At 75.0% G+C, this 55,294-nt stretch carries 50 protein-coding genes (1 of these 50 cut by a window edge); 25 read left to right on the top strand and 25 right to left on the bottom strand.

All coding sequences use genetic code 11. The features are described 5' to 3' along the window. Both ACFY0X_RS34360 and ACFY0X_RS34355 read right to left on the bottom strand, forming a co-directional pair. Positions 1-760 carry the 5' end (the start) of a DNA repair helicase XPB gene (locus ACFY0X_RS34360; protein WP_387760440.1) on the bottom strand. The gene continues 878 nt to the left of window position 1, outside the view, so 760 of the gene's 1,638 nt are visible here — the first part of the coding sequence; its start codon is at positions 758-760; the stop codon falls past the left edge of the window. Positions 761-880: 120 nt separating this feature from the next. Continuing rightward, positions 881-1,285: a hypothetical protein gene (locus tag ACFY0X_RS34355; RefSeq protein WP_387760439.1), complete on the bottom strand. Its 405-nt coding sequence runs from the start codon at positions 1,283-1,285 to the stop codon at positions 881-883. A gap of 104 nt (positions 1,286-1,389) precedes the next feature. Between ACFY0X_RS34355 and ACFY0X_RS34350 the strand changes: the two genes are divergently transcribed. Beyond that, complete coding sequence (locus ACFY0X_RS34350; protein WP_387760438.1) at positions 1,390-1,644, top strand: hypothetical protein; 255 nt, start codon at positions 1,390-1,392, stop codon at positions 1,642-1,644. A gap of 43 nt (positions 1,645-1,687) precedes the next feature. On the opposite strand, the gene ACFY0X_RS34345 is transcribed toward ACFY0X_RS34350, so the two are convergent. Continuing rightward, on the bottom strand, positions 1,688-4,189 hold the full coding sequence (locus ACFY0X_RS34345; protein WP_387760437.1) for a helicase-associated domain-containing protein: 2,502 nt from the start codon (positions 4,187-4,189) through the stop codon (positions 1,688-1,690). A gap of 171 nt (positions 4,190-4,360) precedes the next feature. On the opposite strand from ACFY0X_RS34345, the gene ACFY0X_RS34340 reads away from it, so the two are divergent. Continuing rightward, on the top strand, positions 4,361-5,275 hold the full coding sequence (locus ACFY0X_RS34340; protein WP_387760436.1) for a hypothetical protein: 915 nt from the start codon (positions 4,361-4,363) through the stop codon (positions 5,273-5,275). Between the two features lie 92 nt (positions 5,276-5,367). Here the strand turns inward: ACFY0X_RS34340 and ACFY0X_RS34335 are convergent, their stop codons facing one another. Beyond that, positions 5,368-6,003 (bottom strand): NAD(P)-dependent oxidoreductase, encoded by a 636-nt coding sequence (locus ACFY0X_RS34335; protein ID WP_387760435.1) that lies wholly within the window; start codon positions 6,001-6,003, stop codon positions 5,368-5,370. A 203-nt stretch (positions 6,004-6,206) separates the two neighbouring features. Here ACFY0X_RS34335 and ACFY0X_RS34330 point away from each other — a divergent pair, with 203 nt between their 5' ends. From ACFY0X_RS34330 to ACFY0X_RS34310, 5 genes are all read left to right on the top strand, one after another. Beyond that, entirely contained in the window at positions 6,207-6,980 is a 774-nt protein-coding gene (locus ACFY0X_RS34330) for an SDR family NAD(P)-dependent oxidoreductase (RefSeq protein WP_387760434.1), read from the top strand. A gap of 96 nt (positions 6,981-7,076) precedes the next feature. Then, positions 7,077-7,700, top strand: coding sequence for a TetR/AcrR family transcriptional regulator (locus tag ACFY0X_RS34325; RefSeq protein ID WP_387760433.1), 624 nt, complete (start codon positions 7,077-7,079; stop codon positions 7,698-7,700). A gap of 195 nt (positions 7,701-7,895) precedes the next feature. Continuing rightward, positions 7,896-8,936, top strand: a complete 1,041-nt coding sequence (locus ACFY0X_RS34320) for a fatty acid desaturase family protein (RefSeq protein ID WP_387760455.1) — start codon at positions 7,896-7,898, stop codon at positions 8,934-8,936. A gap of 111 nt (positions 8,937-9,047) precedes the next feature. Continuing rightward, positions 9,048-9,494: a VOC family protein gene (locus ACFY0X_RS34315; protein ID WP_387760432.1), complete on the top strand. Its 447-nt coding sequence runs from the start codon at positions 9,048-9,050 to the stop codon at positions 9,492-9,494. Positions 9,495-9,612: 118 nt separating this feature from the next. Next, on the top strand, positions 9,613-10,404 hold the full coding sequence (locus ACFY0X_RS34310; protein ID WP_387760431.1) for a hypothetical protein: 792 nt from the start codon (positions 9,613-9,615) through the stop codon (positions 10,402-10,404). 19 nt (positions 10,405-10,423) lie between these two features. On the opposite strand, the gene ACFY0X_RS34305 is transcribed toward ACFY0X_RS34310, so the two are convergent. From ACFY0X_RS34305 to ACFY0X_RS34295, 3 genes are all read right to left on the bottom strand, one after another. Further along, positions 10,424-11,626 carry a sensor histidine kinase gene (locus tag ACFY0X_RS34305; RefSeq protein ID WP_387760430.1) on the bottom strand — a complete coding sequence of 401 codons (1,203 nt, stop codon included), beginning with the start codon at positions 11,624-11,626 and terminating at the stop codon, positions 10,424-10,426. Then, positions 11,623-12,162, bottom strand: a complete 540-nt coding sequence (locus ACFY0X_RS34300; protein ID WP_387760429.1) for a hypothetical protein — start codon at positions 12,160-12,162, stop codon at positions 11,623-11,625. The genes ACFY0X_RS34305 and ACFY0X_RS34300 overlap by 4 nt, the downstream gene beginning before the upstream one ends. A 171-nt stretch (positions 12,163-12,333) precedes the next feature. After that, positions 12,334-12,696: a nuclear transport factor 2 family protein gene (locus ACFY0X_RS34295; RefSeq protein WP_387760428.1), complete on the bottom strand. Its 363-nt coding sequence runs from the start codon at positions 12,694-12,696 to the stop codon at positions 12,334-12,336. A 199-nt stretch (positions 12,697-12,895) separates the two neighbouring features. On the opposite strand from ACFY0X_RS34295, the gene ACFY0X_RS34290 reads away from it, so the two are divergent. Beyond that, positions 12,896-13,867, top strand: coding sequence for a PRC and DUF2382 domain-containing protein (locus tag ACFY0X_RS34290; RefSeq protein ID WP_387760427.1), 972 nt, complete (start codon positions 12,896-12,898; stop codon positions 13,865-13,867). Between the two features lie 165 nt (positions 13,868-14,032). Then, positions 14,033-14,917, top strand: a complete 885-nt coding sequence (locus ACFY0X_RS34285; protein WP_387760426.1) for a LysR family transcriptional regulator — start codon at positions 14,033-14,035, stop codon at positions 14,915-14,917. A gap of 66 nt (positions 14,918-14,983) precedes the next feature. On the opposite strand, the gene ACFY0X_RS34280 is transcribed toward ACFY0X_RS34285, so the two are convergent. Further along, on the bottom strand, positions 14,984-15,571 hold the full coding sequence (locus ACFY0X_RS34280) for a TIGR03086 family metal-binding protein (RefSeq protein WP_387760425.1): 588 nt from the start codon (positions 15,569-15,571) through the stop codon (positions 14,984-14,986). Positions 15,572-15,638: 67 nt separating this feature from the next. Between ACFY0X_RS34280 and ACFY0X_RS34275 the strand changes: the two genes are divergently transcribed. Further along, positions 15,639-16,535 (top strand): DUF6597 domain-containing transcriptional factor, encoded by an 897-nt coding sequence (locus ACFY0X_RS34275; protein WP_387760424.1) that lies wholly within the window; start codon positions 15,639-15,641, stop codon positions 16,533-16,535. On the opposite strand, the gene ACFY0X_RS34270 is transcribed toward ACFY0X_RS34275, so the two are convergent. The 4 genes from ACFY0X_RS34270 to ACFY0X_RS34255 form a co-directional block, all read right to left on the bottom strand. After that, positions 16,496-17,482 carry an ABC transporter substrate-binding protein gene (locus tag ACFY0X_RS34270; protein WP_387760423.1) on the bottom strand — a complete coding sequence of 329 codons (987 nt, stop codon included), beginning with the start codon at positions 17,480-17,482 and terminating at the stop codon, positions 16,496-16,498. The genes ACFY0X_RS34275 and ACFY0X_RS34270 overlap by 40 nt on opposite strands. Positions 17,483-17,553: 71 nt before the next feature. Continuing rightward, positions 17,554-18,372 carry an ABC transporter ATP-binding protein gene (locus ACFY0X_RS34265; RefSeq protein WP_387760422.1) on the bottom strand — a complete coding sequence of 273 codons (819 nt, stop codon included), beginning with the start codon at positions 18,370-18,372 and terminating at the stop codon, positions 17,554-17,556. Then, a complete protein-coding gene (locus tag ACFY0X_RS34260; protein ID WP_387760421.1) occupies positions 18,372-19,418 on the bottom strand; it encodes a FecCD family ABC transporter permease in 1,047 nt (348 codons plus the stop codon). The genes ACFY0X_RS34265 and ACFY0X_RS34260 overlap by 1 nt, the downstream gene beginning before the upstream one ends. Continuing rightward, positions 19,415-20,443, bottom strand: coding sequence for a FecCD family ABC transporter permease (locus tag ACFY0X_RS34255; RefSeq protein ID WP_387760420.1), 1,029 nt, complete (start codon positions 20,441-20,443; stop codon positions 19,415-19,417). The genes ACFY0X_RS34260 and ACFY0X_RS34255 overlap by 4 nt, the downstream gene beginning before the upstream one ends. Positions 20,444-20,542: 99 nt before the next feature. Between ACFY0X_RS34255 and ACFY0X_RS34250 the strand changes: the two genes are divergently transcribed. Further along, positions 20,543-21,172, top strand: a complete 630-nt coding sequence (locus tag ACFY0X_RS34250; RefSeq protein ID WP_387760419.1) for an HAD family hydrolase — start codon at positions 20,543-20,545, stop codon at positions 21,170-21,172. 28 nt (positions 21,173-21,200) lie between these two features. Here the strand turns inward: ACFY0X_RS34250 and ACFY0X_RS34245 are convergent, their stop codons facing one another. Continuing rightward, positions 21,201-21,440: a hypothetical protein gene (locus ACFY0X_RS34245; RefSeq protein WP_387760418.1), complete on the bottom strand. Its 240-nt coding sequence runs from the start codon at positions 21,438-21,440 to the stop codon at positions 21,201-21,203. 469 nt (positions 21,441-21,909) lie between these two features. On the opposite strand from ACFY0X_RS34245, the gene ACFY0X_RS34240 reads away from it, so the two are divergent. Then, entirely contained in the window at positions 21,910-22,293 is a 384-nt protein-coding gene (locus ACFY0X_RS34240) for a cold-shock protein (RefSeq protein ID WP_387760417.1), read from the top strand. 55 nt (positions 22,294-22,348) lie between these two features. Here the strand turns inward: ACFY0X_RS34240 and ACFY0X_RS34235 are convergent, their stop codons facing one another. From ACFY0X_RS34235 to ACFY0X_RS34220, 4 genes are all read right to left on the bottom strand, one after another. Continuing rightward, on the bottom strand, positions 22,349-23,200 hold the full coding sequence (locus ACFY0X_RS34235) for a 1,4-dihydroxy-6-naphthoate synthase (RefSeq protein ID WP_387760416.1): 852 nt from the start codon (positions 23,198-23,200) through the stop codon (positions 22,349-22,351). An 11-nt stretch (positions 23,201-23,211) separates the two neighbouring features. Then, a complete protein-coding gene (locus ACFY0X_RS34230; RefSeq protein WP_387760415.1) occupies positions 23,212-23,991 on the bottom strand; it encodes a futalosine hydrolase in 780 nt (259 codons plus the stop codon). Positions 23,992-24,001: 10 nt separating this feature from the next. After that, entirely contained in the window at positions 24,002-24,532 is a 531-nt protein-coding gene (locus tag ACFY0X_RS34225; protein ID WP_387760414.1) for a hypothetical protein, read from the bottom strand. Between the two features lie 72 nt (positions 24,533-24,604). After that, complete coding sequence (locus tag ACFY0X_RS34220; protein ID WP_387760454.1) at positions 24,605-25,960, bottom strand: MFS transporter; 1,356 nt, start codon at positions 25,958-25,960, stop codon at positions 24,605-24,607. Positions 25,961-26,560: 600 nt separating this feature from the next. On the opposite strand from ACFY0X_RS34220, the gene ACFY0X_RS34215 reads away from it, so the two are divergent. Both ACFY0X_RS34215 and ACFY0X_RS34210 read left to right on the top strand, forming a co-directional pair. Beyond that, positions 26,561-27,442: a DUF3027 domain-containing protein gene (locus ACFY0X_RS34215; RefSeq protein ID WP_387760453.1), complete on the top strand. Its 882-nt coding sequence runs from the start codon at positions 26,561-26,563 to the stop codon at positions 27,440-27,442. A 274-nt stretch (positions 27,443-27,716) separates the two neighbouring features. Then, positions 27,717-31,013, top strand: coding sequence for a sacsin N-terminal ATP-binding-like domain-containing protein (locus ACFY0X_RS34210; protein WP_387760413.1), 3,297 nt, complete (start codon positions 27,717-27,719; stop codon positions 31,011-31,013). Positions 31,014-31,082: 69 nt separating this feature from the next. Here the strand turns inward: ACFY0X_RS34210 and ACFY0X_RS34205 are convergent, their stop codons facing one another. Beyond that, positions 31,083-33,545, bottom strand: a complete 2,463-nt coding sequence (locus tag ACFY0X_RS34205; RefSeq protein WP_387760412.1) for an HAD-IC family P-type ATPase — start codon at positions 33,543-33,545, stop codon at positions 31,083-31,085. A 52-nt stretch (positions 33,546-33,597) separates the two neighbouring features. Continuing rightward, entirely contained in the window at positions 33,598-33,912 is a 315-nt protein-coding gene (locus ACFY0X_RS34200; RefSeq protein ID WP_387760411.1) for a DUF2530 domain-containing protein, read from the bottom strand. 176 nt (positions 33,913-34,088) lie between these two features. Between ACFY0X_RS34200 and ACFY0X_RS34195 the strand changes: the two genes are divergently transcribed. Beyond that, positions 34,089-35,549 (top strand): NCS2 family permease, encoded by a 1,461-nt coding sequence (locus tag ACFY0X_RS34195; RefSeq protein ID WP_387760410.1) that lies wholly within the window; start codon positions 34,089-34,091, stop codon positions 35,547-35,549. A 78-nt stretch (positions 35,550-35,627) separates the two neighbouring features. Here the strand turns inward: ACFY0X_RS34195 and ACFY0X_RS34190 are convergent, their stop codons facing one another. Beyond that, entirely contained in the window at positions 35,628-36,077 is a 450-nt protein-coding gene (locus ACFY0X_RS34190) for a VOC family protein (RefSeq protein WP_387760409.1), read from the bottom strand. A 131-nt stretch (positions 36,078-36,208) separates the two neighbouring features. On the opposite strand from ACFY0X_RS34190, the gene ACFY0X_RS34185 reads away from it, so the two are divergent. Beyond that, positions 36,209-37,132, top strand: coding sequence for a DUF4231 domain-containing protein (locus ACFY0X_RS34185; protein ID WP_387760408.1), 924 nt, complete (start codon positions 36,209-36,211; stop codon positions 37,130-37,132). A gap of 248 nt (positions 37,133-37,380) precedes the next feature. Next, positions 37,381-39,093 carry a hydrogenase maturation protein gene (locus tag ACFY0X_RS34180; RefSeq protein ID WP_387760407.1) on the top strand — a complete coding sequence of 571 codons (1,713 nt, stop codon included), beginning with the start codon at positions 37,381-37,383 and terminating at the stop codon, positions 39,091-39,093. Positions 39,094-39,209: 116 nt separating this feature from the next. Here the strand turns inward: ACFY0X_RS34180 and ACFY0X_RS34175 are convergent, their stop codons facing one another. After that, entirely contained in the window at positions 39,210-40,085 is an 876-nt protein-coding gene (locus tag ACFY0X_RS34175; protein ID WP_387760406.1) for an MHYT domain-containing protein, read from the bottom strand. Between the two features lie 285 nt (positions 40,086-40,370). Further along, positions 40,371-40,820, bottom strand: coding sequence for a VOC family protein (locus ACFY0X_RS34170; RefSeq protein WP_387760405.1), 450 nt, complete (start codon positions 40,818-40,820; stop codon positions 40,371-40,373). A 125-nt stretch (positions 40,821-40,945) separates the two neighbouring features. Here ACFY0X_RS34170 and ACFY0X_RS34165 point away from each other — a divergent pair, with 125 nt between their 5' ends. Further along, positions 40,946-41,380, top strand: coding sequence for a MarR family winged helix-turn-helix transcriptional regulator (locus tag ACFY0X_RS34165; protein ID WP_030235202.1), 435 nt, complete (start codon positions 40,946-40,948; stop codon positions 41,378-41,380). A gap of 92 nt (positions 41,381-41,472) precedes the next feature. Next, entirely contained in the window at positions 41,473-43,017 is a 1,545-nt protein-coding gene (locus tag ACFY0X_RS34160) for an MFS transporter (RefSeq protein ID WP_387760404.1), read from the top strand. A gap of 63 nt (positions 43,018-43,080) precedes the next feature. Here the strand turns inward: ACFY0X_RS34160 and ACFY0X_RS34155 are convergent, their stop codons facing one another. Then, positions 43,081-43,599 (bottom strand): GNAT family N-acetyltransferase, encoded by a 519-nt coding sequence (locus ACFY0X_RS34155; RefSeq protein ID WP_387760403.1) that lies wholly within the window; start codon positions 43,597-43,599, stop codon positions 43,081-43,083. 46 nt (positions 43,600-43,645) lie between these two features. On the opposite strand from ACFY0X_RS34155, the gene thpR reads away from it, so the two are divergent. Further along, a complete protein-coding gene (gene thpR, locus ACFY0X_RS34150) occupies positions 43,646-44,233 on the top strand; it encodes an RNA 2',3'-cyclic phosphodiesterase (protein WP_387760402.1) in 588 nt (195 codons plus the stop codon). A gap of 307 nt (positions 44,234-44,540) precedes the next feature. Here the strand turns inward: thpR and serC are convergent, their stop codons facing one another. Together serC and ACFY0X_RS34140 are read right to left on the bottom strand one after the other, a co-directional pair. Then, a complete protein-coding gene (gene serC, locus ACFY0X_RS34145) occupies positions 44,541-45,659 on the bottom strand; it encodes a phosphoserine transaminase (protein WP_387760401.1) in 1,119 nt (372 codons plus the stop codon). Between the two features lie 172 nt (positions 45,660-45,831). Next, positions 45,832-46,932, bottom strand: coding sequence for a citrate synthase 2 (locus tag ACFY0X_RS34140; protein ID WP_380447642.1), 1,101 nt, complete (start codon positions 46,930-46,932; stop codon positions 45,832-45,834). A 422-nt stretch (positions 46,933-47,354) separates the two neighbouring features. Here ACFY0X_RS34140 and pdxH point away from each other — a divergent pair, with 422 nt between their 5' ends. From pdxH to ACFY0X_RS34115, 5 genes are all read left to right on the top strand, one after another. After that, on the top strand, positions 47,355-47,987 hold the full coding sequence (pdxH, locus tag ACFY0X_RS34135) for a pyridoxamine 5'-phosphate oxidase (RefSeq protein WP_387760452.1): 633 nt from the start codon (positions 47,355-47,357) through the stop codon (positions 47,985-47,987). A 144-nt stretch (positions 47,988-48,131) separates the two neighbouring features. After that, a complete protein-coding gene (gene fxsA / locus ACFY0X_RS34130; RefSeq protein ID WP_387760400.1) occupies positions 48,132-48,323 on the top strand; it encodes an FxSxx-COOH cyclophane-containing RiPP peptide in 192 nt (63 codons plus the stop codon). Positions 48,324-48,563: 240 nt separating this feature from the next. Beyond that, on the top strand, positions 48,564-49,967 hold the full coding sequence (locus ACFY0X_RS34125; protein WP_387760399.1) for a TIR-like protein FxsC: 1,404 nt from the start codon (positions 48,564-48,566) through the stop codon (positions 49,965-49,967). Next, positions 49,957-53,970, top strand: coding sequence for an FxSxx-COOH system tetratricopeptide repeat protein (gene fxsT / locus ACFY0X_RS34120; protein WP_387760398.1), 4,014 nt, complete (start codon positions 49,957-49,959; stop codon positions 53,968-53,970). The genes ACFY0X_RS34125 and fxsT overlap by 11 nt, the downstream gene beginning before the upstream one ends. A gap of 45 nt (positions 53,971-54,015) precedes the next feature. Beyond that, positions 54,016-55,294 (top strand): FxsB family cyclophane-forming radical SAM/SPASM peptide maturase (locus ACFY0X_RS34115; protein WP_387760397.1); only part of this gene is annotated, 1,279 nt, incomplete at its 3' end.

The following is a 55,294-nucleotide window of genomic DNA, read 5'->3' as shown; positions in this document are numbered from 1 at the left end:
CGCCGATCTCGTCCTCGGTGAGCGAGGTGCGCTTGACCAGCTCGTGCTTCCACTGGCGGGCCGAGACGGTGTTGGTGACCAGGATCAGCGTGGTCGACTTGGCGTGCGCCATCGCGGCCGCGCCGACCAGCGTCTTGCCGGCGCCGCAGGGCAGCACGACGACGCCCGAGCCGCCGTGCCAGAAGCCCTCGACGGCCTGCGTCTGGTACGGGCGCAGCTGCCAGCCGTCCTCGTCCAGGTCGATCGGGTGCGCCTCGCCGTCCACGTACCCGGCGAAGTCCTCGGCGGGCCAGCCGAGTTTGAGCAGCACCTGCTTGATCTGGCCGCGCTCGGAGGGGTGCACCACCACGGTGTCCGGGTCGACCCGGTTGCCGACCAGCGGGACGATCTTCTTGGAGCGCAGCACCTCCTCCAGCACCGGCCGGTCGGTGGTGGTCAGCACCAGCCCGTGGGTCGGGTGCTTGACCAGCTGGAGCCGCCCGTACCGGCCCATGGTGTCCGCCACGTCCACCAGCAGCGCGTGCGGCACCGGGTAGCGCGAGTACGTCACCAGGGCGTCCACCACCTGCTCGGCGTCGTGCCCGGCCGCCCGCGCGTTCCACAGCCCGAGCGGCGTCACCCGGTACGTGTGCACGTGCTCGGGCGCCCGCTCCAACTCGGCGAACGGTGCGATGGCGCGACGGCAGTCGGCGGCCTTGGGGTGGTCGATCTCCAGGAGAAGAGTTTTGTCGCTCTGGACGATGAGCGGTCCGTCGTTCACGCGGGGGAGCCCTCCACTGGCTGACAGGCTGGATTGACGCAGACCCTCCAGTGTCGCGCATTCCGCGGTGAACGTGGACGGGCTCCCGTGGACGGGCGTGGAACGGGCTCGGTGGACGGGCTACTTCCACTCGTAGAGCTTGCCGGTGATCCTCTCGTCGGCGTCGGTGTCGAACTCGAAGAGGCCGACGACGCCGTTGAGGCGTTCGAGCTGCGGGGCCGCGGTGGAGAAGAAGAGCGCGCCGCGGAAGCTGGTGCCGCCGTTCTCGGTGGGGTGGCCGAGGCCGCTGCCGTGCCAGGTGACGCTCTGGCCGTCGGCGGTCATGTCGACGCCCTGGCCCTCGCCGTAGACGGTGCCGTCGGGGCGCGGTTCGGCGTCGTAGGTGCCGAACCCGTTGACGGCGGTGCCGAAGTAGCTGCCGGTGATCCGGATGGATATCTCGATCGTCACGTGGCCGTCGCCGACGGCGACGACCCGTCGGCCGGTGTTCTGGCCGTGGAATTCGCCGATGAGTTCGCCGAGCATGGGTTGCCTCCCGTTCGGAACCCCTGCTTCCGGACTACGCCGATGGGGCGGGCCCGTCAATGACTTCGAGTGACCACGGTGCGCACTCGCTCGTTGAGCCGGTCATGAAGAAGTCGAAGCGTGTTCTCACCGCCCTCGCCCTGATGGGCTCGGCCTTCGCGGCCACCGCCTCCTCGGCCGGTTCGGCCCACGCCCTGGCGGGCATCGGCGAGGGGCCCGGCGGCCTGCTCGCGGCGCCCGGGTTCCTGCTGGCGGACACCGTCACCGGGGGTGCGATGCCGATCGGGCAGGGGCAGATCGGCAGCCTGGCGGACAAGGCCGTCCAGGACAAGATGAAGGAGGCGCAGCAGGGGCACTGAGGCCGGGGCCCCGCCCCCGGCGGGGGTCAGGGCGCGCCCGGGGTCACTCGTCGAGTTCCGCGACGCCGGTGATGCGGTGCAGGGCGAAGGTGCGCAGCTCGTCGGCGTGGTGGTCGAAGGCGGTGACGAAGCCGCCTTCGACCTTGACCGGGTCGATGATCCGCTGGCTGGCGATGCCCTCGGCGTTGAGGTAGCCGATCCACATGCGCTCGCCGAGCAGCACGGCCGTCTGGAGGGCGGCCAGGGTCTCGGCGGCGGCGGTGCGGGGGAGCCGGCGCGGGTCGGCGGCGGGCTCGCGGCGGGCGGCGGTGGCCGCGCGGTCGCCGGCCCGGATGGCCTTGATGGCGGCGGCGAGCAGGGTGTCGTCGGGGCTGGGCGGCCCGTCGGGGACGGGCACGGGTGCCGTCCGGGGCGGGGTGCGGTGGGTGTCCGGGCGGGTGATCAGCACGTCGCCCTCGGCGGACTCGGCGGCCGGGGCGTAGCCCATCGTGCGCAGGGTGGCGAGCAGGACGTCCGGAGCGGCCTGGGCGGCGACGACGGTGGGGGCGAGCAGCCGCAGCCGCAGGTCGGCGGAGCGCCGGTCGGCGAGCACCTCGCCGAGCAGGGCCGGGTCGTCGCAGCGCAGGTAGGAGGAGGCGGCGCCGACCCGCAGGACGCCGTGCCGGCGGGCGACGTCGTCGATCAGGTAGCCGAGCGGCTGCGGGACGGGCGTACGGCTGTGCTGCTCCAGGAAGGCCCGCAGGTCGGCGGCGGTGCGGCCGGCGTCGAGGGCGCGGCGCACCGAGGCCGGGGTGAAGCGGTAGACGGTGGCGCCGCCCTTGGACTCGATGTCGGCGCACAGCGCGAGGGCCTGGGCGAGCGGGGTGAGCAGCGGGCCGGGGGCGATCGCGGTGAGGTCCGGCTGGAGGATCACGTGGTCCAGCGGCTGCGGGAGCAGCGGGGCGAGCACCTCGGCCGGGTCGGACTCGGCGGTGAGCAGGGCGCGGGCCGGGGCGGCCAGGGCGCCGCGGCCGGTGACGCCGAGCAGTTCGGCCTCGTCGAGGGTCCAGGCGGTGAGGTCGTCGCGCAGCTCGCGGCCGTCCGGGCCGGTGGGGCCGCCGCGCAGCGGGCGCTGCCAGCGCAGGGTGGGGAGCAGTTCCTCGGCGGTGGCCGGGGTGCCGGGCGGGAGTTCGGCGAGCAGGGCGAGGGCGGCGCGGCGGACGGACGGCGCGAGGGTGCGGTCGAGTTCGGGGCCGAGGGCGGCGCGCGGCTTGCCCCGGCCGTCCGGGGTGCCGGTGAGGGCGGGGACGCGGGTGGCGGCGAGCCAGGCGGAGGCCAGGACCGACCAGCGTTCGGCGGTGTCCAGGTGCAGCCAGGCGTCGTACGCCGGGGTGGGGGCCCAGCGTTCGTCCACCTCGCCGTCGGGGGCCAGCAGCCCGGCGGTGTAGGCGAGTTCGAGCCAGAAGGCGGTCTGCTGCTCGGTGCTCTCCAGGGCCTGGGCGGTGCGCTTGAGGTCGCGGACGCCGAGGCCGCCGGCGCGCAGGGTCAGCGGCGGGGTGAGGCCCAGGCCGTCCAGCAGCTCCTCGACGGTCTTGACCGCGGTGTGCGCCTGCCCGGCCGCGGCGCTGTCCACCACCCCGGGGTCGCGCGGGGCGGCGGCGGGCGCGGGTTCGGGCTGGACCGGTTCGACGGTGCGGTGGGTGCGGCCGCCGCGCAGGTGCAGGGCGAGTTCGCGGGGCAGGACGACGCTGCCGGGGCTGCTGGGCAGCAGCAGGCCGCGGGCCAGCAGCCACTCGACCGGGCTCTGCGCGTCCTCGGCGGTGACCGGGCGGGCGGCGTCCGGGACGGTGCCGGTGGGCGGCCCCCAGACCAGCCGGTCCAGCAGCCGCAGCGCGGCCTCGGGCGCGGTGTCGAGCAGCGCGGCGCAGCGGGCGCGGTCGGTGAGCAGCGCGGTGAGCGCGGCGACGGCGCTGACCGGGTCCGGGGTGGCGGGCTGCCCGGCCGAGGCGAGCAGCTGCTGCAGCCGGGCCGGGGACATGCCGACGGTGGCGTCGGCGAGGGTGGGGCCGAGGCCGGTGCGGCCCGGGTTGCCGGCGGTCGGGGCGAGCGCCTCGCGGACGGCGAGGACCAGCCGCAGGCCGTTGTCGGGGCCCCAGAGCAGCGCCCGGTCGCGCAGGGTGGCGATCGCGCGCGGCAGGGCGCCGGCGACGGCGGACCGGTCGGCCGGGGTGAGCGGGGTCGCGCCGGGGTGCGGCTTGACCTTCGCCGGGCCGGTCAGCAGGGTGCGGACGGTGCTCAGCGAGGTGCCGTCCGGGGCGGTGGCCAGCGCCTCGGCGACCTGGAGGGTGAAGCGGTCGAGCCGCTCCAGGGCGCGCAGTGCGGAGGCGCGCGAGGAGAGCCGGGCGGACAGCTGGGTGAGGTCGCCGGGGACGGGGTTCAGCAGGTCGGGGCGGGAGCGGAACAGGGCGGCGAGCGCGTCGTCGGGACGGGCGCGCAGCTCCTCGGCGAGGGTGCGCGGGCCGGTGGCGGACCTGCCCCGGCGTTGAGGGCCCTGCTGTGTGGTCATTCGACCTAGGTTAGTCGGGCGTGGGGACGACGGGGTGTCCCTCGTGCGGCCGCCCCTGCGGCGCAGCGCCGTACCCGCGGACGGACTCGCGCGGGCGGGGGCGGGGTGGGTAGCGTCACGCCGAGGGCGGTTCGGTGGGCGGCCGGTACGGGTGAGGCGGGGTGGTCGGTGATGACGGACGGCGAGTGGTGGCGCAAGAGCGGGCCCTGGAGCGAGCGTTCGGACGGCGGCCCGGACGGTGGCTCCGGGGAGCGCGCGTCCGAGGGGGCCGCCGAGGTGCCGTCCGCTCCCGCTCCCGTCCCTGTCCCCGACCCCGACCCCGACCCCGACAGCGTGTACGACCCGCCGGCGCCGAGCGCGGCGGGCATCCCGTCCGTACCGCTGGACCTCCCGGACCTGGCCGAGGCCCGGGAGCGGGCGGACGCGATCCCGCCGCCGACGGTGTCGAGCACCGGCCCGTGGACCATGACGCTCTTCGACTTCTCGGACGGGCCGCGGCCCGCGCCGAAGCCGATCCCCGAGCAGCGCACCGCCGATCAGCCGAGCGCCGAGGAGGCCGCGGCGCCCGCCGGGCCCGCGGACCTGAAGAAGAAGCCGCGCCGGGGCCGGCGCAAGCAGGCCCCCGCCGCTCCTCCCGCGCAGCCCGGGGCCGCCGCCGGGAAGGCCGGGGGCAGGAAGGGCAGGGCCAAGGCCAAGGGGAAGGAGGCGGAGCAGGGCGCGCCCGCCCGCAAGCCCTCCCCGCTGATCCTGCTCTCCTGCGGCCTGCTGGTCGGCGGGGCGGTCTCCGGCTTCTTCCCGGCCATGCTGGCCGGCTGGGGCCTCGGCTACCTGTCCCGCCAGATCTCCGACCTGATGCGCAAGTTCGTGGTCCTCGGCATCCCGCTGGCCACGATGAGCGCGACCACGCTCTTCTCCATGCGGCAGGCCAAGCAGGCGGGTGGCCAGGGCGGCGGCCTCCAGTCGGGCTCGCCGCTGGGCCAGATCAGCTGGTCGGCGGCCCCGGACGTGCTGCGGGTGTCCGCCGTGCTGTCGGCGGTGGTCCTGCTGCTGCTCGCCATGCGCCGCCGCCCGCCGCAGCAGGGCTGAGCCGGGGCGGTGCGGGTGCCGCCGCCGGGGTGGCCGGGTCCGTGGGGCCTATCGGGCCTATCGGGCGGGCCGGGTCAGTCTGGCGGGCCGGGTCAGTCGTCCGCGAGGTGGACCAGGTGGCGGAAGGTCGCCGGGTCGCCGAGGTGGCCGACGATCCAGTGGGCGACGGTGGCGCGGGTGGCGGTGCCGGCGCGGGGCAGCGGCCGGTCGTACGAGACCTGGGGGCCCGCGGACGGCGGTCCGTCCTTGAGCATCGGCACCCGGACGACCGTCCACGCGGTGTCGGACCCGGCGAGCACCGCCTCCATCCGGGCGAGGTCGTGGTGGACCTCCCGGTAGAGCCGGTCGACCACCAGCCCGGTCACCACCCGCTGGGCGAACGGGAGCCGGCTGGTGTCCAGGCCCGCCGAACTCATCGTCACCAGGTGCCGGACGCCGCCGGCGCGGACCGCCGCGGTCAATTCCCGGGCGCCGTCGGAGAAGACGGTGGTGGCCCGGCGGCCGGTGGTGCCGAGGGCGGCGACGACGGCGTCCTGGCCGTCCAGCGGGCCGTGCAGGGAGCCGGGTCGGCTGACGTCGGCCCGCGCGGTGCGCGGGGTGCCGTGCGCGTAGTGCGGTAGTCGGGCGGGGTCGCGGGCGACGGCGGTGACGGTGTGTCCGGCCGCCAGGGCGAGGTCGACCACCAGGCGGCCGGTGCGTCCGGTGGCGCCCACGACTGCGATCCTCATCGGTTCCTCCTCGGGATTCCCGGGACCCGGACTCGGGACCCGTGACTCGTGACTGGTGCTCGTAACCCGCGCTCGGGACTTGTGACTCGTGGCGTGCGACCGGGCACCGGGGCGGTGCTTGGCATTCATTCAGACGGACTGTATGAATGAAATCAAGTGAACCACAGTGCACCGCGAGTGCAACCCCGAAGGAGCGATGGGACATGGGAGTTCGGCAGACTCGTTACCCCGACCTGGACGGCCGGGTGGTGGTGATCGCCGGCGGCAGCCGGGGCATCGGCGCGGAGACCGCCCTCGCCTTCGCCCGGCAGGGCGCGGCCGTCGCCGTCCTCGGCCGCGACGAGGCGGCGCTGACGGAGGTGGCCGAGCGGATGCGGGCGGAGGGCGCCCGGGCGCTCGGGCTGGTCGCCGACTGCACGGACGCGACGGCGCTCGGCTCCGCCGCCGCCCGGATCGAGCGGGACCTCGGCCCGGTCGACGTCCTGGCCGCCTTCGTCGGCGGCGACGGCTACCCGGTGCCCACCGTCCGCGAGACCGAGGAGCACTGGCGGGCCGTCCTGGACGGCAACCTCACCGCCACCTTCCTCACCGTCCAGGCCTTCCTGCCCGGCCTGCTGGCCCGCGGCAGCGGCTCGATCGTCACCATGGCCTCCACGGCGGGCCGACTGCCCAGCGGCGCCTCCGCCGCGTACGCCACGGCCAAGGCGGGCGTGCTGATGTTCACCCGGCACCTCGCGCTGGAGGTCGCCGGTGCGGGCGTCCGGGTCAACGCCGTCGCGCCGGGCGCCGTCCGCACCGAACGGACCGCCGCGCAGATGCCGCCCGAGGTGCGGGCCACGGTCGCCGCCGCACACCCGCTGGGCCGCCTCGGCGAGCCGGAGGACATCGCCTCGGCCGCGCTCTTCCTGGCCTCCGACGCGTCGTCCTGGATCACCGGGCAGACCCTGGACGTCAGCGGGGGGCGGATCATGCTCTGAGCGGCGGGCCGCCCCGCCGAGCGCCGGGGCGGCCCGGCCCGGGTGGACGGATCGGCGATACTGCCAGTTCACACGGAACGAGTGGAGGCGAGCGGGATGAGCCCCCGGTCCTACCGGATGGGACAGCGGCAGGCGGAGGTCGACGAGACGCGCGCCCGGATCGTCGCGGCCGCCCGCGCGCACCTGGCCGAGACCGGCGGGGCCTCGCTGGACGCCGTCGCCCGTCGCGCGGACGTCGCCCGGGCGACCGTCTACTACCAGTTCGGCTCCAAGGCGGGCCTGCTGGAGGCGGTCTGCGACGCCCTCGCCGAACAGGGCGGCATGGCCCGGCTCGCCGAGGCCTTCACCCTGGCCGACCCCTGGGCGGCGGTGGACCGCTTCGTCGAGGTGATGGGCGGCTTCTGGGCGGTCGACCGGGTCTGCACCCGCCGGCTGCGGGCCCTCGCCGCGCTCGACGAGGAGGTGGGCCGGGTCATCGCCGACCGCGACGCCCGCCGCCGCGAGGGCGCCGCCGTGCTGACCAGCCGGCTGCCCGCCGCCCCGCCGGACGCGGCGGGCCTGCTGTTCGTCCTCACCGCCTTCGAGACCTACGACGCGCTGGCGGCGGAGGCGGAGGCGACGGCCGGGGCACCGGACGGCGACGGCGCCCTGGCCGCCGCCACCCCGGCCGTCACCCGCCTGGTCCGCGCCGCGCTCGGCGGTCCGGCGGAGCCCTCCTGAGGCACTCGGCGCGGTGCCGCGGCGGGCCGGTGCGCCGCGCCCCGGGTCGGCGCCCCTCGCCTCGGGCAGGCGCACTCGCCTCGGGTCGGCACCTCCGGCGGCAAGGGGGTTAACACCCGTACGGGACGGGTGCTTTCCCCGTTCTGCGGGCGGGCCGGTCGCGGCCAGACTCGGGGCATGCCCGCGCAGCCCGTGATGACGACCGAAGCGCCCGAAGCCCCCGCCCCCCGGTCGGGGAGCGGCGGCAGCGACTTCGCCCAGTTGACCCGCCGAATAGCCGCCGAGGGACTGCTCGCCCGGCGCCCCGGCTACTACGCCGTCCGCGCGGGCCTGGTGCTCGCCGCCTTCCTCGGCGGCTGGTACGCCCTGTTCGCGCTGGGCGACACCTGGTGGCAGCTCGGCCTGGCGGCGGCGATGTCCGTGGTGTTCGCCCAGATCGGCCTGCTCTCCCACGACCTGGCGCACCGTCAGGTCTTCGACCGGCGGCTGCCGAGCGAGGTCGGCGGCCGGATCGCCGCCAACCTGATGATGGGCATGAGCTACGGCTGGTGGATGAACAAGCACACCCGCCACCACGCCAACCCGAACCACGAGGAACGGGACCCGGACGTCGCCCCCGACCTCCTGGTGTGGTCCAAGCGGCAGGCCCGGCAGGCGGGCGGCCTCGCCCGGTTCATCGGCCGCCGGCAGGCGTACCTGTTCGTGCCGCTGCTCCTGCTGGAGGGCCTCAACCTCAGCTTCAACAGCTTCCGCGCGCTGCGCGGCCCCGCCATGAAGCGCCCGGTGCTGGAGGGCGCGCTGCTGGTGGTCCACTTCGCGGCCTACTTCGGGCTGGTGTTCGCCGCCCTCCCGGTCGGCAAGGCGGTCGCCTTCCTCGCGGTGCACCAGGCGCTGCTCGGCGTCTACCTGGGCTGCGTCTTCGCCCCGAACCACAAGGGCATGCTGATGGTGACGCCGGAGATGAGGCTCGACTTCCTGCGCCGCCAGGTGCTCACCTCGCGCAACGTCCGCGGCGGGCTGCTCGTCGACTCGGTGATGGGCGGGCTCAACTACCAGGTGGAGCACCACCTGTTCCCCAGCATGCCCACCCCGGCGCTCGGGCGGGCCGCCCGGATCACCCGGGAGTTCTGCGCCGAGAAGGGCGTCCCGTACTACGAGACGGGCCTGTTCCGCTCCTACCGGGAGATCTTCGCCCACCTGCACCGGACGGGCGAGCCGATCCGCTCCGGCGGGTGAGCTCCGGCGCCGGGTGCGCGGCGGCCGGCCGGCGGGCGGCCGTCACATCCGGCCGCCGGGATCCGTCGGTGGGGCAGTGGGACCACACCGACGGTACGGAGGAACAGCGGGATGCTGACGAACATCATGTACGTGACGGTCTACGTGACCGACCAGGACCGCGCCCTGGAGTTCTACGTCGACGGGCTCGGCCTGGAGAAGCGCATCGACCACCCGGGCCCGGACGGGCGGTTCCTCACCGTGGCCGTCCCGGGCGGCGGGCCGGAGATCGTCCTGTGGCCGCACCCGGAGTCGGCCGGCCTGCCGGCCGGTCGGCAGCCCGGAGCGGGCGTGCCGGGGCCGGTGTTCATCGAGTCCGACGACCTGCGGGCGGACTTCGAGGTGCTGCGCGGGCGCGGGGTGACCTTCGAGCAGCCGGAGCCGGAGGACTACGGCTTCGGCATCCGGATCGAGGCGGTCGACCCGGACGGCAACCGGATCGCGCTGCGCCAGCGCGCCGCCTGGCAGACCGACGGGCGGGCCGACGTGGCCGACGCGAAGGCCGAAGCGAAGGCCTGAACGGCACCCTCCCGCACGGGGGGCCGGACGCACCGGCCTCCCGTGTCGGACGGCACCGCCCGCCCCGTTCCGCGTCCGCGCCCGTACGATGCCCGAGCGGGGTGTGCGGAGGCCGGGGGTGGATGTGGTTCGGTTCTGGCTGCGATGGGTGCTGATCGCGGTGCTGGCGGCGGCGGTGGTGTCCGTCGGCTGGGCGGGGTGGCGGCAGTACCGCGACACGGCCATCCCGACCCCGCCGGACGTCCCGGGGCTGGCGCGGGACGCGGCGACCGGGGAGGCCCGCCGGGCGGCCGAGGAGCGGATGGCCGGCCGGATCGACCTGCTGCCGGAGCTGCTGCCGTGGGCACAGGGGTTGGCCCGGTCGACGGTCGACGTGTGCCGGACCGACTACCGCGGGGACCTGTTCGCCCGGGGCAAGTGGCTGCCGACGGCCTGCGAGCGGACCGTGAACGTCTACCTGGCCTTCGACGGGAGCGACGTCCGCTCCCGGCTGGCCGATCTGGACCGGTACCTGGACGGCCAGGGCTGGCTGAGCTCGCAGCGGTGGAAGGGCCTGGTCGAGGCCGACGAGTACGACCACCAGCCGCCCGCCGACCCCACCCCCGAGGAGGTGGCGGAGGCGGCGGCCCGGCCGGTCTCCCCGTCCGTGGAGTTCGAGCTGTCGACGGACGGGGCGGTGCGGACCGAGCTGTACGTGAGCGTGGCCCGGGCGCCGGGCCCCGAACTCCTGACCTCCGGCGAGGACTACTGGTACGAGAAGTACGGCGGCCGGCGCTACCGGAACGACGAGGGGCAGCGGTCCGAGTACCTGACCTGGCAGCCCGTGCGGCCGGGCGAGGTCACGAAGCCGGCCGAGGGCCGGTACGTGGCGGTCCTGGGCTTCACCACCCGGTACGCGCAGGAGCGGTGAGCGGCCGCGGACCGGCCGGTCAGCCCGCCGGGGCGGGGGGCGGCGAGAGCGGTAGGGTGGCGGTGACCCGGAAGCCCGAGAGGTACGGCGAGGCGGTCAGCTCGCCGCCGAACAGCGCGATGCGCTCGGCGAGTCCGAGCAGGCCGTGGCCGGTGGACAGCTCCCGGGGGGCCTCGGGGCGGCGGCCGGCGCCGTCGTCGACCACTTCCAGGGCCAGCACCTCGGACCAGCGGATCCGCACCGCGGCGTGGCTGCCGGGGCCGGAGTGCTTGATGATGTTGGTGACGGCCTCCTGGACCAGCCGGTAGGCCGTCAGGTCGACGCTGTCGTCGAGGCGGGCCGGGTGGCCGTGCACCTCCAGGTCGATCAGGATTCCGGCGCGCCGGGCGTCGTCCAGCAGCAGGCCCAGGTCGGCGAGTCCGCGCCGCCCGGCGCCGGCCGCCACGGGCACGTCGGCGGTGCGCAGCAGCCGGAGCATCCGGCGCAGCTCGGCCATCGCGTTGCGGCCCAGCTCCTCGATGTCGCCGAGGGTGGCGGCCAGCCGGCCGGGGTCGGTGGGCGCCGTGCTGCGGGCGGTGTCGGCCCGCATGACGATGACGGCCACCGCGTTGGCCACGATGTCGTGCAACTCGCGGGCGATCTGGACGCGTTCGTTGCGGACGGCCCGGCGGGCCAGCGCGAGTTCGCGCTGGTCGCGTTCGGCGGCGACGGCGGCGGACCGGATCCAGCGGCCGGCGCCCCAGGCGACGGCGGTGATCGGCAGGTAGAAGGCGATGCCGCTGATGACGAGGGCCGTCTGGCGGTCGGGGCGCACCGCCCCGGTGGCGATCGGATCCCAGATGCCCAGGGCGACCGGGAGGCCGGTCAGCACCAGCGCGGTGAGGGCGACCGGCCGTTCGCCCAGCCGGGCCACCGAGTACAGCGCGATCAGCAGCCCGAAGAAGGGGGTGAAGCCGAAGTCGGAGTTCAGCGAGAGCAGGGCCGCGCCGACGGCCGCGGCCCAGACCACGGCGAACACCGCCGTCGGCCACCGCCTGCGGAAGGTCAGCGCGACGACCTCCGGGAGGGCGAAGGCGGTCAGCAGCAGCTGGTCGCGCCCGTTCACCTCCGGCGCGAGCGGGGTCGCGTAGAAGAAGGCGTCGGGGACGGTGACCGCCAGCGCCAGTGCGGCGTCCTGCGCCGTGACGGTCCGTGACCGCGGCCGGCGGGCGGGGTCCGTCACAACCGGAGCTCCCGGCAGCACGTGTGGTTGGAGCCCAGGCAGCACCAGATGTCGGCGAACTCCGCGAACCCGCCGGCCTGGCTGTCGGACCACCACGGTTCCACCGGTGCGGCGTGCTCCGGCGGACGGATCGGGTAGCCGAGGGCGAGGTGCGTGGCCCAGAGGTCGCCGTGGTGCTGCCGGAGGGTCTCGACGAACCGGTCCCGGGTGATCTCCCCGACGGAGGGACCGTGCCGCGACGGCGTGAGCAGGGCCAGGAAGGCCGCCGCGCTGGTGGTGCCGTCGGTGGCGAAGGCGGCCAGGCCGATGCCGGCCACCCGCAGGGCCTCGGCGCCGTCCCCGGGGGCGGGGTCGACGGTGATCCGGACGGCGAGGCTCTGCCACGGGTCGCCGACCGTCCGAGGCGGGTCGGGCACCAGGACCGACCGGGGGTCGAGCAGGAAGCCGTGAGCGAGGACCGGACCGGTCTCCCCGCCCGGTTGGACCTGGTGCACGGTGGCGCCGACGGTCGGGGACGGGGTCGTCCGTTCGTTCATGGTGGGGCTCCCTGGGGGGAGTGGGATGAATGGGGTCCTTCACCCCAGTCGTAGCGTGCCCCGTCCCGCGTCGCCTGCGGGAATGACCGCTCGGGTGAGTGGCCGGCCGGTCTGGTCGCGGTCCCTCGTACGGGCGGCTGCGAGGGGTCGGGCGCCCGGTCAGCCGCCCGGTCAGCCGCCGAAGCCGGCGAGCAGCCCGCGCGGGTCGAAGGTCACCCGGATCCGGGTGATCCGGCCGTCCTCGACGTGCATCCAGTTCGCGGTCGGCGCCGGCGGGGCGATGCTCGTGCACAGCTCGAACCAGGTGATCACCTCGTCGCCCTCGGCCACCCGGACCTTCACGTCGATCCTCTCCAGCACCCGGCCGAGCCCCTTCAGCCCGGCCAGCGCCTCCTCCACCCCGGAGGCCGTCCCCAGGGCCCCGACGAAGTCGACGTCGTCGGCCAGCAGGTCACGGACGGTGTCGAACTCGCCCGACTCCCAGGCGGTGAAGTAGGTCTCGGCGATCTCGCGCGCGCTCTTCGTCGTCGTCATGCCTTCATCCTCCGACCGGCCGAGCCATCCGTCCAACAGATGGATCTGATGGCTCCTATCTGCTCAAGTGATGAAAATGGCGCACGGTGCGTGAGCGGTCGGGCGCGGTCGTCACGCTGAGCGAATGTCAGCTGAGGTGGTTTCGGACCGCCGGGCCCGGTAAGGCGCTCAGCGCTGGAATGTGAAGGAGGCGTGAATCGTGATCACTGAACAGCAGGCCCGTTCCATGCTGCACCACCCCGTCCATGACGCCCAGGGCAACAAGATCGGCAAAGCGGACCACATGTTCCTTGACGACGCCACCGGAAAACCGGAGTGGGTGAGCGTCAAGACCGGTTGGTTCGGTGCGAGCGAGTCGTTCGTGCCGATCCGCGACGCCCGGGTCGTCGACGACCACCTGGAGGTGCCGTACCCCAAGGAGAAGGTCAAGGACGCGCCGCTGGTGGACGTGGACAGCACCGGACACCTCTCCGAGCGGGAGGAGCGCAGGCTCTACCAGCACTACGGCATCGCCTGGGACGACGCCTGGAAGTCCGCCAACCAGCCCGGCGAGGGCGGCTGGGCCCACGCGGGCGGTGGTACCGCCGCCGCCGCGGGCGCCGGTGCCGCGGCCGGCACCGCCGCCACGACCGGCCGCCCCGGTACGACCGGTACGACCGGCATCACCCCGACCGGCACCACGCGCGCCGCCGCCGCTCCGGGCGCCGCCGCCACCGGGCGGACCGGCCACCTGGGCAAGGACGGCGCGATGACCCGCTCCGAGGAGCGGATGAGCGTCGGCGTCGAGCGGTACGAAGCCGGCCACGCGAAGCTGCGCAAGTACGTCGTCACCGAGGAGGAACGGCAGACCGTGCCGGTGCGGCACGAGGAGGTCCACCTCGAGCACGAACCCATCACCGACGCCAACCGGGGCGCCGCGATGTCCGGTGAGCCCATCTCGGAGGCCGAGTACGAGGTCACCCTGCACGCGGAGCGGCCGGTGGTGCGCACCGAGGCCGTCCCGGTCGAGCGCGTGCGGCTGGTGACCGAGGAACGCGTCGAGGAGCAGACCGTCACCGGCCAGGTGCGCAAGGAGCGCATCGAGGCCGACCTGCCCGACGGGAAGTCGGGGCACCTGCGGGACAAGGAGTTCCGGGCCCAGGAGCTCCGCGACAAGGACCGCCGCCGGTGACACCCGGCGGGCCGTGACCGCCCGGGCGGCCACGGCCCGCTCGTCGGCCGGGCGGTTCGTCGGACCGGCCGATCGTCGGATCCTTCCCCGGGCCCGTCGGGTGTTTCCCCCGACGGGCCGATCGGCCGAGCGGACGGAGCACCCGGTCGCATATCGTCACCGGTCATGGAGATGCACCAGCTGCGCTACTTCGCCGCCGTGGTCGACGAGGGCACCTTCACCGCCGCCGCGGCCCGGCTGCACGTGAGCCAGTCCGGCATCAGCACCCAAGTGGCCAAGCTGGAACGCGAACTGGGCCAGCAGCTGCTGGACCGGGCCGGACGGCAGGTGCGTCTCACTCCGGCCGGTGAGGCGGTCCTCCCGCTGGCGAAGAACGCGCTGGCGACCCTCGAAGCCATCCAGCACACCGCCGCCGAGTTCGCCGACGCCGTCCGCGGCCGGGTCCGGCTGGGCATGATCATGGGCTGCTCGATCCCGCCCTTCCTGGACGCCGTCGCCGACCTCGGCCGCAGCCACCCCGGCATCGAACTCAGCCTGCACGAGGGGCACTCCGAGGACCTCCAGGCGCAGGTCCTGGCCGGTTCCCTCGACCTGGCCCTGATCGGCTACGCGGGCGAGGTGTCCCCCGGCCTGGAGGCCACCGTCGCCGTCGACGAGCCGATCGCCGCGGTCGTGCCCGTCGGGCACCCGCTCGACCGGGCGCGGCTGCGACTCGCCGACCTGCGGGGCGAGAAGATCCTCTGCCTCTCCCCGGGCACCGGCATCCGCGCCGCCTACCAGGACTCCTGCCGCCGGCTCGGCCTGGACCCGCGGGTGGACATCGAGGCCAGCTCACCGATCGCGCTGCTCCGGCTCGCCGAGCGCGGCGCGGGCGTGGCCGTGCTCAGCGCGTCCTCCGCCGCGGGCACCGCGGGCGCCGGGCTGCGGACCGTGCCGCTGGCCGACGCCGCCACCTGCGCCCGGCTCGGCCTGGTCGCCCGCCACGACCAACCGTCCCCGGCCGTACGGTTGTTGCGGGCCAGGCTCCGGGCGGCGCTCCGCTTCGGGTGATCGTCGGCCGCAGGCGCGGAGGGGCTCCTTCGTCCGCCAGCGCCAACCGGTCGCTCCCCGCGGGGCTCAGGACTTCCAGCGCGGATCGCGCCCCGAGGCGGCCACCGCGCGGTCCCAGGCGGAGGCGTCCTCCGGCAGCGCCACCGACGCCGCGAACCCCGCGTACTGCCGGTACAGCTCGGCGTTCTCCGCCACGATCTCCCCGACCAGCAGGGCGAGTTCCTCGTCGACCTCGATCCGCCCGCCGGTCGCCCGGGCGACGTCCCAGCCGTGCAGCAGCAGCTCCAGGACCAGCATCCGGGCGATCCCGACCGCCGGCACCGGGGAGCCGCCGAGGTCGACGTTCCCCTCCCAGGCGGCCGGGTCCGCCCAGGCCGCGACCGCGCGCTCCAGCTGGGCCGCGTAGGCGGAGCGCCAGTCGGCGTCGGCGGTGAAGTCGCGCGACCCCAGCTCCTCGGGCAGCTCGGTGCGCCGGGCGCGGTGCTCCAGGCCGTGCGAGGTGTAGAGCACCCAGTGGTTGATCAGCGCACGGGTGTCGAACTCCGTGCAGGGCGTCGGCCCGTCCAGCGGCCGGTCGGCCGGGACGGCGGCGGCGACAGCGGCCGCCGCGGAGGCGGCGCGGGCCAGGAAGGGGTGCATCGGGTGGGCGTTCATGCGTCGATTCTGGCGCGGGGGGCACCGGCCGGTCTTGAAGAAACGCGACGGGCCGTAGCCTGGCGGCATGGCGATCGACCCCCGGGACCTGCAGGAGCTCCCGGGTTCCCTGGACCCCCAGGACCCCTCCGACCTCGGCCGCGGCGTGCTCCACCCCGCCCGGGCGGCGGAGCTGATCACCGTGGACCGGCTCGCACCCGACCCCGCCGTGGCGCGGTTCGTCGAGTACTACTGGCTGGTCCGCTGGGACCTGCGGGGCCTGCCGCCGTACGAGCAGAAGGTGCTCGCCCACCCCAACGTCCACCTGGTCTTCGAGGCCCCGCGGGCGCGCGTCTACGGGGTGGACCGCTCGCTCTTCGTGCGCCGCCTGGAGGGCGCCGGGCACGTGCTGGGCGCGCGGTTCCGCCCCGGCGCCTTCCGCCCCTTCGCCGGGCACCCGGTGAGCGGGCTGGCCGACCGTTCCGTGCCCGCCGCCGAGTACTTCGGGCCCGAGGCCGACCGGGTCTGCGCGGAGGTCCTCGCGGCGCCCGGCAGCCCCGCCGCCCTCGCCGACGCCTTCCTCCGCCCCCGGCTGCCCGCGCCGGACCCGGTCGCCGCCGAGGTCGCCGCCATGGTGGACCGGATCACCGGCGCGCCGGACCTGTGCCGGGTGGACGGGCTGGCCGCCGAGCTGGGCCTGACCGTCCGCCGCCTCCAGCGCCTGTTCGCCGAGTACGTCGGCGCCTCCCCGAAGTGGGTGCTGCGCCGCGCCCGCCTCCACGAGGCCGCCGAACGCGCCGGAGCGGACGGCGGGTTGGACCTGGCAGCGCTCGCCGCCGAGCTGGGCTACGCGGACCAGGCGCACCTCACCCGGGACTTCACCGCCGCCGTCGGCGTCTCCCCGGCCCGCTACGCGGGGACGCGCCGAGACGGCCCTCGGGCCGCCTACGCCCCCAGGAAGCGCTGCAACTCGTCCAGCAGGTAGTTGGCCCCGGTGTAGCCGATCCCCTGGAACCAGAGCTGGTCGTCCACCGGGAACGCCCGGTGCCCCCTGACCGCCCCCAGCGCCTGCCAGCCCGGGCTCGCCAGCACGGCGTTGGCGCCGGACGCCTCCGGGCCGCCGTACACGGCGTACAGCAGGAGGTCGCCGTCGGCCCTGGCGAGCTGGTCCGGCGGGATCTCGAAGTCCGACTGGTCGACGTTCTGCGCGTCCGGCCGGCCCACCTGGGCGTCGGCGAGCACCGTCCCGGGGAAGCTCTGCCGGCCGAACAGCCGGATGCCGCCGCCCTCCACGAACCGCACCAGGCTCACCCTGCGCCCCGACGCCTTCGCCGCCGCCAGCGCCTGCGCCACCTGCCCCGCGTGCTTCTGGTACGCGCCGGCGAAGGCCGCCGCGGCCGCCTCCCGGCTCAGCGCCTGGGCGTGCAGCTGGACGTTGGCCTTCCACGGCGCCCCGGCGGTCTGGGTGAGCACGGTCGGGGCGATGTCCCGCAGCTGCTCGTAGCGGTCGCCGTCGCGGGTCTGGTTGGAGAGGATCAGGTCCGGCCGCAGCGCCCGTACGGTCGGCAGGTCGGGCGCGCCGGCCGGGCCGACCAGCCGGATCCCGGCGGTCCGGGAGGCCGGCCAGTACGCGGGGTAGCTGGTGTCGCGGCCCGCCAGCGCGGCGCCGACCGGGGTGATGCCGAGGGTCAGCGCCGAGTCGAGCACGTCGGTGTCCAGCACGACCACCCGCATCGGCGCGCCCGGCACCACCACCGGGCCGGTGGCGGCGTTCACCGTCACGGGCGGGACCGCGGCCGGGGACGGCGTGGCGCCGGTGGTGGGGCCGTCCGCGGTCGGCGGGGCCGGGGGCCGGGTGGTGCAGCCGGCGGCCGCCGCGAGCGCGCCCGCGCCGAGACCGGTGAGGAGGGTGCGGCGGGAGATCCGGGGCATCGGCGGTCCTCAGGCGGCGCGGTCGGGTCGGGGCGCCGTCGATTATGTCCGAAATGACAGCTGAAGCGCCGTCAAGCGTGGGTGCCGCCGGGGGTGAGCGCCGCCCAGGGAGCGCCCGGGACGACCAGCGGCGTGCCGGTCACCGGGTCCGGCACGACCACCGAGTCCAGCCCGAACACCTCCCGGACCAGTTCGGCGGTCACCACGTCTCCGGGCGCGCCCTGCGCCACCACCCGGCCGTCCCGCATCGCCACCAGGTGGTCCGCGTACCGGGCGGCCTGGTTGAGGTCGTGCAGCACCGCGACGACGGTCCGGCCGCGCTCGACGTTCAGCCGGCGGACCAGGTCCAGCACCTCCACCTGGTGCGCGATGTCCAGGTAGGTGGTCGGCTCGTCCAGCAGCAGGATGTCGGTGCCCTGGGCGAGCGCCATCGCGATCCAGGCGCGCTGGCGCTGGCCGCCGGACAGCTCGTCCATGCTCCGCTCGGCCAGGTCGGCGGTGGAGGTGCGCTCCAGCGCCTCCGCGACCGCCGCCTCGTCCTCCGGCGACCACTGCTGCCACCAGCTCTGGTGCGGCTGGCGGCCGCGGGCGACCAGGTCCGCCACCGAGATGCCCTCGGGGGCGGTCGGCGACTGCGGCAGCAGGCCGAGCCGCTGGGCGATCCGCTTGGTCGGGATCCGCGCCAGCTCCTCGCCGTCCAGCAGCACCGCGCCCCGGACCGGCTTCAGCAGCCGGCCGAGGGCCCGCAGCAGGGTCGACTTGCCGCACGCGTTCGGGCCGACGATCACCGTCACCCGCCCGTCCGGAACGGCCACGTCCAGGCCCTCGACGACCGTGCGCGCCTCGTAGGCCAGGGTGAGGCCCCGGGCCTCCAGGCGGTGATCGGACATCAGGAACCTCCACGGCGGGAACGGATCAGCAGCCACATCAGGTACGGCGCGCCGACCATGCCGGTCACCACGCCCACCGGCAGCTCCGTCGGAGCCAGCAGCCGCCGGGCGACCAGGTCGGCGAGGACGACCACCAGCGCGCCGGTCAGCGCCGAGCAGAACAGCGGGACCTGCGCCGAGCGGGCCAGCCGCAGCGCGATCTGCGGCGCCATCAGCGCGACGAAGTCGACCGGCCCGGCGGCCCCGGCCGCGCACGAGGCCAGCACGATGCCCAGCAGCGCCATGCCGAGGCGGATCCGGTCCAGGCGCAGGCCCAGGCCCACGGCGGTGGCGTCGTCGAAGGAGATCGACCGCTGGGCCCGGGCGGCCCACAGCGCGACCGGCAGGGCGGCGACCAGCACCCAGGCGAGCCGGCCGGCCTGGTCGTAGCCGGCGCCGTTCAGGCTGCCGGTCATCCAGACCTTGGCGGCCTGGGCCTGGAAGCCGTCGCCCTTGGTGAGGAAGACGGAGGTCAGGGAGGACAGTGCGACGCTGATGCCGATGCCGATCAGCACGAAGCGCTGCGCGTGCAGGCCGCGCCGCCAGGCCAGCGCGTACACCAGCAGCCCGGCCAGCAGGCCGCCGGCCACCGCCGCGTACGGGGCCTCGCCGGTCGAGCCGACCACGCCGTACGCCATCAGGCCGACCACGGTGGCGGTCGCGCCCCAGGTCACGCCCACCACGTCGGGGCTGGCCAGCGGGTTGCGGGCGACGGTCTGGACCAGCGCGCCGGCCAGCCCGAGCGCCAGGCCGACCAGCAGCCCGACCACCACCCGGGGCAGCCGGAACTCGCCGACCACCAGCTCGTGCGGGCTCGGCCGCCCGAGCACCACCTTGACCACCTCGCCCGGCGCGACGGTGGACTCGCCCAGGCAGAGCGCGGCCACCGCGGTCGCCGCCAGGGCCGCCAGCAGGCCGACGGCGACGGCCACCGAGCGCCGGTGCACCAGGAACGACGCCCGCCCGGCCCGGACGGCCGAGTAGCCGCGCAGCGACACCGAGGTCATGCCGCCACCACCTTCCGGCGGCGGACCAGGGCCACCAGCACCGGGACGCCGACCAGCGCCGTCATCACGCCCGCCGGGACCTCGGACGGCGGGAACAGCACCCGGCCGAGGGTGTCGGCGAGCAGCAGCAGTGCCGGGCCGAGGACGGCGGAGAAGGCGAGGATCCAGCGGTGGTCGGCGCCGGCCACCGCGCGGGCCGCGTGCGGGACGGCGAGGCCGACGAAGGCGATCGGACCGGCCGCCGCCACCGCCGAGCCGGTCAGGACGGTCGCGCCGAGCGCGCCGACCGCCCGGACCAGGCCGGTCCTGGCGCCCAGCCCCTTCGCGGTGTCGTCGCCGAGCGCCAGGGCGTCCAGCCCGCGCGCCACCGCGACCACCAGCACCGTGCCGACGGCCAGGAACGGCAGCAGCTGCCAGGCCACGTCCGCGGTCCGCCCGGAGAGCGAGCCGACGTGCCAGAAGCGGAACTGGTCCATGGTGACCGCGTCGGTGGTCAGCACCAGGGTGTTGAGCGAGGCGATGAACGCGGACATCGCCGAGCCGGCCAGCGCCAGCTTGATCGGCGTGGCGCCGCCCCGGCCGCGGCCGGCGAGCCCGTACACCAGCACGGTGGCGACCACCGCGCCGGCGAAGCCGAACCAGACGTAGCCGGTGAGGGTGGAGACGCCGAAGCCGGAGATGGCGACCACCACGCCGGCCGCCGCGCCCTGGGAGACGCCGAGGATGCCGGGGTCGGCGATCGGGTTGCGGGTCAGGCCCTGCATGACGGCCCCGGCCAGGCCGAGCGCCGCTCCGACGGCCAGCCCGACGACCGTGCGCGGGACCCGCAGCTCGCGGACCACCACGGCGTCGGCGGTGTCGCCGCCGTGCAGCAGGGCGTCGAGGGTGTCGCCGAACGGGACGGTCCGGCTGCCGACCGCCAGGCTCAGCAGCACCGCGGCGGCCAGCACGGCGAGGGCGGCGGCGAGCCACGGTATTCGGCGCCGCGGCGCGCGGGGCGTGCCGGGCGGTGCGCTGGTGTTCATGGGCCCTCTCCGGAGACAACTGAGGCAAACCTAAGTTCAGCTCCGGAGCCCGGGCAAATTGCCTCGTCCTGCGCGACACCCGTTGGGTAGCCTGACGGCATGCCCGAGACCTCCCCCGCTCAGCTCACCGTCGGCTTCGACCTCGACATGACGCTGCTGGACACCCGGCCGGGTATCCGCGCCACCTACCTGGCGCTCTCCGCCGAGACCGGCACCCGCATCGACGCCGACCTGGTGGTCACCCGGCTCGGTCCGCCGCTGGCGGACGAGATCCGCAACTGGTTCCCGGAGGCCGAGGTGGAGCGGGCCGTCACCCGCTACCGCGAGCTCTACCGCGACCACGCCTTCGCCCCGACCACGGCCCTGCCCGGCGCGTACGCCGCCGTCGAGGCGGTCCGCGCCCACGGCGGCCGGGTCGCGGTGATCACCGGCAAGTACGAGCCGAACGCCCGCCTCCACCTGGAGCACGCCGGGCTGGTCGCGGACACCGTGATCGGCGACCTGTGGGCGGAGACCAAGGGCGAGGCGCTGCGCGAGCACGGCGCGACCGTCTACGTCGGCGACCACCTGGGCGACATCCGGGGAGCCCGGCACGCGGACGCCGTCGCGGTCTGCGTGCCCACCGGCCCGTACAGCGCGGACGAGCTGCGCGAGGCGGGCGCGGACGTGGTGCTGGACGACCTCAACGCCTTCCCCGACTGGCTCGCCGGGCACCTGGCCGCCCTCTAGGGGCCCTCCCCGGGCCCGCGGCGGGCCCTCAGGACCCGACGGGCCCGGTCCGGCGGCGCTGGGCCCGGGCGTTGAGCAGCAGCCCGGTCAGCGCGGCCAGGAAGCCGGCCGGCATCAGCATGCTCAGCCAGTACGCGGCCGTCGGCAGGGGCGTCAGGTGCAGGAACAGCGGGACGAAGGTGACCAGGGTGGCGAGTGCGCCGAGACCGAAGACGATCGCCCCGGCCTTGACGTACACGTCGCCGGGCTCGGCGCTCTGGCTGCTCACGTCTGCTCACTCCTCGGGACCGGTGGGGACTGCCCCCAGTCTGGCAGAGCGGCCGCCGGAGCCGTCGGCCGGAGCGGGCCGGTCACGTTGCGCAGTTTCCCGGCAGCTGAACGTTTTGATCCCTGTTGAGCGGGGGTATGCACGGGGTGCCGAGGGGCGCTACAGGTGCGTCCCGCGTCCTCAGACCCGGGGGTGTGAGCCGATGGACTGCGCGGAGCCGCGCCCCGGCCGTGCCAGTGCCGGGTCGCCCGTGACCGCGAGATCCCGCTCCCGCCGCCCCGACCGGGCCTCGGAACGCGGTTCCCTCGCGGAACGCGGATGAGGCAGTGACGGGCCGTTAGTCTGCTCCTGACCGCGTGCCGACCATGAGCGCCCACGGGCGCCGACCCGAGGTCGGACGCTTTTCCCACCACCCAGTGATCCCCGGCCAGGGCCGGGATCCCTCACACCCATTCGAGGACTGTTCGAGATGCCCACCGGCCAGGTCAAGTGGTTCAACGAGACGAAGGGCTTCGGCTTCCTGTCGCGCGACGACGGCGGCGACGTCTTCGTCCACACCAAGGCGCTGCCCGACGGTGTCACGTCGCTGAAGCCGGGCCAGCGGGTCGAGTTCGGCGTGGTCGCCGGGCACCGCGGGGACCAGGCGATGGCCGTGCAGCTGCTGGAGGCGCTGCCCTCGGTGGCCGCCGCCCAGCGCCGGAGCGCCGACGACATGGCGCCGATCGTCCAGGACCTGATCACCACGCTGGACTCGGTGCTGCCCGGCCTCCAGCGCGGGCGCTACCCCGCCAAGCCGACCGGCCAGAAGCTGGCCGGCCTGCTGCGCGCGGTGGCCGACCAGTTCGACATCTGACCGGCCGGAGCCGGAGCCGGAGCCAGCCGCCGGGACAGCGGGCCGGAACCGGCGGCTAGAACGCGAGCGCACCCGGGTCGAGCGGGGGCACCAGCCCCTCCGCGGCGGCCCGGGTGAGCAGTGCGCGGACGGCCGCGTAGCCCTCCTCGCCGAGGTCCTCGGTGAACTCGGTGACGTACAGCCCGATGTGCTGCTCGGCGACGTCCAGGTCCATCTCCTGGGCGTGCGCCAGCACGTACCCGCGGCTCGCCGCCGGATCCGCCCAGGCCTGCCGCACGGAGGCGCGGATCGTGTCGGCGATCGCCCGCAGCCGCTCGGCGCCGAGCGAGCGCCGGGCGACGATCGCGCCCAGCGGGATCGGCAGGCCGGTCTCCCGCTCCCAGGCCTCGCCCATGTCGGCCAGGCTGTGCAGGCCGTACTGCCGGTACGTGAAGCGGGCCTCGTGGATCACCAGGCCGGCGTCCACCCGGCCGTCCCGGACGGCGGGCATGATCTCGTGGAACGGCAGCACGACGATCTCGCCGAAGCCGCCCGGCACCGCCTTCGCCGCCCAGAGCCGGAACAGCAGGTAGGCGGTGGAGCGCTCGGAGGGCACCGCGACGGTCTTCCCGGCCAGGTCGGCGGGGGAGTCCACGCCCGGCAGGGTGAGCACCAGCGGCCCGCAGCCGCGGCCCAGCGCACCGCCGCAGGGCAGCAGGGCGTACTCCTCCAGGACCCACGGCAGCGCGCCGTAGCTGATCTTCAGCACGTCCAGTTCGCCGCGTTCGGCCCGGCCGTTGGTGACGTCGATGTCGGCGAAGGTCACCTCGGGGGCGTCCGCGCCGGGCACCAGGCCGTGCGCCCAGGCGTGGAACACGAAGGTGTCGTTCGGGCAGGGCGAGTACGCGATGCTCAGCCGTTCAGCCACGGCCGGCCTCCTCAGTCGGTTCGTGCCGCGCGGCCGGTGGCGGCGACCAGCCCGGGCAGTTCGTGGACGGGCAGCGCGGCGAAGGCCCGCTCCAGGGCGGCCAGCGCCTCGCCGATCCGCCAGGCGGCCCGGTCGCGCGGGCCCACCGGATTGGACACGGTGCGCAGTTCGAGGGCCGGCACGCCGTACCGGGCGGCGGCCTCGGCCACGCCGAAGCCCTCCATCGCCTCGGCGACGGCGCCCGGGTGGCGGGCCGCCAGCTCGGCGGCCCGCTCGGCGCTGCCGGTGACGGTGGAGACGGTCAGCACCGGGCCGACGGCCAGGTCCGGGCCGGCCAGCGCCCGCGCGACCAGCGCGACGGCGGCCGGCGGCGGGGTGTGCCGGACGGTGCCGAAGCCCAGCTCGGTGACGTCGGCGAAGCCCTCCGGGGTCTCGGCGCCGAGGTCCGCGGCCACGATCGCGTCGGCCAGCACGGTGGCGCCGACCGGGGCGAGCGGGACGAAACCGCCGGCGATCCCGGCCGAGACGGCCAGCGCGTACGGGTGGGCCGCCAGCGCGGCGGAGGCGGCGGCAGCGGCGGCGGCCGGGCCGACCCCGGCGGCCAGCACGTCCACCGGCGCCTGCTCGGCGCGGTGCAGGGTGCCGCCGGGCAGCGGCAGCGCGGCGGACCCGCCGGGCAGGCCGCGCAGCACCGCCTCGGCCTCGGCGGCCACCGCGACGACGACGAGCAGCCGGGCCCGGGCGGGGCCCGACCGCTCGTCGGGGCCGTCGGTGACGGCGGGCGCGGTCATCGCGGGACCGTCAGCTGTCCTGGGTGTTCAGCTGGAAGTACCAGACGGCGATCGGGTTGTCCGAGTTCTTGTCGCCCTCGACCACGGTGACCAGGGTCTTGCCGCTGGCGTTCAGCACCTTGTTGGCCTGCTGGGAACCCGACCAGGTCGGGCCCTTGGCGTACGAGAACAGGCTGAAGCGGCCGCCCTGGCCGGTCGAGCCGCCGTTGGTGAACGCCCACCAGCCGGTCTCGGCCACGTTCGGGGAGACCCCGACGCCGACCCGGTCGCTCGCCACCACGTCGGAGGTGGGCAGCGTGCCGTTCTTGAGGGCCTCGGTGGCCTTGTCCTGGCACTCCTGCTGGAGGTCCTCGGTGATCGGGTTGCCGCCGTTCCAGCACAGCGGGTCCGTCTCGACCGAGGAGTTGCCGACCGTGAGGGTGGCCCGGTGGGAGCTGTGCTCGGTCTGGTCGGCGGCGATGGCGACGGAGGTGCCCACCGTGGCGGCGCCGACCACGACGACGGCGCCGAGGGCGGCGATGACACGGGAATTGAGGCTCATGCGTCAGAATCTACCGGGCCTGGCCGATCACGCGACGCGGGGGTCGCCGCCGCGTGTTGCCGCCCGCCCCGATCAGGCCACCCGGGGCGCCGTCGGGTGCCGCCGCAGGCCCACCCGGAAGAGCGAGCGGAGCGTCCACAGCAGCATCAGGCCGACCACCCCGGCGGCGATCGACAGGCCCAGCTTCCCGTTCAGCGGCAGCAGGATGCCGACCGCCCCGCCGGCCACCCAGGACAGCTGCATCAGGGTCTCCGAGCGGGCGAACGCCGAGGTCCGCACCGCCTCCGGGACGTCCCGCTGGATCAGCGCGTCCAGCGCCAGCTTGCCCAGCGAGGCCGCCATCCCGGCCACCCCGGCGACCAGCACCACCGTCACCACGCCGTACCAGAGCGCGGTCGCCGCCGTCACGCAGGTCGCCAGCAGCAGCATCGCGGTGACCGTCGCCTCCGGGCCGCGGGTGCGCAGCCAGGAGCCGAGCACCGAACCCAGCGCGTTGCCCGTCCCGGCCGCCAGCGCCACCAGGCCCAGCGCCACCGTCGGCCGCAGCCCGCCGACCGGCTCCTCCCGCAGCAGGAAGGCCAGGAACATCACCAGGAAGCCGACCAGCCACTTCATCGCCGACATCGCCCGCAGCGCCAGGATCACCGAGGGGCCGACCGTGCGCAGCGAGGCCTTGACCGGCGGCGGCCGGTGGTGGATCAGGTGCGAGCCCTCGCCGTGCACCTCGGCGTGCAGGACGGCGCGCTGCTCGCCCTTCGCCGAGTCCACCGCCGGCGGCAGGTGGAAGGCCATCAGGGTGCCGACCACGAACACCAGGAAGGCGCCGCGCAGCGGCCAGCCGGGCCCGATCAGGTGCAGCAGCCCGCCCACCGCGGCCGCCACGCCGGTGGCCAGCAGCCCGGCCAGGGTCACCCGGGAGTTCGCCTTCACCAGGGACAGCCGGCTCGGCAGCAGCCGGGGCACCACCACGCTGCGCACCACGCCGTACGCCTTGGACGCGACCAGCACGCCGAGCGCCTCCGGGTAGAGCGCGATGCCGCCGCCGACGATCACCCCGGCCATCGTCCAGGCCAGCACCGCCCGGGCCAGCATGGCCATCGCCATGGCCGCCCGGCGGCCGTGCGGCAGGCGGTCCAGCAGCGGGCCGATCACCGGGGCCAGCAGGGCGAACGGGGCCATCGTGATCAGCAGGTAGAGCGCGACCCGGCCGCGGGCCTCGCCGGTCGGCACCGAGAAGAAGATGGTGGACGCCAGTGCGACGGTGATCAGCATGTCGCCGAAGGAGTTGAGCGCGTGCAGCTCGATCAGCTTCGCGAGGCCGGACTCGCCCGCGCCCTCGGCGGCGGTGGCCCGGCGGATCCGCCGGCCGGTGCCGTGCACCACCTTGCCGGTGCGGGAGCCGACGGCGGAGGCGGCGCGGACCAGGATGTTCCGGCGGGGCTCGGGGGCCTCGCCCCCGTCCTCGTCGTCGTCCTCGTGCGGCTCCTGCCCGGCCCGGCCGGGGGCGACGGGGACGGCGGGGGCCGCGGGCCCGGGCGGGCCCGCGGGGCCGGCGGAGGCCCCGGTCTTGGAGAGGTCGACGGGCCCGGAGGGCGCCCCGGCGCCGTCCGCCGGCCGCGGTTCGCCCGCGCCGGGGACCGGGGGCTGCTGTCGCGGCACGGCGTCCGCCTGGTCGGGGCTGCCGGCCTGCGGGGCGCGGAGTGCGTGCTGCGACGGGTCGTGGTCCGCCACAAGCCCATCCTGCCCCAGAATCGCCGAGCCGACGCGGGACCGGGCTCCGCTCGGCGCGGCCCGGGGACGGCCGTGTCCGCCCCGGACTGTGCCGGGGCACCGACCGGCGGGTAGCCTGCCCCAAGGTCGACCCGCCGGGGCGCCGGGGCGCCGGCAGGCCGGTCGAGCGGCGCGGCCGGTACCCGAGGGGGCTCCGGGTCGCGCAGAATGGACGAGGGACACCGAGCCGCGACGGATCAGGCAACACGCCGTGGGCGACAGAAGAACTGGGAGAGAATCGACGCCGTGAGTGCTGCGATGCGAAGCCGTACCCCCGACCGGCTCTGTGCCGAGGCCGTCGAACTCGCCCGCCAGGCCGCCGAGGAGGCCGTCGGTGCGGAGGCCGTCGGGCCGCACCTGGGTGTCCAGGCGGACGCCGACCGCGTCGTCACCCACACCTTCGAGTGCCTTGACGCGGCGTACCGGGGCTGGCACTGGGCGGTCACCGTCGCGCGTGCGCCGCGCGCCAAGAACGTCACCCTGGACGAGGTCGTGCTGCTGCCCGGCCCCGACGCGATCCTCGCCCCGCAGTGGGTGCCGTGGAGCGACCGGCTGCGCCCCGGCGACATGGGCCCGGGCGACCTGCTGCCCACCGGTGCCGACGACCTGCGGCTGGAGCCCGGCTGGACCGGCGAGGACGAGCCCGCGCCGAACTCCGCGGTCGCCCTGGTGGACGACGAGGACCTCGTCGTCACCGACCCGCACGTCCAGCCCGCCCCGGCCCGCGCCCGGATCGACGCCGTCGCCGAGGAGCTGGGCCTGGGCCGCAGCCGGGTGCTCTCCCGGCTCGGCCTGCACCTGGCCGCCGAGCGCTGGGAGAAGGTCCACGGCCCGCACACCCCGATGGCGCAGGCCGCGCCGGCCTCGTGCGCGAGCTGCGGCTTCCTGGTCCCGATCGGCGGCTCGCTCGGGCAGGCGTTCGGCGTGTGCGGCAACGAGTTCGGCCCGGCCGACGGCCAGATCGTCTCCTTCGCGTACGGCTGCGGCGGGCACTCCGAGGCGGCCGTCATCCCGGCCCCGCCGGCGCCGTCCGAGCTGATCCTGGACGAGCTGGTGGTCGAGCCGCTCCCGCTGCACCCCGACCGCGCCTCCGGCTCCGTCGAACCCGACGCCCCGGCCGAGGAGCTCGGCCACTCCTGAGGCCCCGGGCCGCACGGCCCGCCCCGGCGACGAACCGGGGCGGGCCGTCGGCGTTCCCGGGCTCAGCGGCGGCCGAACAGCCCGCGCCCGGGCGGGGCGGCGCGGTCGCGTTCGACCAGGACGTACCAGGAACCGTCGGAGACCACGTGCCCTCCCCCTCACCGGCCGGAACTCGGGCCTCAGCATAGGCAGCGGGCGCCCGTGGTCCGTCGGGGGTGCCCGGGCAGGGAAGAATGCCCTACGACGAACAGGGCAGCGGAAGGCGGCAGGTCCAGTGGAACCTCGGATCATCGGCAGCGGCACGGACGAGCACCTCGCGGACCCCTTCGGGAGCGCCGCGCTGCGGCGGCGGGTGCTGGACGCCTGGGCCGCCTCGCCGGCCCGGTTCCGGGAGGACGCCAACGCCGAGGAGGAGCTGGCGCTCGGCGGCTACCGGGACCGCCTGGTGGTCGAGTTGGCGCAGAACGCGGCCGACGCCGCGGTGCGGGCCGGCCACGGTCCCGGCCGGCTGCGGCTGACCCTCGCCGACGGCGTGCTCGCCGCCGCCAACACCGGCGCCCCGCTGGACGCGGCCGCCGTCGAGTCGCTGTCCACCCTGCGCGCGTCCTCCAAGCGCGGCGAGGAGCCCGCCGTCGGCCGGTTCGGGGTCGGCTTCGCCGCCGTCCTCGCGGTCACCGACGAGCCCGCCGTGCTGAGCGCCTCCGGCGGGGTGCGCTGGTCGCTCGGCGAGGCCCGGGCGCTGGCCGGGGCCCAGCCCGAGCTGGCCGACGAACTGCGCCGCCGGGACGGCCACGTGCCGCTGCTGCGGCTGCCGTTCGCCGCCGAGGGCCCGGCCCCGGACGGCTACGACACGGTGGTCGTGCTGCCGCTGCGGGACGCCGCCGCCGAGGACCTGACCCGCCGTCTGCTGGCCGGGATCGACGACGCGCTGCTGCTCACCCTGCCGGGCCTGCGCGAGGTCGTGGTGGAGACCCCGGACGGCACCCGCACGCTCACCCGGGCCGCCGCCGAGACCCGCCCGGACGGGGTCACCGAGGTCACCGTCACCGACGACGCGGGCGGCGGGCTGCGGCAGACGGTCTGGCAGACCGCCGGCGCCTCCGGCACGCTCGCCGCCGAGCTGCTGGCCGACCGGCCCACCGAGGAGCGCGCCCGCCCGTACTGGACGGTGACCTGGGCCGTCCCGGTCGGCCCGGACGGCGCCCCGCAGCGGCCCGGGATCGCCTCGGTGCTGCACGCGCCCACCCCCAGCGACGAGCCGGTCGGCCTGCCCGCGCTGCTGATCGCCTCGTACCCGCTGGACTCCACCCGCCGGCACGTCGCGCCCGGCCCGCTGGCCGACTTCCTCACCGAGCGGGCCGCCGACAGCTACGCCGACCTGCTGCGCGCCCGCGGCGCCGACCTCGGCTCGCTCGGCCTCGTCCCGGCCCCGCTCGGCCAGGGCGCGCTGGACAACGCGCTGCGCGCCGCGGTGCTCTCCCGGCTGCCCGGCACGCCGTTCCTGCCGCACCCGGCGCCGGTCGAGCAGGGCACGCCCGCGCTGCGGCCCCGCGACGCGACGCTGCTGGAGGGCGCGGACGGCTCGGTGGTCGAGGCGCTCGCGCCGATCTTCCCCGGGCTGCTGCCGGCCGGCCTGGAGCGCCGCACCGAGCTGCGGGTGCTGAACGTGCGCCGGGTGCCGCTGGCCGAGGTGGTGGACCAGCTCGGCGGCCTGGACCGCGAGCCCGCCTGGTGGCGCAACCTGTACGCGGCGCTCGGCGCGGCCGACCCGGAGGCGCTCGGCGCGCTGCCCGTCCCGCTCGCCGACGGGCGGACGGTCACCGGGCCGCGGCGCGTGCTGCTGCCCTCCGAGGACGCCGACTGGGCGGCCTTCCCCGGCTACCCCGGGTCGCTCGCGGGCGCGCTCGCCGCACTCGACCTGCGGCTGGCCCACCCCGAGGCCGCCCACCCGCTGCTGGCCAAGCTCGGCGCAGGCACCGCCACCCCGGCCGGGGTGCTGGACACCCCCGAGGTGCGGGCCGCCGTCGCCCGCTCCTACGAGCTGGCCGAGGACGACCTCGACGCGGCGCTCGAACTGGCCGACGCCGTCCTGGCGTTGGTGAAGGCCGCCGCCGCCGAGCCGGGCGCCCACCCCTGGCTGGCCCGGCTGGCGCTGCTCGACGACGAGGGCGAGCCCGCCCGGGCCGGCGAACTCGTCCTGCCCGGAAGCCCGTTCGCCGCGCTCGCCCGCGAGGAGGACGCCGGCTGGGTGGACGACGAGCTGCTGGAGCGCTGGGGGCCGGAGGTGCTCGCCGCCGTCGGCGTGCTGGCCGACTTCGTGCTGGTGCGCGCCGAGGACGTGGTGCTCGACCCGGACGACCTGGAGCGGCTGGACCCCACCGTCCCGGCCGACCGCGCGGCCGGCGGCCACCCCACCGGCCTGCTGGACGAGGCGCCGGACGGGCTCGCCGAGTGGGCCGAGGACGCGCTGGAGGCGCTGCAGGCCGACGAGGCGGTCGGTGTCCCGCCGGTGGCCGCCGAACTGCTGGCGGTGCGCGACCTCGACCTGGTGGACGACGACGCCTGGCCGGAGGCGCTCGCCGCCCTGGCCCGCCCGCCGTACCGGGACGCCGTCGTCAACCCGGTGCGCACCCTGCTGCCGGACGGCTCGTACGCCGACCTGCCGCCGTACACCGCGTGGTGGCTGCGCGACCACCCGGTGCTGGCGGGCCGGGAGCCGGCCGGCCTGCGCGCCGCCGGCGCCGACCCGTTGCTGCGCGGCCTGTACGACGAGGCCCGCACCACCCTGGACGACCGGTTCCTGCACGCGCTCGGGGTGCGCACCACGCTGGCCGCGCTGCTCGCCGAGCCGCACGGGCCGGACGAGGTGCTGGACCGGATGACCGACCCGGCCGCCGAGGTCGGCCACCGCCAGCTGCACGGCATCCACACCGCGCTGGCCCGGGTGGACCGCGAGCGGATCGAGCCGCTGGACGTGGTGCGGGCGCTGCCGCCGCTGGACCCGGCCACCGGGCGCCGGCCGGACCACACCGTGGTGGTGGACGCCACCGAGGCGGTCGTCGCCGACGCCCCGGACCTGGTCCAGCTGCTGCACCCGTACCCGCTGCTGCCGGTCGCCCCGGCGCTGGCCGCCGACCTCGCCGAGCGGCTGCACGTGTCGCTGGCCAGCGAGGTGGCGGGCGGCCGGGTGCTCTCCGAGGGCGCGCTGCACCGGGTCCCGGCGGTGGTGCGGGAGCTGCTGCCCGGCTGCCCGGTCGCCTACGAGGAGCACGAGGAGCTGCTGGTCGTCGGGCCGGACGGCGCCGAGGCGGCGGTGGACTGGCGCTGGGACACCGGGGCGGACACCCCGGAGCCGCCGTACGACCCGGAGCTGGCCGAGGCCGGCGACGAGGACGACGAGTTCGAGGTCCCGCCGGTGTCCGGCCTGCTGCACGCGGCCACCCCGGAGGGCCTCGCCGCGGGGCTGGCCTGGTCGGTCGGGCAGTGGCACCGCCGCTTCGAGGTGCTGGCCGCCCTCAGCGAGCCGGACCGCGCCTACGAGCTCTCCGCCGCCCGCGACTTCGAGGGCTGAGCGGTCCGCGGCTGAGGCGCCGCGGGCGTCAGCGGGCCGAGTCGGCCCGGCGCGTCCCCGCCGGGCACGTCACTCGTACCCGCGGCGCTTCATCCAGGCCCAGGCGACCTCCAGCGCGATGCCGCAGACCACCGCGATGGCGACGCCCGTCAGGGGGTCGCGGAAGCCCACCAGGGAGAGGTCGAAGAAGCTCTTCAGCGGGGGGACCAGCAGGACCAGGGCGAAGGCGCCGCCCATGGTGCCGATCAGCAGCAGGCGCCACCAGTTGTACGGGCGGGCGACGATGGCGAGCACCCAGACGGCGATCAGGAAGAGCGTCAGGGTGGCCACGCTGGTGTCGGCCGTGAGGTCGGTCGCGTGGTCGGTGCGGGCGAGGGTGTAGGCGACGAAGGTGCCGGTGCCGGCGATGGCGCCGCCGGGGATCGCGAGGCGCAGCACGCGCTTCACGAAGCCGGTGCGGGCCCGCTCGTTGTTGGGGGCGAGCGCGAGGAAGAACGCCGGGATGCCGATGGTCAGCGAGGACAGCACGGTGGAGTGCCGGGGCAGGAACGGGTACGGCGAGTGGGTGAAGATCACCAGCAGCGCCAGCAGCACCGAGTAGACGGTCTTCACCAGGAAGAGCGAAGCGACCCGCTCGATGTTGCCGATCACCCGGCGGCCCTCGGCCACCACCGAGGGCAGGGAGGCGAAGGAGTCGTTCAGCAGCACGATCTGGGCGACCGCCTTGGTGGCGTCGGAGCCGGTGCCCATCGCCACGCCGATGTCGGCGTCCTTGAGCGCGAGCACGTCGTTGACGCCGTCGCCGGTCATCGCCACGGTGTGGCCGCGGGACTGCAGGGCCCCGACCAGCCGGCGCTTCTGCTGCGGGGTGACCCGGCCGAAGACGCTGGTCCGGTCGGCGGTGTCGGCGAGCTCCTCCGGGTCGGCGGGCAGGCTGCGGGCGTCCAGCGGGTGGTCGGCGCCGGGCAGGCCCAGGTGGCCGGCCACCGCGCCGACCGAGACCGCCGCGTCGCCGGAGATGACCTTGGCCCGGACCCGCTGGCTCTCGAAGTAGCGCAGGGTCTCCGCGGCGTCCGAGCGCAGCCGCTGCTGGAGTACCACCAGGGCGAGCGGGGTGAGGTCGGCCGCCGGGTCGGGGGCGTCCAGCGGGACGGGGGTGCGGCCCAGCAGCAGCACCCGCAGGCCCTTGGCGCCCAGTTCGTCCACCTCGGCCAGCGCCGGGTGCCCGGCGGGCAGCAGCACGTCGGGCGCGCCGAGCAGCCAGCTGGCCTCGCCGCCCTGCGGCTCCAGCAGCTGCACGCCGCTCCACTTGCGGGCGGAGGAGAAGGGCATCGCCTCGATCACCCGCCAGCCGTTCCCCGGCGCGCCGTCCGCACCGCCGTCGCCGCGCCCGTACGCGTCGATGACGGCCTGCATGGACGGGTTGGGGCGGGCGTCGGCGCCGGCCATCACGGCCAGCGCGTGCTCGACGGTCTCCGGGGTGACGGCGGCGGGCTCCCCGTCGGCGAGCACCCGCAGGTCGACCACGTCCATGCCGCCCTCGGTGAGGGTGCCGGTCTTGTCCAGGCAGACGGTGTCCACCCGGGCCAGGCCCTCGATCGCGGGGAGCTCCTGGACCAGGCACTGCTTGCGGCCGAGCCGGACCACGCCGATCGCGAAGGCGACCGAGGTCAGCAGCACCAGGCCCTCGGGGACCATCGGCACGATGCCGGCCACCATGCGCCGGACGGCCTCCTTCCAGTCCCGGCCCTCGACGGCCAGCTGGCTGATGATCAGGCCCAGGGCGGTGGGGACCAGCAGGTAGGTGATGATCCGCAGGATGCTGTCGATGCCGGAGCGCAGCTCCGACTTCACCAGGGTGAACTTGCTGGCCTCCTCGGCGAGCCGGGCCGCGTAGGCCTCGCGGCCGACCTTGGTGGCGGTGAAGGCGCCGGCGCCGGCCACCACGAAGCTGCCGGACATCACCTGGTCGCCGGGCTGCTTGAGGACCGGGTCGGGTTCGCCGGTGAGCAGCGACTCGTCGATCTCCAGCCCGTCCGCCTCGGTGACCTCGCCGTCCACGATCACCTTGTCGCCGGTGCCGAGCAGCACGGTGTCGTCGAGGACGATCTCGGAGACGCCGACCTGCTGGGCGGAGCCGTCCCGGCGGACCTGCGGGCGGGCCTCGCCGATCAGGGCGAGGCTGTCCAGGGTCTTCTTGGCGCGCAGTTCCTGGATGATGCCGATCGCCGTGTTGGCCACGATGACCAGGCCGAACAGCCCGTCCTGGATCGGACCGACGACCAGGATGATCCCGAACATCACGCCGATGATCGCGTTGAAGCGGGTGAGGACGTTGGCCCGGACGATCTCCCCGGTGGACCGGCTGGACCGCACCGGAACGTCGTTGACCTGGCCCTTCGCGACCCGCTCGGCCACCTCGGCGGCGGTCAGGCCACCGCGCCGGCCGGGCAGCAGGCCGAGGGGGTGCGCTCCGTCCGGCCGTTCCCCGTCGGTCGGCCGCTCTTCCGCTGGCTGGGCAGGCTGCGTCATGGCACCGACTCTACGGGCGCCTTATGTCCGATGCGTGCTACTAAAGGACTATTCAGTCCGACCGGGTGGCCTGGTTCCGGCCGTCGTCCCCGGCCGTCCGTCCGACGGTCCGTCCGGTGTCCCCGGCGGCGCGGCTGCGGGCGATCGCGTCCCGCCGGGCGCGGCAGTACCAGAGGCCGATCAGGCCGAGCAGGCCGCCGGAGAGGCAGATCCAGGGCCAGGTGCCGTGGCCGTGCTCGGAGAGGGTGCCCTGGAAGGGGAGCAGGGCGAGGAAGGCCACGAACCACAGCACCGTGCCGCCGCCGACGATGGCGACGTCGTTGGCCTCCAGCGGAGGGGGCGAGGGGTGCAGTGGCGTCTTGGGCATGGGGCCTAGCGTACGGTGCGGTGGGGCGGCTGGGCGGGCGCCGTGACCCCGTACGGGCTCTACGCGCGAAGATAGCGCGTGTGCGATCGGGAAACCATACTTAAAGATCTGCGCCCGGCCACCGTCGCCCCGGGCGTCCCCTCCCTCTCCTCAGCTCCCCCACAGAGGACGCACGCATGCCTGTGGTCCAGCCGACCACCGAGTCGCCCGAACCCGCCGACGCCGCGCCCAAGCCCCCCACCGGCGCCGTCGACCGCTTCTTCCGGATCAGCGAGCGCGGCTCCACCCTGCCGCGCGAGATCCGCGGCGGTGTCGCCACCTTCTTCACCATGGCGTACATCCTGGTGCTGAACCCGATCATCCTGGCCAGCGGCACGGACGTCACCGGGGCCCACCTGGACAGCGGTCAGCTGGTCACCGCCACCGCCCTCACCGCGGGTCTCACCACCCTGCTGATGGGCGTCATCGGCAACGTCCCGATCGGCCTGGCCGCCGGACTCGGCGTCAACACGATCGTGGCGCTCCAGCTCGCCCCCAAGATGACCTGGCCGGACGCCATGGGCATGGTCGTGCTGGCCGGTTTCGCGATCATGCTGCTGGTCGCCACCGGCCTGCGCGAGCGGGTCATGAACGCCGTCCCGCTCGGCCTGCGCAAGGCCATCGCGATCGGTATCGGCCTGTTCATCAGCCTGGTCGGCCTGGTCGACTCCGGCTTCGTCAGCCGCATCCCGGACGCCGCCCACACCACCGTCCCGCTCCAGCTCGGCGGCAACGGACACCTGCTCGGCTTCCCGGTGCTGATCTTCGTGATCGGCCTGGTGCTCACCCTGATCCTGCTGATCCGCAAGGTGCCCGGCGCCATCCTGATCAGCATCGCGGTCTCCACCGCGCTCGCCGCGATCATCGACAAGGTGGCCGACGTTCCGGCGCTCAAGTGGGGCCTCACCGTCCCGACCTGGCCCGGCAACCCGGTCTCCGCGCCGGACTTCGGGCTGGTCGGCAAGGTCAGCCTGTTCGGCGGCTTCGAGAAGGTCGGCGTGCTGACCGGGCTGCTGTTCGTCTTCACCGTGCTGATGTCGTGCTTCTTCGACGCGATGGGCACCATCCTCGGCGTGGCCGACGAGGCCCACCTGCTGGACCGCAACGGCGACCTGCCCGGCATCAACAAGGTCCTGATGGTCGACGGCATCGCCACCGCGGCCGGCGGCGCCACCTCGGCCTCGGCCAACACCTGCTTCGTCGAGTCCACCGCCGGCGTCGGCGAGGGCGCCCGGACCGGCTTCGCCTCGATCGTCACCGGCCTGCTCTTCGTGGTGGCGCTCTTCCTCACCCCGCTCGCGACCATGGTCCCGGCCCAGGCCGCCACCCCGGCCCTGATCACCGTCGGCTTCCTGATCCTGGCCAACTCGATCAAGGAGATCGACTGGGCCGACTACACGATCGCGATCCCGGCCTTCCTGACCATCGTGATGATGCCGTTCACCTACAGCATCACCAACGGCATCGGCCTGGGCTTCATCGCCTTCTGCGTGCTGCGCCTGGCCGCCGGCCGCGGCCGCGGGGTCCCCGTCCCGATGTACGCGGTGGCGGCGGTGTTCGCCTTCTACTACCTGATGCCGGCCTTCGGCCTGCTCTGACGCCGTACGGCCGCCCGTGGCCCCGTCCTCCCGCTGGGGAGGACGGGGCCACGGCGTTTCCGGGGGGCGGTCCGCCGGTCAGTGGACGCAGAACTCGTTGCCCTCCGGGTCCCGCATGACGGTCCAGGCACCGCCGGGCTCCTCGACCTGGCGCAGGACCGCGGCGCCGAGGCCTTCGAGGCGGGCGACGGTGGCCGCGCGCTCGCCCGGGCCGGGGTGGACGTCGAGGTGCAGGCGGTTCTTGCCCTGCTTGGCCTCGGGGACGGCCTGGAACAGGACACGGCGGCCGAGGCCGGTGTCCGAGGCCGGGTCGAACGGGTCCTCGGGGTGGCGGACGGCGGCCAGCGAGCGCCAGGCCGGACGGCCGTCCAGCTCGGTGAGGGCCTCCGGGCCGACCGCGCCGGCGGCGAGCAGCCGGGTGATCAGCGTGCTGTGGTCCTCCAGCGTGTACTCCAGGGCGGCGGCCCAGAAGGCGGCCTGGCGGTGCGGGTCGGTGCAGTCGATGACGAGCTTCCAGTGCAGCGGCATGTAACTGTTTATATCGGTTACAAGGCGGCGGATCAACGGTCGGCCGTCAGAAGTTGTCAAAAAGGCACTCGTGTAGGTGAGTTGACGGCGGGAATACTGGCTGGACGGAGAAGGGGGAGGGGACTCGACCGATGGTGCAACAGGATCCGCCGGGGGGCGTCGAGGCACAGCTGCTGCCGGAGCTGTTCTGGACGGCGGACAAGGCCTCGCTGGACGGCCAGCGCGAGACGCTGCGCTGGTACCGCGGACTGATCGCGATGCTGGTGGTCGCTGCTGTGATCGGGTCGTTCCCCGGCCCGGACGACAAGGGCGACTTCGACGTCTGGCCGCTGTTCTCGGTGGCCGCGTTCCTGGTGGCCGGCTACTTCTGGTCCCGGCTGCGCCGCGGCAACCCGCAGGGCCGCTGGTACCAGGCCCGGGCGGCTGCCGAGTCGGTCAAGACGCTGGCCTGGAAATACACCGTCCGGGCCCGGCCGTTCGACGGCCCGGCCGAGTCCGCCGACGTCGACCGCGGCTACCTGCTCCAGGTCGAGGACGTGCTGCGGGCCTTCGAGGACCCGGAGATCGTGCCGCCCGGCAGCGTCGCCGAGATCACCCCGGAGATGCGCCGGCAGCGCGCCGGGAACCTGACCGCGCGGCGCACCCTCTACCTGCGCACCCGCGTCGAGGGCCAGCGCACCTGGTACCGCTCCCGGGCCGAGGCCTGCGACTCGCAGGCGGTCTCCTGGGGGCTGGGCATCGCGGTGCTGATCATCGTCGGCGCGGCGGCGGCCGTCGCCCAGGCCACCGGCGCGCTGTCGGTGCACCTCTTCGGCGCCAGCTCGGCCGCGGCCGCGGCGATCATCGCCTGGACGCAGCTCAAGCAGCTCGGCCCGCTGGCCGCCGCGTACCAGCTGGCCGCGCGCGAGCTGGAGAACGTCGGCAACCAGCTGTCCGACCTCGACCTCCGGGCGCCGGACGCCGAGGCGAGCTGGGCCCGGTTGGCCGCCGACGCGGAGGACGCGGTCTCCCGGGAGCACACCACCTGGCGGGCCCGCCGGGCGTTCCCGCGCTGAGCCGTCGTCCGGAGGCCGGCGTTCCCGGAGCCGTCGTGCCGGGGCCGGGGGTCGGGGTCGGGGCCGGGAGGCGTGGCACGGGAGGGTACTCCACCGCAACGGGGACTTGGGGAGATCCGGCGAAGCGCGGCGCACAGGTGTGCGGGGTGCGTGAGAGTAGAGCGCCGAGGTACGGACCGTAATCATTACGTGTCCATGCCCTGGTTTCATCGCCTGCGCGCGACCCCAGTTCCCGCCGGAGGCCCTCCTTGCGCATTCTCCTGATCGCCAGCGCGTTCAACAGCCTGACCCAGCGCGTCCACACCGCCCTGCGCGAGCGCGGCCACCAGGTCGCCGTCCAACTCGCCCTCGGCGACGAACAGATGAGAGCGGGGGTGGCCCGCACCGATCCCGAGCTGATCGTCTGCCCGATGCTCACCAAGGCCGTCCCGCAGGACATCTGGTCCACCCGGACGGTCCTGATCGTCCACCCGGGGCCCAAGGGCGACCGCGGCCCCTCCTCGCTCGACCGGGCGATCACCGAGGGGGTGGAGCGCTGGGGGGTCACCGTGCTGCAGGCCGTCGAGGAGATGGACGCCGGCGACATCTGGGCCTCCGTCGAGTTCCCCGTCCCCGCCTGCGGCAAGAGCGAGCTGTACCGGGGCGAGCTCGCGGACGCCGCCGTCGAGGCCGTCCTGCTGGCCGTCCAGCGCTACGAGGGCGGGGTGTACACCCCCGAGCCGCTGGACTACTCCCGGCCGGACGTGCACGGCGAACCGCGGCCCTTCCTGCGCCAGGAAGAGCGCCGGATCGACTGGGAGCGGGACGACACCGCCACCGTGCTGCGCCGCCTGCGCGCCGCCGACTCCCAGCCCGGCGTCCTGGACGAGCTGTACGGACGGGAGTTCTTCCTGCACGGCGGCCACCCCGAGGACCAGCTGCGCGGCCCGGTGCCCGGCGCCGTGCTGGCCACCCGGGACGGCGCGATCTGCCGGGCCACCGTGGACGGCGCGGTGTGGATACCCCAGCTGCGCCCGCGCCGCACCCCCGGCGGGCCGGCCACCTTCAAGCTGCCGGCCGCCACCGTGCTCGCCGACGAGCTGCACCGGGTCCGCGAGGTGCCGGTGAGCCCGGAGGCGGCCGGCCGCCGGGACACCTGGTCGGAGCTGCGCTACCGCGAGGAGGGCGACGTCGGCTTCCTCGAATTCGCCTACGCGGGCGGGGCGATGAGCACCGAGCAGTGCCGCCGGCTGCTCGCCGCCTACCGGGCGGCGGCCGAGCGGCCGACCTCGGTGCTGGTGCTCGGCGCGCCCCGGGACTTCTACTCCAACGGGATCCACCTCAACGTCATCCAGGGCGCGGCCTTCCCGGCGCTGGAGTCGTGGGAGAACATCAACGCGATGGACGACTTCGTCGAGGCGGTGCTGACCACGACGGACAAGGTGACGGTGGCGGCGCTGGCCGGGAACGCGGCGGCCGGCGGGCTGATGATGGCGCTCGCCGCCGACGAGGTGTGGTGCCGGGAGTCGGCGGTGCTCAACCCGCACTACCGGCTGATGGGCCTGTACGGCTCCGAGTACTGGACGTACACCCTGCCCCGCCGGGTCGGCGCCGAGCAGGCCGAGCGGCTCACGACCGAGGCGCTGCCGGTCGGCGCCGACCACGCCCGGCGGATCGGCCTGGTGGACCGTACGGTCGGCGGGGACGCGGCCGGGTTCCGCCGCTGGGCGGCCCGCGAGGCGGCCCGGATCGCCGCCTCGCCGGAGCTCACCGGGCGGCTGGTGGACAAGAAGCGCCGCCGCGCGGCCGACGAGGAGGAGAAGCCGCTGGCCGAGTACCGGGCGGAGGAACTGCGCCGGATGCACGCCAACTTCTACCGGGCGGGCGAGCCGTACCACGCGCTGCGGCGGGACTTCGTGCACAAGGTCTGCCCGGTGGCCACGCCGGAGCACGTGGCGGGGCTGCTCGGGCGGCCCGAGTAGCCGTACGGCCCGGGCGGTCGTACGGCCCGGGCCGGCGTCAGGGGGAGCGGGCGACGCCCGGCCGGGGTGGGGGGCCCGGCCGGGCGCCCGATCGGGCCCCGCTCCCACCCGGCGCGTCAGCGCCGGGTCGCCCCGCCCACCGGCCGCCGCCGCTGCTGCGGCGGGACCAGTGGGCTGTCCGGGCCGCCCGGGGTGCGCGCCGCCCGCGCGGCCCCGGGGGCACGCGGGGGCAGCGGGGCGGCCGGACCGGCCAGCAGGGGCTGGGCGTCGGACCGGCTCGGCGAGACGGCGAACGCCAGCGAGCCGAAGAACACGTAGCAGCCGAGCCCGACCCCGAGCGGGAAGATGAACTGGAGCGCCATCACCCCGTCCTCGGTGGAGCGCGAGAAGTCCAGGTGGACGGAGAGCGCCGCCATGCCGGTGTAGTGCATCGCGCAGACCGCCACGCCCATCACCGGCGCCGCCGCCAGCACGGCGATGGTGCCCCGGATGTTCAGCGCGGCCCAGAGCGCGGCCGTGGCCGCGACCACGGCGATCACCACCGAGGCCGCCACGGTGAGCCGGTCGTAGCCGAGCCGGCCGGGCAGCACCATCGCGGCCATGCCCAGGTAGTGCATCGCGGCGACCCCGAGACCGGTGGTCAGCCCGCCGACCAGCAGCGCCAGGGCAGGGTGCCGTCGCCAGTACCCGACGGTGAAGAGCCCGACGCCGACCACGGCGACGGCGACCAGCAGGCTGAGCACCGTCAGGCCGGGCCGGTAGCTGATCTCGACGCCGGTCACGGAGAAGCCGAGCATCGCGATGAAGTGCATGGACCAGATCCCGGCCCCGAGCGAGGTCGAGGCGAACAGCAGCCAGACGGCCCGGGTACGGCCCTGGGAGACGAGTGCCCAGCGGGCGCTGCGCAGCGCGACGAAGGCGCCGACGCAGGCGACGAAGTACGAGACCGCCGGGGTCACCCAGCCGTGGTCGGCATGGTGGATCGCACCCAATAGAGCTCCCTGGACGAGGGTTGAGGGCACCAGGGCGTGGGCGGACGCGGCTGGCCGGGGAAGGCGCGCGGCAACGGGCACCGGAACGGGAGCGTGGTCCCGCGGGAAGGAGCCTGTCATGTGGTGCCCCTGACAATCGGGCAGAGTAGCCACTGCCCGGTAGTCGCACAATGTTCGTGTTTTTCGTGAAGTGCCAGGTCAGAAAGGACCTTTACGAGGCCTGCATGATCCCGCCACCAACCCCTGACACCGCCTGCGCACCGCCCCCCAGGGCCCGTTCGGTGCTCACTCCAGGGGGGCTAGTCCGAACGGGTGGCCGGCCGGGTCGATCAGCACCCGCAGCGTGCGGCCGTGCTGGTAGGCGGGCTCGGTGGCGCCGAGCGCGAGGGCCTTCGCGGTGGCCTCGTCCAGGTCGTCGACGTAGAAGTCGAGGTGGAAGTGCTTGCTGCCGTCCGGTTCCGTCCACGGCTCCGGCCGGTACCCGGTCACCCGGCCGAAGCCCAGCGGGCTGCCGCCCTCCGGGTTGTCCAGGATCGCGAAGTGCTCGTCCGCGTGCCTGGTCTCCCACCCCAGCAGCTCGCCGTAGAACGAGGCCAGCGCGACCGGGTCGGCGCAGTCGATGGTGACCATGGCGAGCCGGGCGAAGCCGGTGTCGCCGGGCCCGGTGCGCTCGGACCGCTCGGACGGCCGCGGCCGTTCGGACTGCTCGGACTGCTCGGTGGCGAGGTCGGACATGGCAGGTCGGCCCTTCTGGGAGTCGAGAGCTGGGGCCCAAGACCCAATATGGCACCGGGGTGACCCTCCGGCACGGCGGCGGAATCCCATTTTCCTTAGCGAGAGTAATGACGTAAGCTAAAGAGATGCCCGAGATGTCCGAGCAGGACCTCGCAGCGATCAGTCAGCTGCGATCGTCCACGATGCGCCTCTCCCGACGACTCAAACACCAACGGGTGGAGGAGTCGCTGAGTCCCACCGAGATGGGAGTGCTGGGCACCCTCGCCCGGTGCGGAAAGGCGACGCCGGGTGAGCTCGCCCGGAAGGAGCACGTGCAGCCCCCTTCGATGACCAGGATCGTCGCGATGCTGGAGGAGAAGGGGCTGGTGCGGCGCGAGCCGCACCCCGAGGACCGCCGCCAGGTGGTCGTCAGCAGCACCGAGCAGGCCGAGACGATCCTCGCGGAGAGTCGTCGACGCCGGAACGTCTGGCTCGCCGAGCTCGCCCAGGGGCTCGACGAGGAGGAGTGGGCCGTCCTCAGGGAGGCCGCGCCCGTGCTCTACAAGCTCGCACACCTCTAGGCACACCGAATCCGGCAAGCCGCCGGAAGAACGAGGAGCACCGCATCACCGCAGGACCGACCACCGACACCAGGAGCGCGACGGCCACCGCCATGGCCGTCGCGCCACGAGGGGAGACCACCGTGACACCGCCGGCCGCAGCCAGCGCCGCCGCCATCCGTACCGACGACCCGACCACCGACCCCGCCGCGGCGAGCACCGCGGCCGCCGACGCCCAGGCCCCCGCGGGACTGCCGGGCAACGGCGACGACGACCCCGACGAACGCACCGCGGCGGACTCCGCCGCTCCCGGCCGGACCCACCCGGCCACGTCCCCCACGGGTGCCGAGTTCACCCGGCCCCGGGGGATGTTCTCCTCACTGCGCGTTCGCAACTACCGCTACTACTTCGCCGGCCAGGTGGTGTCCAACACCGGCACCTGGATGCAGCGGATCGCCCAGGACTGGCTGGTGCTGAGCCTCACCGGCAGCCCGCTCGCGGTCGGCATCACCACCGCCATGCAGTTCCTGCCGATGCTGCTGCTCGGCCTGTTCGGCGGCGTGCTCGCGGACCGGATGCCCAAGCGCCGGCTGCTGATCTACACCCAGGGCGCGATGGGCCTGCTGGCCGCCGGCCTCGCGGTGCTGACTGTTGGCGGCGTGGTGACGCCGTACTACGTGTACGTTTTCGCGCTGCTGCTCGGCCTGGTCACGGTCGTGGACAACCCGACCCGGCAGGCCTTCGTCTCCGAGATGGTCGGGCCCAAGGACCTCGCCAACGCCGTCAGCCTGAACGCCGCCAACTTCCAGACCGCCCGGCTGGTCGGCCCCGCCGTCGCGGGCCTGCTGATCGCCGCGGTCGGCAGCGGCTGGGCGTTCGCCGTCAACGCGCTGTCCTTCGCCGCCGTGATCGGCGGGCTGCTCGCGATGCGGGAGGGCGAACTGCGCCCGACCGAGCCGATCGCCCGCGAGAAGGGGCAGCTGCGCGAGGGCCTGCGGTACGTCAGGGAGCGGCCCGAACTGCTCTGGCCGATGGTGCTGGCCGGGTTCATCGGCACCTTCGGCTTCAACTTCCCGACGCTGCTCTCCGGGTTCGCGTACGACACCTTCGAGGTGGGCGCCGGGCAGTACGGCCTGCTGAACACCGCGATGGCGATCGGCTCGCTGACCGGTGCGCTGCTCGCCGCCCGCCGGGGCGCGCCGCGGCTGCGCCGGCTGGTCGGCGCCGCGCTGGCCTTCGGCACGCTGGAGGTGGTCGCCGCGTTCGCGCCCGACTACTGGACCTTCGCGCTGCTGCTGATGCTGATCGGGGTCTTCGGGCTGACCTTCAACACCTCGGTCAACGCCTCGCTGCAGCTGGCCACCGACCCCGAGGTGCGCGGCCGGGTGATGGGCCTGCTGGTGCTGGTCTTCACCGGCGGCACGCCGATCGGCGCCCCGATCGTCGGCTGGGTCACCGCCTCGTACGGGCCCCGGCTCGGCCTGCTGGCCTGTGGGCTGGTGTCCGCGGCGGCGGCCGGCGCGGTCGGCCTGGTGCTGGCCCGCAGCGCGGACCTGCGGGTGCGGTTCGACCTGCACCCGGGCCGCGGCGGCCGGGTGGTGGCCTTCGTGCCGCGCGCCGGCGCGACCGGCAAGGCCGAGCTGGCGCCGGCCTGCTGACGCGGAGTCGGGTTTCCCCGAGGTCCTCGTCGACCTTCGGGGAAACCGGGGTGGGGCCTTCGGTCAGAGGCGGATCTCCAGCACCTGGCCGGGCCAGACGCCGTGCGGCTGGTCGACCTCGAACGCCACGGTCTCGGTGAAGCCGAGCGCCCGGTAGCGGCCGACCAGCTTGCGGTCGGCGCCGCCGTAGCAGTCCACCCGCAGCAGGCCGATGCCGCGCCGGCGGGCCTCCTCGATCGCGTCGGCGATCAGCGCGGCGCCGATGCCGGAACCCTTGCGGTCGCGGTCGGTGACCAGGTTGCGGACGTACAGCTCGCGCTCGTCCACGGCGGGGATCCACCGGCCGCGGTCCTCGGAGAGCACGCAGCAGCCGACCGTGCGGCCGTACTCGTCCTCGGCGAGGCGGATCAGGAACGGCTCCTCGGCGTACGAGGAGACCTGGTCGACCCGGGCCTGGTTGGTGCTGAACGGCTGGTCGCCCCACTGGCCGGTGCGGCCCTGGGCGGTCAGCCAGGAGACGGCGCCGTCGAGCAGGGACAGGATGTCGGGGACGTCCGAGGGTCCCCCGTTGCGGATCTTCATGGAAGAACGTTCTACCCCAGACCACCGGGCGCGGGAAGATTGGTCCATGAGGCTGTTCGTGGCGGTACTGCCGCCGGCCGGGGCGTTGCAGGGGCTCTTCGACGCCGTCGGGCCGCTGCGGGAGCTGCCCGGGGCGGAGCGGCTGCGCTGGACCGGCGTCGACGGCTGGCACCTGACCCTGGCCTTCCTGGGCGAGGTGCCGGCCGAGCGGCTGCCGGAGCTGGAGGCGGGCCTGGCCGCCGTCACCGGGGTGCACCCGGTGCACCGGCTGCGGATCGCGGGCGCGGGCCGGTTCGGCGACCGGGTGCTCTGGGCCGGCGTCGAGGGCCAGACCTGGGCGCTGCGCCGGCTGGCCGACGCCGTGACCGAGGCCACCGCCGAGGTCACCGGGGCGACCGACGACTTCGCCTTCCACCCGCACCTCACCCTCGCCCGGGCCGGCTCCTCGCGCGGCCACCGGCGGGCCGTGCAGCGGGTCGCGGCGGCCGAGCTGGACGGCATGGTGGCGGCGCTGGCCGACTACCGGGGCCCGGAGTGGACGGCCGCCGAGCTGCACCTGGTGCGCAGCGGCCTGGGCGGCGGCGCCGCGCACTACGAGACGCTGCGCAGCTGGCCGCTGGCGGACTGGGGCTGAGCTCCGGGGGAGGCCTCGGGGAGGGCCTCGGGGCAGGGCCCGGGAGGAGTCCCGGACGAGCCGGAGGTACGCTCGTTGACCGTGGATCCCAAGACTCGTATGCGCATCGTCTCCGGCACCCTGGTGCTGATGCTGGTCGTCGTGCTGATCAGCTCGCTGGTCGGACGCTAGCCGCGTCGGCCCGCGTCGGCCCGCGGCGACCGCAAGCCGCAGTGTCCGGGGCAGGCCGAAGGGCACCGGCCCCGGAACGGCGAGAGGGCCACCGCCCGTCGGCGGTGGCCCTCGGCCGTGTCCTCGGGGGGCCGGGTCAGAGCTGCTCGACCACGTAGTCGATGCAGTGGGTGAGCGCCTCGACGTCCGCCGGGTCGATCGCCGGGAACATCGCGACGCGCAGCTGGTTGCGGCCCAGCTTGCGGTACGGCTCGGTGTCCACGATGCCGTTGGCACGCAGTGCCTTGGCGACCGCGGCGGCGTCCACCGACTCGTCGAAGTCGATGGTGCCGACCACCTGGGAGCGCTCGGCCGGGTTCGCCACGAAGGGGGTGGCGAAGGAGGACTTCTCGGCCCAGGAGTACAGCCGGGACGAGGAGTCGGCGGTGCGGGCGACCGCCCAGTCCAGGCCGCCGTTGCCGTTCATCCACTCCAGCTGGTCGGCCAGCAGGAAGAGGGTGGCGATCGACGGTGTGTTGTACGTCTGGTCCTTCGACGAGTTGTCGATGGCCGTCGGCAGCGAGAAGAACGGCGGGATGTAGCGCCCGGAGCCGGCGATCTCGGCGGCGCGCTCCAGGGCGGCCGGGGAGAAGGTGGCCAGCCACAGGCCGCCCTCGGAGGCGAAGGACTTCTGCGGGGCGAAGTAGTAGACGTCCGTCTCGGTGATGTCCACCGGCAGACCGCCGGCGCCCGAGGTGGCGTCCACAAGGACCAGCGAGCCCTCGTCCGCGCCGACCGGGCGCTCGATCGGCATCGCGACGCCGGTCGAGGTCTCGTTGTGGGTGAGCCCGTAGACGTCCACGCCGGCCTCGGCGACCGGCAGCGGGTGGGTGCCCGGGGCGGTCTTGATCACGGTCGGCTCGCCGAGCCACGGCGCGGCCTTGACCGAGGAGGCGAACTTCGAGGAGAACTCGCCGAAGTCCAGGTGCTGGGACTTCTCCCGCACCAGGCCGAAGGCGGCGATGTCCCAGAAGGCGGTGGAGCCGCCGTTGCCGAGGACGACCTGGTAGCCGTCCGGCAGCGAGAAGAGGCTGCTCACGCCCTCGCGCACGCGCTTGACCACGTTCTTGACCGGGGCCTGGCGGTGCGAGGTGCCGAGCAGGGAGGTCTGGGTGGCGGCGAGGGCACTCAGGGCCTCGGGGCGCACCTTGGACGGTCCGCAGCCGAAACGGCCGTCTGCGGGCTTGATGTCAGCGGGGATCTGGATCTGAGCCACGCGCGCAGCCTACCGGCCGGGGGTCCCGCGGGGTACGGTCGTCCGCCCGCTGAGACTGTGATCTTGGCTGCTCGCGGGCCGGTCGCGGGCGTGCGACAGCGGGCCCGGCCGGAGCCGGACCCGCTGCTCAGGGGTGCTGACCGGACGCTCGTCCGGTATCCCGCGGGGGCGGTCAGCGGGCGATGGCGTCCCAGCCCTCGATCTCCTCGGGGCGGCGCGGGCCGGGGCCGATGTAGCGCGCGGACGGGCGCACGAGCCGGCCCGTGCGCTTCTGCTCCAGGATGTGCGCCGACCAGCCGGCGGTGCGCGCGCAGGTGAACATCGAGGTGAACATGTGCGCCGGGACCTCGGCGAAGTCCAGCATGATGGCGGCCCAGAACTCGACGTTGGTGGCCAGCACGCGGTCGGGGCGGCGGTTGTGCAGCTCCTCCAGGGCGGCCTTCTCCAGCGCCTCGGCGACCTCGAAGCGCGGCGCGCCGAGCTCCTTGGCGGTGCGGCGCAGCACGCGGGCGCGCGGGTCCTCGGCGCGGTAGACGCGGTGGCCGAAGCCCATCAGGCGCTCGCCCTTGTCCAGGGCGTTCTTGACCCAGGCGGTCGCGTCGCCGGTGCGCTCGATCTCCTCGATCATGCCGAGCACCCGGGACGGCGCGCCGCCGTGCAGCGGGCCGGACATCGCGCCGACCGCGCCGGAGAGGGCGGCCGCGACGTCGGCGCCGGTGGAGGCGATGACCCGGGCGGTGAAGGTGGAGGCGTTCATGCCGTGCTCGGCGGCCGAGGTCCAGTAGGCGTCGACGGCCTTGACGTGCTTCGGGTCCGGCTCGCCGCGCCAGCGGATCATGAACCGCTCGACGACCGTCTCGGCCTTGTCGATCTCGCTCTGCGGGACCATCGGCAGGCCCTGGCCGCGGGCCGACTGGGCGACGTAGGACAGCGCCATCACGGCGGCCCGGGCGAGGTCGTCGCGGGCCTGCTCGGCGTCGATGTCCAGCAGCGGCTTGAGGCCCCAGACCGGGGCGAGCATGGCGAGGGCCGACTGCACGTCGACCCGGATGTCGCCGGAGTGCACGGGGATCGGGAACGGCTCGGCGGCCGGCAGGCCGGGGTTGAACTTGCCGTCCACCAGCAGGCCCCAGACGTGGCCGAAGGAGACGTTGCCCACCAGGTCGTCGATGTCGACACCGCGGTACCGCAGGGCGCCGCCTTCACGGTCGGGTTCGGCGATCTCGCTCTCGAACGCGACGACTCCCTCAAGCCCGGGTACGAAATCGGACATGCGACGGCTCCTTCAGTTCAGTTCCGCGATCGGCGCACCCGCCGTGGTGGGGCGGTGCGCCAGTGACCGAATGGTGTTTGGCACTCGGTGCCAGGGTGACAGGCACGGGGTGCATTGCGCCATACACCACCATGGTGATGTTTCCCGCGGGCCCGCTCGGCCTCCCCGTCGGGGGGTCGGCCGCGCCCCGGAGGCCCGGAACCAAACGGCTCGTTCCGGACAATTCCCCGCATGGCGGGCGGCCAAGCGGTGGCGGGACACCTTATCTCCCACCGAGGTTTGTCCGGAGGAAGCGGTCCCCGTTGCTTGTCGTACGGGATGATGTTGGCGTGCAGACCCCGGATCGCGCCCAGTCGACGCCCCCGAGCCCCGCCTACCGGATCCTGGCCGACGAGGCCCGCCCCGGCCCGGACCTCACCGTGATGCGCAAGCACTACAGCCACGAGGGCCTGGTCGAGGAGCAGCTCGCGCCCGAGCCGATCGGCCAGTTCACCCGCTGGTTCCACGAGGCGGACGACGCCGGGGTGGTGGAACCCAACGCGATGGTGCTCTCCACCGCCGACGCCGAGGGGCGGCCCAGCTCCCGCACCGTCCTGCTCAAGGGCTACGACCTGCGCGGCTTCGTCTTCTTCACCAACTACGGCTCCCGCAAGGGGGCCGAACTGGCCGCCAACCCGTACGCCGGGCTGCTGTTCCCGTGGATCGCGCTGGCCCGCCAGGTGATCGTCCAGGGCCGGGTGGAGAAGGTCGGCCGGGACGAGACCGCCGCCTACTTCCGCACCCGCCCGCACGGCTCCCAGCTGGGCGCCTGGGCCAGCGAGCAGTCCAGCCCGGTCGGCGGCCGGGAGGTCCTCGAACAGCGCTACGCCGAGCTGGAGCGGCGCTACCCGGAGGGCGAGGGCGTGCCCGTCCCGCCGTTCTGGGGCGGCTACCGGGTGGTGCCGCGGAGCGTCGAGTTCTGGCAGGGCCGGGAGAACCGCCTGCACGACCGGCTCCGCTACGTCGCCGACCCGGCCGGCCCGACGGGGTGGCGGGTGGAGCGGCTCTGCCCGTGATCCGTTCGGCCCACGGCCTCCGCGCGGCGTCCGCGCGGAGCTGATGGTCCGTCACGGCCCGGGTGTAGGATGCCCGTCGCGGACCTGGGCCGATGCACTTCCGGCCGGCAGCCCGCTGTGCCGACACGATCGAGTGAGGGACTGATGGGCGTCACCGGTGCGGAAACCGCCGCTGGACTCGGCTCTGACCTGGTCGACGTCGCCGCCCTGCCGCTCGACGAACTCGAAGCCCTGCCCGACACCGTCCTCGGCGACCTGCTGCGCCGGGTGGTCGCGGACGCCCTGACCCCCGGCGCGGAGCCGCTGGCCGCCTTCCAGTCGGCCCTCGACCGGTAGCGCGCCGCCCGGCGCCCGCGCCCCCTCGTCCGGCGCGCCGATCCCCCCGGGCGCCCGTGCCCCCGTGGGCGCGCCCCCGAGCGCCGGAGCGCTCCCGACCGGGGGAGTGCGCCTGACCACCGGCTAAACCCCCGAGGCCGCCGATTCCGCCAACTCGCCAGCGTGGACGGTGGAGTTCACGACATGCTGGGGTATGAAACCAGCGCCGTCGCGGACCGTCGGGCACGGGGGGAACAGGTGATGGAGCACGAACAACACCGGCCGTACTTCTTCTTCAGCTACGCGCGCCGGGACTTCGAGGCCGAGGACGCCTTCGTCAACCAGTTCTTCAACGACCTGCGGGACGAACTCGGCCGGATGGTCGGCGCCGCCGTGCGCGTCGAGGAACTGGCCTACCGGGACACCGAACAACTGCGCCTGGGCGACGACTGGGCCGAGAAGCTGGCGACGATGCTCGGCCGCAGCCGCACCATGGTCGCGCTCTACTCTCCGGCCTACTTCGCCAGCCTCTACTGCGGCAAGGAGTGGACCGCCTTCCGCGGCCGGGTCCGCCGCCACCACGAGGACACCGGGGAGCTGATCTCGGCGCTCGTCCCGGTGCTCTGGGAGCCCGTCGAGCCGGGCGGCCTGGCCGACGAGGTGAACAAGATCCAGTGGGCCCAGCCGGACATGGGCGAGGCCTACGCCCGGCACGGCCTGCGGGCGCTGCTGCGCACCGCGCAGGCCGGGGCGTACGAGCAGGTCGTCCGGGTGGTCGCGGAGCGGGTCCGGGACGCGGCCGCGCGCCGGCTCGGCGAACTGCCCGAGTTCGACCTCGGCGCCGTGCGCGGCTACTTCCCGCCCCCGGCGGCGCCGCCCGTGGCGTCCGCGCCCGGGATGGTGCGGCTGTTCATCGCGGCCGGGCGCGCCTCGGAGAGCGCCGCCGAGGGCGGCTCCCGCGCGGGCGGCTGGTACGGCGCCAAGCCCTGGCACTGGGCGCCGTACCACCCGCCCACCCAGCCGTCGCTGGCGGCCCGCGCCCAGCAGGTGATCACTGGCGCCGGGCACACCACCACGCTGGAGGAGATCGACGCCGCCCTCGCCGACAAGCTCGACCAGGCCCGCGAGGACAGCCAGGTGAGCATCCTGCTGGTGGACCCGTGGGTGGCCGGCGGCGAGCGCTACCGCAGCGCGCTGCGCGCGTACGACGAGCAGAACCACCCGGTCACCGGCGTGATGGTGCCCGCCGGCAGCGACGACCCGGCCGACGGGCCGGGGCGCGACGCGCTCTGGGCGGGCGTGCGCGACGTGTTCCGGCGCAACTGGCTGCGCCGGAGCGACCTGGAGCACTTGTTCCGGGTCAAAGTGAGCCGGGAGAGCTTCGACAACGAGCTCACCATCATGGTGACGGTCGCCCAGAACAAGCTCATGGACGACAACCTGGATTGGGGGGACGATGGCGGCGACGCCTTCGGCTTCGGCCCCGGCGGCGGCCCGGACACCGGCCCGGCGATGCCCGGGCTGGCCATCCCGGCCGGCCCGCCGGGCCCCCGCCAGGGGGCCGTACGCGTCGACCGGGGCCGCCCGGGATCCACGGACCTGCCGCACCAGAGACGGGGCGAGGACACCGCCCCGCTGAGGGGGGAGAAGCACGATGACCACTGAGCCCGGCGCGGAGCCGGAGCGCGGCGGACCGGGATCGGTCGTCACGTTCTACTCCTTCAAGGGCGGCACCGGCCGCACCATGGCGCTCGCCAACGTCGGCTGGATCCTTGCCAGCCGCGGCCTGCGCGTCCTGGTCGTCGACTGGGACCTGGAGGCGCCCGGCCTCCACCGCTACTACCACCCGCTGCTGGTCGACCCCGAACTGCACTCCACGGACGGCCTGATCGACCTGCTGCGCTCCTACGTCCGCCAGGCGCTGCCCTCCGCCGCCGGGCCGGTCGGCCAGTCCCCGGCCGCCTGGCTGGACGAGCCCGGGCGGCTGGACGACTACGTCTGCGGCCTCGCCCTCGACCTGCCGCCCGGCGGCCGGCTCGACTTCCTGCCCGCCGGCCGGCAGAACGCCGCCTACGCCGCCGCCGTCACCAGCTTCAACTGGCGCAGCTTCTACCACGGCCGGGACATCCGCGGCGGCGAGTTCCTGCGCGAGCTGCGCGACCGCTGGGCCCGGGCGTACGACTACGTCCTCATCGACAGCCGCACCGGCGTCAGCGACACCTCCGGCATCTGCACCGTCCTGATGCCCGACACCGTGGTGGACTGCTTCACCTTCAGCGCCCAGAACATCCGCGGCGGCGTCGACGCCGCCCGCGCCATCGCCGAGGCCGAGGAGCGCGCGATCCGGGTGCTGCCGGTGCCGATGCGGGTCGAGGACGCCGAGCAGGAGCGCCTGGAGGCCGGCCGCGACTACGCCCGCGAGGCCTTCGCCCCCTACCTCGGCCGCTGGCTGGCCGGCGACCGCCGGGCCGGCTACTGGGCCGACGTCGAGGTGCCGTACAAGCCCTTCTACGCCTACGAGGAGGTGCCCGCCACCGTCGCCGACCGGCCGCAGGAGGCCCGCAGCCTGCTCAACGCCTTCGAACGGCTGGCCGGCTGGATCACCGAGGGCCGGGTCCGCACCCTGCGCCCGCTCACCGCCGAGACCCGCCGCCGGCTCTACGGCGCCTACCTGCGCTCCGCCCGCGCGGTGCCGCGCCAGGTGTTCGTCAGCTACGCCCCCGAGGACCGGATGTGGGCCGAGTGGGCCGCCGGGACGCTCACCCGCTTCGGCTACCAGACCTCCCTGCACAGCGCCGCCGAGACCTACGCCGGCTCCCGGCCGCCGGAGGTCGCCGGACCGGTCGACGGCCAGGGCCGGCTGCTCGCGCTGCTCTCGCCCGAGTACACCGCGCTGCCCCGCGCCGCCGAGGTCTGGCAGGGCCTGCAGGGTCGCGAACTGGCCTCCGGTTCACCGGCCCTGGTCTCCTTCCGGCTCCAGGACTCGGACGAACCGGTGCCCCGCCCGTTCGCCGGGCAGCCGGTGCCCGACCTGGTCCGCTCCTCCGCGGTCGGCGCCGAGTCCCAGCTCTACGCCGAGTTCGGCCCGCCGCCCGGCAGCAACCGCCAACCCGACACCGACAGCGGCGAGTTCGTCGCCCCCGCACGGTTCCCCGGCACCGCCCCGCAGGTCCAGGACGCGCCCTCGCGCAACGCCGCCTTCATCGGCCGCGGCAAGCTGCTGGAACTGCTCCGCAACCGCTTCACCGGCGGGCCCACCGCCGTGCTCAGCCAGGTGCTCTACGGCTTCGGCGGCGCCGGCAAGTCCCAGATCGCCGCCGAGTACGCGCACCGCTTCAAGGCCGCGTACGACGTGGTCTGGTGGGTGCCCGCCGAGGAGCCCGCCAACATCCCGCAGAAGCTCGCCGAACTCGCGCCCCGGCTCGGCGTCCCCACCAGCGACGACGTCGCGCACACCGCCGCCGCCGTGCTCGACGCGCTGCGCCGCGGCCAGCCGTACCGCCGCTGGCTGCTCGTCTTCGACAACGCCGGCACCCCCGAGGAGCTCGCCCCCTGGCAGCCGGCCGGCTCCTCCGGCGGGCACGTGCTGATCACCTCCCGCAACCAGGGCTGGGCCCGGCACGCCGGCCTGGTGGAGGTCGACGTCTTCCTCCGCGAGGAGAGCGTCCGGCTGCTGCGCCGCTTCAACGGCGGCCTCTCCTCGGAGGACGCCGACCAGGTCGCGCACCGCCTCGGCGACCTGCCGCTCGCCGTCGGCCAGGCCGCCGTCTGGCTCCAGGAGACGTCGATGCCGATCGCCACCTACCTCGAACTGCTCGACGAAGAGCTCACCGAGATGCTGGAGCGCACCCGGCTGCGCGCCGCCGACTACCCGCACTCGGCCGCCGCGACCTGGCGCATCTCGGTCGAGGAGCTGCGCCGGATGAACGCCCCGGCCGCCCAGATCCTGGAGATCTGCGCCTTCTTCGGCCCGGACGCCATCCCGATGCGGCTGCTCTACAGCCGGGCCGTCACCCGCGCCCTGCGGCTGCCCCCGCGCGCGCCCCGCGACAAGCTCGCGATCGGCGAGTTCCTGCGCGCCATCAACCGGTTCGGGCTAGCCCGCACCGACCAGGGCAGCGAGACCATCACCGTGCACCGGCTGGTCCAGGCGGTGCTGCGGGACCAGGTCGAGGAGGAGCGGCGGGCCGAACTGCGCGGCGTCGTCCACGCCGCGCTCGCCACCGCCAACCCCGGCGACCCGGACGTGCCGGTGAACTGGGCCGAGTACGCCGAACTCCTGCCCCACCTCTGGCCGTCCGGGGCGCTCGACAGCGCCGACGAGGACGTCCGGCAGTGGATCATCGACTCGGTCCGCTACCAGTGGAAGCGCAGCCTGCACGAGTCCGGCCGGGAACTGGCCGAACGGACCCTGGAGCACTGGCGCCAGGACGGCTACGGCGGGCCCGGCTTCGACGTCGACAACGACGCCCAGACGCTCATGCTGCGCACCCAGCTGAGCAACATCCGCCGCTCCCAGGGCGCCCTGCAGGAGGCGTACGAGATGGACCGGGACATCCTGGAGCGCTTCACCGCGACCCTGGGCCCGGAGCACTCGCACACCCTCGCCGTCGCCAACAGCCTCGGCGCCGACCTGCGCTTCCTCGGCCGCTACGACGAGGCCCGGGCGCTCGACCGCCGCACCCTGGACGCCGCCCGGCGCACCCTGGGGCCGGACCACCCGCGGACCCTGATGATCACCAACAACCTCGCCGTCTCCGACTACCTGGCCGGCGACCGCCGGGCCGCCCTGGAACGGCACCGCAGCAACTACCTCCAGCAGCGCGACGCGCTCGGCGCGCACAGCCTCTACGCGCTCTCCTCGGCCTCCAACTACGCCCGCGACCTGCGCGAGACCGGGCGGCTGCGGGAGGCCCTGGACCTGCTGGAGGAGACCGTCCGGATCTACCAGCAGACCATCGGCGACAGCCACACCGACACCCTGCGCGCCCGCAAGAACCTCGCCGTGGCGCTGCGCCGGGCCGGCCGCTACCACGAGGCGCTGGAGATCGACGAGGACATCTACCAGCGCTACCTGGACATCAACGGCGCCGAGCACCCCGACACCCTGGCCGCCGCCACCAACCTGGCCAGCGACCTCAACGCGCTCGGCGACACCGGGCGGGCGATCCCGCTGGCCGAACGGGCCCTCGCGCGGTACCGCGACTACCTGGGCGAGACCCACCCGGTGACGCTGGCCGGCGCCAACAACCTCTCGGTGTACCTGCGGCTGGCGGGGCGCACGGCGGAGGCGCGCGAGCTGTCCGGCCGTACCCTGGCGCAGTTCCGCACCGTCCTCGGCGCGCACCACCTCTACATCCCGATCGCGATGATGAACCACGCCAACGACCTGTCGCTGGGCGGGGAGCTGCAGGCGGCGCTCGACCTGGAGCTGGAGGCCGCGCCGCTGATGTGCGAGGCCCTCGGGCAGGACCACTACGACTCCATCGGCATCAACTCCAACCTCTCGCTCTCGCTGGCCGCCCTCGGGCAGACCGAGCGGGCCGCGGAGCTGCGGGCGGACTGCATCCGGCGGGCCCGGCTCACCCTGGGGGAGGAACACCCGACCACGATCGCGGTGCGGGCCGGGACGCGGCTGGACTCGGACGTGGAGCCGCCGCACGTGTGACGGCCGGTCGGGTGGTTCGGGTCTCCAGGTCTTAGGCTCACGGGCATGGTGCCGTTCCGGCAGTTCCTGCTGAAGATCCACAGTCGGTGCAACCTGGCCTGCGACTACTGCTACGTGTACGAGGGCGCGGACCAGAGCTGGCGCGGGCGGCCGCGGCGGATGGAGCTCGCGACCGCCCGCCGCACCGCCCGGCGGATCGACGAGCACGCGGCCGAGCACGGGCTGGACGAGGTCTCCGTGGTGCTGCACGGCGGCGAGCCGCTGCTCGTCGGCGCGGCCCATCTGGACGCGCTGCTGGGCGAGTTGGCGGCCGTCCGGCCCCGGGTGCGGTTCACCGTGCAGACCAACGGGCTGCGGCTGCTGGACGAACCGGCGCTGTTCGACGTGCTGCACCGCCACCGGGTCGCGGTCGGGGTCTCGCTGGACGGCGCCCGGGCCGACCACGACCGGCACCGCCGGCTGCCGTCCGGCGCGGGCAGCTGGGCGCGCACCGCCGAGGCGGTGCGGCTGCTCGGCTCGGACCGGCACCGGGAGCTGTTCGCCGGGCTGCTGTGCGTGGTCGACCTGGAGTCGGACCCGGTGGCCACCTACGAGGCGCTGCTGGAGTTCGCGCCGCCCCGGCTCGACCTGCTGTTGCCGCACGCGACCTGGTGCGAGCCGCCGCCGGGCGTGCCGCCGCGGGCGGTGCCGGCCGTGCCGCCGTCCGGTGCGGAGCCGGCGTTGTACGGGGAGTGGCTGATCGCCGCCTTCGACCGCTGGTACGGCGCGCCGCGCCGGGAGACCGGGGTGCGGCTGTTCGAGGAGCTGGCGGTGCTGCTGCTCGGCGGGCGGGCGGCCAGCGAGGCGGTGGGGCTGGCGCCCGTCGACCTGGTGGTGGTCGAGGCGGACGGGACGATCGAGCAGGCGGACAGCCTCAAGGTGGCCTACGAGGGCGCCCCGGGGACGGGGCTGGACGTGTGGCGGCACGGCTTCGCGCGGGCGGCCGCGCATCCGGCCTTCCGGGCCCGTCAGCGCGGGCTCGCGGGGCTCGGGCCGGTCTGCGGGGGCTGCCCGTTGGCGCGGGTGTGCGGCGGGGGGTTGTACGCGCACCGGTACGCGGGGGACGGGTTCGGGCATCCGTCGGTGTACTGCGGGGACTTGGACCGGTTGATCCGGCACATTGCGGGGCGGTTGCGGGCTGGGCTTCGGGGGGTCGGGGGTCGGGGTCGGGGTTCGGGCTCTCGGGAGGGTGGGGGGCCGGGGGGGGGGGGGGGGGGGGGGGGGGGGGGGGGGGGGGGGGGGGGGGGGTGGGTTTGGGGGGGGGGGGGGGGGGGGGGGGGGGGCG

Origin of the sequence: Kitasatospora sp. NPDC001547, from assembly GCF_042894165.1 — a bacterium.
GTDB lineage: Bacteria > Actinomycetota > Actinomycetes > Streptomycetales > Streptomycetaceae > Kitasatospora.
This window is presented reverse-complemented; position numbering and strand designations above follow the sequence as displayed.

What these genes read in the sequence shown, in the direction of transcription:
- ACFY0X_RS34355 (WP_387760439.1), bottom strand. Translation starts at nt 1,285, where the DNA reads ATGCTCGGCGAACTCATCGGCGAATTCCACGGCCAGAACACCGGCCGA.
- ACFY0X_RS34350 (WP_387760438.1), top strand. Translation starts at nt 1,390, where the DNA reads ATGAAGAAGTCGAAGCGTGTTCTCACCGCCCTCGCCCTGATGGGCTCG.
- ACFY0X_RS34345 (WP_387760437.1), bottom strand. Translation starts at nt 4,189, where the DNA reads ATGACCACACAGCAGGGCCCTCAACGCCGGGGCAGGTCCGCCACCGGC.
- ACFY0X_RS34340 (WP_387760436.1), top strand. Translation starts at nt 4,361, where the DNA reads ATGACGGACGGCGAGTGGTGGCGCAAGAGCGGGCCCTGGAGCGAGCGT.
- ACFY0X_RS34335 (WP_387760435.1), bottom strand. Translation starts at nt 6,003, where the DNA reads ATGAGGATCGCAGTCGTGGGCGCCACCGGACGCACCGGCCGCCTGGTG.
- ACFY0X_RS34330 (WP_387760434.1), top strand. Translation starts at nt 6,207, where the DNA reads ATGGGAGTTCGGCAGACTCGTTACCCCGACCTGGACGGCCGGGTGGTG.
- ACFY0X_RS34325 (WP_387760433.1), top strand. Translation starts at nt 7,077, where the DNA reads ATGAGCCCCCGGTCCTACCGGATGGGACAGCGGCAGGCGGAGGTCGAC.
- ACFY0X_RS34320 (WP_387760455.1), top strand. Translation starts at nt 7,896, where the DNA reads ATGACGACCGAAGCGCCCGAAGCCCCCGCCCCCCGGTCGGGGAGCGGC.
- ACFY0X_RS34315 (WP_387760432.1), top strand. Translation starts at nt 9,048, where the DNA reads ATGCTGACGAACATCATGTACGTGACGGTCTACGTGACCGACCAGGAC.
- ACFY0X_RS34300 (WP_387760429.1), bottom strand. Translation starts at nt 12,162, where the DNA reads ATGAACGAACGGACGACCCCGTCCCCGACCGTCGGCGCCACCGTGCAC.
- ACFY0X_RS34295 (WP_387760428.1), bottom strand. Translation starts at nt 12,696, where the DNA reads ATGACGACGACGAAGAGCGCGCGCGAGATCGCCGAGACCTACTTCACC.
- ACFY0X_RS34285 (WP_387760426.1), top strand. Translation starts at nt 14,033, where the DNA reads ATGGAGATGCACCAGCTGCGCTACTTCGCCGCCGTGGTCGACGAGGGC.
- ACFY0X_RS34280 (WP_387760425.1), bottom strand. Translation starts at nt 15,571, where the DNA reads ATGAACGCCCACCCGATGCACCCCTTCCTGGCCCGCGCCGCCTCCGCG.
- ACFY0X_RS34275 (WP_387760424.1), top strand. Translation starts at nt 15,639, where the DNA reads ATGGCGATCGACCCCCGGGACCTGCAGGAGCTCCCGGGTTCCCTGGAC.
- ACFY0X_RS34270 (WP_387760423.1), bottom strand. Translation starts at nt 17,482, where the DNA reads ATGCCCCGGATCTCCCGCCGCACCCTCCTCACCGGTCTCGGCGCGGGC.
- ACFY0X_RS34265 (WP_387760422.1), bottom strand. Translation starts at nt 18,372, where the DNA reads ATGTCCGATCACCGCCTGGAGGCCCGGGGCCTCACCCTGGCCTACGAG.
- ACFY0X_RS34260 (WP_387760421.1), bottom strand. Translation starts at nt 19,418, where the DNA reads ATGACCTCGGTGTCGCTGCGCGGCTACTCGGCCGTCCGGGCCGGGCGG.
- ACFY0X_RS34255 (WP_387760420.1), bottom strand. Translation starts at nt 20,443, where the DNA reads ATGAACACCAGCGCACCGCCCGGCACGCCCCGCGCGCCGCGGCGCCGA.
- ACFY0X_RS34250 (WP_387760419.1), top strand. Translation starts at nt 20,543, where the DNA reads ATGCCCGAGACCTCCCCCGCTCAGCTCACCGTCGGCTTCGACCTCGAC.
- ACFY0X_RS34240 (WP_387760417.1), top strand. Translation starts at nt 21,910, where the DNA reads ATGCCCACCGGCCAGGTCAAGTGGTTCAACGAGACGAAGGGCTTCGGC.
- ACFY0X_RS34230 (WP_387760415.1), bottom strand. Translation starts at nt 23,991, where the DNA reads ATGACCGCGCCCGCCGTCACCGACGGCCCCGACGAGCGGTCGGGCCCC.
- ACFY0X_RS34225 (WP_387760414.1), bottom strand. Translation starts at nt 24,532, where the DNA reads ATGAGCCTCAATTCCCGTGTCATCGCCGCCCTCGGCGCCGTCGTCGTG.
- ACFY0X_RS34215 (WP_387760453.1), top strand. Translation starts at nt 26,561, where the DNA reads ATGCGAAGCCGTACCCCCGACCGGCTCTGTGCCGAGGCCGTCGAACTC.
- ACFY0X_RS34205 (WP_387760412.1), bottom strand. Translation starts at nt 33,545, where the DNA reads ATGACGCAGCCTGCCCAGCCAGCGGAAGAGCGGCCGACCGACGGGGAA.
- ACFY0X_RS34200 (WP_387760411.1), bottom strand. Translation starts at nt 33,912, where the DNA reads ATGCCCAAGACGCCACTGCACCCCTCGCCCCCTCCGCTGGAGGCCAAC.
- ACFY0X_RS34195 (WP_387760410.1), top strand. Translation starts at nt 34,089, where the DNA reads ATGCCTGTGGTCCAGCCGACCACCGAGTCGCCCGAACCCGCCGACGCC.
- ACFY0X_RS34190 (WP_387760409.1), bottom strand. Translation starts at nt 36,077, where the DNA reads ATGCCGCTGCACTGGAAGCTCGTCATCGACTGCACCGACCCGCACCGC.
- ACFY0X_RS34185 (WP_387760408.1), top strand. Translation starts at nt 36,209, where the DNA reads ATGGTGCAACAGGATCCGCCGGGGGGCGTCGAGGCACAGCTGCTGCCG.
- ACFY0X_RS34170 (WP_387760405.1), bottom strand. Translation starts at nt 40,820, where the DNA reads ATGTCCGACCTCGCCACCGAGCAGTCCGAGCAGTCCGAACGGCCGCGG.
- ACFY0X_RS34165 (WP_030235202.1), top strand. Translation starts at nt 40,946, where the DNA reads ATGCCCGAGATGTCCGAGCAGGACCTCGCAGCGATCAGTCAGCTGCGA.
- ACFY0X_RS34160 (WP_387760404.1), top strand. Translation starts at nt 41,473, where the DNA reads ATGGCCGTCGCGCCACGAGGGGAGACCACCGTGACACCGCCGGCCGCA.
- ACFY0X_RS34155 (WP_387760403.1), bottom strand. Translation starts at nt 43,599, where the DNA reads ATGAAGATCCGCAACGGGGGACCCTCGGACGTCCCCGACATCCTGTCC.
- thpR (WP_387760402.1), top strand. Translation starts at nt 43,646, where the DNA reads ATGAGGCTGTTCGTGGCGGTACTGCCGCCGGCCGGGGCGTTGCAGGGG.
- ACFY0X_RS34140 (WP_380447642.1), bottom strand. Translation starts at nt 46,932, where the DNA reads ATGTCCGATTTCGTACCCGGGCTTGAGGGAGTCGTCGCGTTCGAGAGC.
- pdxH (WP_387760452.1), top strand. Translation starts at nt 47,355, where the DNA reads ATGCGCAAGCACTACAGCCACGAGGGCCTGGTCGAGGAGCAGCTCGCG.
- fxsA (WP_387760400.1), top strand. Translation starts at nt 48,132, where the DNA reads ATGGGCGTCACCGGTGCGGAAACCGCCGCTGGACTCGGCTCTGACCTG.
- ACFY0X_RS34125 (WP_387760399.1), top strand. Translation starts at nt 48,564, where the DNA reads ATGGAGCACGAACAACACCGGCCGTACTTCTTCTTCAGCTACGCGCGC.
- fxsT (WP_387760398.1), top strand. Translation starts at nt 49,957, where the DNA reads ATGACCACTGAGCCCGGCGCGGAGCCGGAGCGCGGCGGACCGGGATCG.